General features: G+C 59.9%; 59 protein-coding genes, 2 tRNA genes and 1 pseudogene (2 of these 62 only partly in view). 30 read left to right on the top strand and 32 right to left on the bottom strand.

The window, feature by feature from the left end:
* A protein-coding gene (locus OQ248_RS08805; RefSeq protein ID WP_085712774.1) for a rhodanese-like domain-containing protein crosses the window boundary here: on the bottom strand, window positions 1-131 show its 5' portion. Its footprint begins 283 nt before the window's first position; the window shows 131 of its 414 coding nt (coding positions 1-131); it begins with the start codon at window positions 129-131; the stop codon falls past the left edge of the window.
* A 153-nt stretch (window positions 132-284) separates the two neighbouring features.
* Between OQ248_RS08805 and gpmI the strand changes: the two genes are divergently transcribed.
* The 5 genes from gpmI to OQ248_RS08830 all read left to right on the top strand — a co-directional run bounded on the left by gpmI (window position 285) and on the right by OQ248_RS08830 (window position 7003).
* Entirely contained in the window at window positions 285-1811 is a 1527-nt protein-coding gene (gpmI, locus tag OQ248_RS08810) for a 2,3-bisphosphoglycerate-independent phosphoglycerate mutase (protein WP_119428658.1), read from the top strand.
* 252 nt (window positions 1812-2063) lie between these two features.
* Window positions 2064-3368, top strand: a complete 1305-nt coding sequence (locus OQ248_RS08815; protein WP_085712772.1) for a murein hydrolase activator EnvC — start codon at window positions 2064-2066, stop codon at window positions 3366-3368.
* Between the two features lie 31 nt (window positions 3369-3399).
* Complete coding sequence (locus OQ248_RS08820) at window positions 3400-4719, top strand: S41 family peptidase (protein ID WP_085712771.1); 1320 nt, start codon at window positions 3400-3402, stop codon at window positions 4717-4719.
* A gap of 2 nt (window positions 4720-4721) precedes the next feature.
* The gene (locus OQ248_RS08825; protein WP_265812611.1) at window positions 4722-5498 is read left to right on the top strand and encodes a divergent polysaccharide deacetylase family protein; all 777 of its coding nucleotides are present in this window, start codon (window positions 4722-4724) and stop codon (window positions 5496-5498) included.
* 116 nt (window positions 5499-5614) lie between these two features.
* Window positions 5615-7003 (top strand): Vps62-related protein, encoded by a 1389-nt coding sequence (locus OQ248_RS08830; protein WP_265812612.1) that lies wholly within the window; start codon window positions 5615-5617, stop codon window positions 7001-7003.
* Here OQ248_RS08830 and OQ248_RS08835 read toward each other — a convergent pair.
* The 7 genes from OQ248_RS08835 to OQ248_RS08865 all read right to left on the bottom strand — a co-directional run bounded on the left by OQ248_RS08835 (window position 6984) and on the right by OQ248_RS08865 (window position 12790).
* Complete coding sequence (locus tag OQ248_RS08835) at window positions 6984-7739, bottom strand: ABC transporter substrate-binding protein (RefSeq protein ID WP_265812613.1); 756 nt, start codon at window positions 7737-7739, stop codon at window positions 6984-6986. The genes OQ248_RS08830 and OQ248_RS08835 overlap by 20 nt on opposite strands.
* A 73-nt stretch (window positions 7740-7812) precedes the next feature.
* Entirely contained in the window at window positions 7813-8583 is a 771-nt protein-coding gene (gene hisF, locus OQ248_RS08840) for an imidazole glycerol phosphate synthase subunit HisF (RefSeq protein WP_007909211.1), read from the bottom strand.
* Between the two features lie 9 nt (window positions 8584-8592).
* On the bottom strand, window positions 8593-9330 hold the full coding sequence (hisA, locus tag OQ248_RS08845; protein WP_265812614.1) for a 1-(5-phosphoribosyl)-5-[(5-phosphoribosylamino)methylideneamino]imidazole-4-carboxamide isomerase: 738 nt from the start codon (window positions 9328-9330) through the stop codon (window positions 8593-8595).
* Between the two features lie 42 nt (window positions 9331-9372).
* The gene (locus OQ248_RS08850; protein WP_248744177.1) at window positions 9373-9630 is read right to left on the bottom strand and encodes a DUF2164 domain-containing protein; all 258 of its coding nucleotides are present in this window, start codon (window positions 9628-9630) and stop codon (window positions 9373-9375) included.
* Window positions 9631-10269, bottom strand: coding sequence for an imidazole glycerol phosphate synthase subunit HisH (gene hisH, locus OQ248_RS08855; protein ID WP_085712765.1), 639 nt, complete (start codon window positions 10267-10269; stop codon window positions 9631-9633).
* Window positions 10269-10862 carry an imidazoleglycerol-phosphate dehydratase HisB gene (hisB, locus tag OQ248_RS08860; RefSeq protein ID WP_085712764.1) on the bottom strand — a complete coding sequence of 198 codons (594 nt, stop codon included), beginning with the start codon at window positions 10860-10862 and terminating at the stop codon, window positions 10269-10271. The genes hisH and hisB overlap by 1 nt, the downstream gene beginning before the upstream one ends.
* Window positions 10863-11125: 263 nt before the next feature.
* The gene (locus OQ248_RS08865) at window positions 11126-12790 is read right to left on the bottom strand and encodes an OFA family MFS transporter (protein ID WP_085712763.1); all 1665 of its coding nucleotides are present in this window, start codon (window positions 12788-12790) and stop codon (window positions 11126-11128) included.
* Between the two features lie 354 nt (window positions 12791-13144).
* On the opposite strand from OQ248_RS08865, the gene OQ248_RS08870 reads away from it, so the two are divergent.
* The 5 genes from OQ248_RS08870 (at window position 13145) to OQ248_RS08890 (ending at window position 17336) form a co-directional block, all read left to right on the top strand.
* Window positions 13145-15376 carry an AsmA family protein gene (locus OQ248_RS08870; protein WP_265812615.1) on the top strand — a complete coding sequence of 744 codons (2232 nt, stop codon included), beginning with the start codon at window positions 13145-13147 and terminating at the stop codon, window positions 15374-15376.
* The gene (mutY, locus tag OQ248_RS08875; RefSeq protein ID WP_265812616.1) at window positions 15373-16440 is read left to right on the top strand and encodes an A/G-specific adenine glycosylase; all 1068 of its coding nucleotides are present in this window, start codon (window positions 15373-15375) and stop codon (window positions 16438-16440) included. Before OQ248_RS08870 ends, mutY begins: the two co-directional genes overlap by 4 nt.
* On the top strand, window positions 16437-16709 hold the full coding sequence (locus tag OQ248_RS08880) for an oxidative damage protection protein (protein WP_085712761.1): 273 nt from the start codon (window positions 16437-16439) through the stop codon (window positions 16707-16709). Before mutY ends, OQ248_RS08880 begins: the two co-directional genes overlap by 4 nt.
* A gap of 103 nt (window positions 16710-16812) precedes the next feature.
* Window positions 16813-16888: transfer RNA gene (locus OQ248_RS08885), tRNA-Phe, on the top strand.
* Between the two features lie 136 nt (window positions 16889-17024).
* A complete protein-coding gene (locus OQ248_RS08890) occupies window positions 17025-17336 on the top strand; it encodes a hypothetical protein (protein WP_265812617.1) in 312 nt (103 codons plus the stop codon).
* A 43-nt stretch (window positions 17337-17379) separates the two neighbouring features.
* Here OQ248_RS08890 and OQ248_RS08895 read toward each other — a convergent pair whose 3' ends face one another.
* Window positions 17380-17829: a carboxypeptidase regulatory-like domain-containing protein gene (locus tag OQ248_RS08895; protein WP_265812618.1), complete on the bottom strand. Its 450-nt coding sequence runs from the start codon at window positions 17827-17829 to the stop codon at window positions 17380-17382.
* Between the two features lie 261 nt (window positions 17830-18090).
* Here OQ248_RS08895 and OQ248_RS08900 point away from each other — a divergent pair, with 261 nt between their 5' ends.
* The 4 genes from OQ248_RS08900 to OQ248_RS08915 all read left to right on the top strand — a co-directional run bounded on the left by OQ248_RS08900 (window position 18091) and on the right by OQ248_RS08915 (window position 21097).
* Window positions 18091-19149, top strand: coding sequence for a PDDEXK nuclease domain-containing protein (locus tag OQ248_RS08900; protein WP_265815075.1), 1059 nt, complete (start codon window positions 18091-18093; stop codon window positions 19147-19149).
* Between the two features lie 69 nt (window positions 19150-19218).
* A complete protein-coding gene (locus tag OQ248_RS08905) occupies window positions 19219-20193 on the top strand; it encodes an alpha/beta fold hydrolase (RefSeq protein ID WP_265812619.1) in 975 nt (324 codons plus the stop codon).
* A gap of 31 nt (window positions 20194-20224) precedes the next feature.
* A complete protein-coding gene (locus OQ248_RS08910) occupies window positions 20225-20638 on the top strand; it encodes a hypothetical protein (protein WP_265812620.1) in 414 nt (137 codons plus the stop codon).
* A gap of 6 nt (window positions 20639-20644) precedes the next feature.
* Window positions 20645-21097, top strand: coding sequence for a hypothetical protein (locus OQ248_RS08915; protein WP_248738638.1), 453 nt, complete (start codon window positions 20645-20647; stop codon window positions 21095-21097).
* A gap of 70 nt (window positions 21098-21167) precedes the next feature.
* On the opposite strand, the gene gabP is transcribed toward OQ248_RS08915, so the two are convergent.
* Entirely contained in the window at window positions 21168-22559 is a 1392-nt protein-coding gene (gene gabP / locus OQ248_RS08920) for a GABA permease (RefSeq protein WP_265812621.1), read from the bottom strand.
* 551 nt (window positions 22560-23110) lie between these two features.
* On the opposite strand from gabP, the gene OQ248_RS08925 reads away from it, so the two are divergent.
* The 5 genes from OQ248_RS08925 (at window position 23111) to OQ248_RS08945 (ending at window position 27323) form a co-directional block, all read left to right on the top strand.
* Window positions 23111-23884 (top strand): ABC transporter ATP-binding protein, encoded by a 774-nt coding sequence (locus tag OQ248_RS08925; RefSeq protein WP_007897462.1) that lies wholly within the window; start codon window positions 23111-23113, stop codon window positions 23882-23884.
* A 13-nt stretch (window positions 23885-23897) separates the two neighbouring features.
* Window positions 23898-24647 carry an ABC transporter substrate-binding protein gene (locus tag OQ248_RS08930; RefSeq protein ID WP_085712750.1) on the top strand — a complete coding sequence of 250 codons (750 nt, stop codon included), beginning with the start codon at window positions 23898-23900 and terminating at the stop codon, window positions 24645-24647.
* A 78-nt stretch (window positions 24648-24725) separates the two neighbouring features.
* The gene (locus OQ248_RS08935) at window positions 24726-25418 is read left to right on the top strand and encodes an ABC transporter permease (protein WP_265812622.1); all 693 of its coding nucleotides are present in this window, start codon (window positions 24726-24728) and stop codon (window positions 25416-25418) included.
* Window positions 25418-26107, top strand: a complete 690-nt coding sequence (locus tag OQ248_RS08940; protein ID WP_134825167.1) for an ABC transporter permease — start codon at window positions 25418-25420, stop codon at window positions 26105-26107. The genes OQ248_RS08935 and OQ248_RS08940 overlap by 1 nt, the downstream gene beginning before the upstream one ends.
* On the top strand, window positions 26088-27323 hold the full coding sequence (locus OQ248_RS08945; RefSeq protein ID WP_265812623.1) for a methyltransferase: 1236 nt from the start codon (window positions 26088-26090) through the stop codon (window positions 27321-27323). Before OQ248_RS08940 ends, OQ248_RS08945 begins: the two co-directional genes overlap by 20 nt.
* Here OQ248_RS08945 and OQ248_RS08950 read toward each other — a convergent pair.
* Complete coding sequence (locus tag OQ248_RS08950) at window positions 27320-27589, bottom strand: hypothetical protein (RefSeq protein ID WP_265812624.1); 270 nt, start codon at window positions 27587-27589, stop codon at window positions 27320-27322. The two genes, OQ248_RS08945 and OQ248_RS08950, sit on opposite strands and share 4 nt — an antisense overlap.
* 78 nt (window positions 27590-27667) lie before the next feature.
* On the opposite strand from OQ248_RS08950, the gene OQ248_RS08955 reads away from it, so the two are divergent.
* Both OQ248_RS08955 and OQ248_RS08960 read left to right on the top strand, forming a co-directional pair.
* Window positions 27668-28504, top strand: coding sequence for an FkbM family methyltransferase (locus OQ248_RS08955; RefSeq protein WP_265812625.1), 837 nt, complete (start codon window positions 27668-27670; stop codon window positions 28502-28504).
* Between the two features lie 75 nt (window positions 28505-28579).
* A tRNA-Thr gene (locus OQ248_RS08960) sits at window positions 28580-28655 on the top strand.
* A 130-nt stretch (window positions 28656-28785) separates the two neighbouring features.
* On the opposite strand, the pseudogene OQ248_RS08965 reads toward OQ248_RS08960, so the two are convergent.
* From OQ248_RS08965 to OQ248_RS08995, 7 genes and pseudogenes are all read right to left on the bottom strand, one after another.
* Window positions 28786-28899, bottom strand: a pseudogene (locus tag OQ248_RS08965) (transcriptional regulator); the annotation flags it as partial.
* Between the two features lie 267 nt (window positions 28900-29166).
* Window positions 29167-29682, bottom strand: a complete 516-nt coding sequence (locus tag OQ248_RS08970) for a hypothetical protein (protein WP_265812626.1) — start codon at window positions 29680-29682, stop codon at window positions 29167-29169.
* Window positions 29683-29731: 49 nt separating this feature from the next.
* Window positions 29732-30223: a helix-turn-helix domain-containing protein gene (locus OQ248_RS08975; RefSeq protein ID WP_095155734.1), complete on the bottom strand. Its 492-nt coding sequence runs from the start codon at window positions 30221-30223 to the stop codon at window positions 29732-29734.
* Between the two features lie 409 nt (window positions 30224-30632).
* On the bottom strand, window positions 30633-30821 hold the full coding sequence (locus OQ248_RS08980; protein ID WP_265812627.1) for a hypothetical protein: 189 nt from the start codon (window positions 30819-30821) through the stop codon (window positions 30633-30635).
* Window positions 30822-31301: 480 nt separating this feature from the next.
* Window positions 31302-31586 (bottom strand): helix-turn-helix domain-containing protein, encoded by a 285-nt coding sequence (locus OQ248_RS08985; RefSeq protein WP_265815076.1) that lies wholly within the window; start codon window positions 31584-31586, stop codon window positions 31302-31304.
* 48 nt (window positions 31587-31634) lie between these two features.
* A complete protein-coding gene (locus OQ248_RS08990) occupies window positions 31635-32060 on the bottom strand; it encodes a type II toxin-antitoxin system HicB family antitoxin (RefSeq protein ID WP_041475113.1) in 426 nt (141 codons plus the stop codon).
* A 31-nt stretch (window positions 32061-32091) separates the two neighbouring features.
* Window positions 32092-32274 (bottom strand): type II toxin-antitoxin system HicA family toxin, encoded by a 183-nt coding sequence (locus tag OQ248_RS08995; protein ID WP_265812628.1) that lies wholly within the window; start codon window positions 32272-32274, stop codon window positions 32092-32094.
* Between the two features lie 458 nt (window positions 32275-32732).
* Here OQ248_RS08995 and OQ248_RS09000 point away from each other — a divergent pair, with 458 nt between their 5' ends.
* Complete coding sequence (locus tag OQ248_RS09000) at window positions 32733-32999, top strand: DUF3077 domain-containing protein (RefSeq protein ID WP_163973858.1); 267 nt, start codon at window positions 32733-32735, stop codon at window positions 32997-32999.
* Window positions 33000-33057: 58 nt separating this feature from the next.
* On the opposite strand, the gene OQ248_RS09005 is transcribed toward OQ248_RS09000, so the two are convergent.
* Window positions 33058-33768, bottom strand: a complete 711-nt coding sequence (locus OQ248_RS09005; RefSeq protein ID WP_265812629.1) for an SDR family NAD(P)-dependent oxidoreductase — start codon at window positions 33766-33768, stop codon at window positions 33058-33060.
* 49 nt (window positions 33769-33817) lie between these two features.
* Complete coding sequence (locus OQ248_RS09010) at window positions 33818-34036, bottom strand: 4-oxalocrotonate tautomerase family protein (protein ID WP_265812630.1); 219 nt, start codon at window positions 34034-34036, stop codon at window positions 33818-33820.
* Between the two features lie 693 nt (window positions 34037-34729).
* On the opposite strand from OQ248_RS09010, the gene OQ248_RS09015 reads away from it, so the two are divergent.
* On the top strand, window positions 34730-35656 hold the full coding sequence (locus OQ248_RS09015) for a LysR family transcriptional regulator (RefSeq protein WP_085712740.1): 927 nt from the start codon (window positions 34730-34732) through the stop codon (window positions 35654-35656).
* Here OQ248_RS09015 and OQ248_RS09020 read toward each other — a convergent pair.
* The 6 genes from OQ248_RS09020 to OQ248_RS09045 form a co-directional block, all read right to left on the bottom strand.
* A complete protein-coding gene (locus tag OQ248_RS09020; RefSeq protein ID WP_007952614.1) occupies window positions 35573-35890 on the bottom strand; it encodes an AzlD domain-containing protein in 318 nt (105 codons plus the stop codon). The two genes, OQ248_RS09015 and OQ248_RS09020, sit on opposite strands and share 84 nt — an antisense overlap.
* Window positions 35869-36585, bottom strand: a complete 717-nt coding sequence (locus OQ248_RS09025; RefSeq protein WP_248744155.1) for an AzlC family ABC transporter permease — start codon at window positions 36583-36585, stop codon at window positions 35869-35871. The genes OQ248_RS09020 and OQ248_RS09025 overlap by 22 nt, the downstream gene beginning before the upstream one ends.
* Window positions 36582-36959 (bottom strand): GNAT family N-acetyltransferase, encoded by a 378-nt coding sequence (locus OQ248_RS09030; RefSeq protein ID WP_265815077.1) that lies wholly within the window; start codon window positions 36957-36959, stop codon window positions 36582-36584. Before OQ248_RS09030 ends, OQ248_RS09025 begins: the two co-directional genes overlap by 4 nt.
* Window positions 36960-37038: 79 nt before the next feature.
* Window positions 37039-37785 (bottom strand): 2OG-Fe dioxygenase family protein, encoded by a 747-nt coding sequence (locus OQ248_RS09035; protein WP_114881035.1) that lies wholly within the window; start codon window positions 37783-37785, stop codon window positions 37039-37041.
* Window positions 37786-38017: 232 nt separating this feature from the next.
* On the bottom strand, window positions 38018-39304 hold the full coding sequence (locus OQ248_RS09040; RefSeq protein ID WP_085733304.1) for an OprD family porin: 1287 nt from the start codon (window positions 39302-39304) through the stop codon (window positions 38018-38020).
* 298 nt (window positions 39305-39602) lie between these two features.
* On the bottom strand, window positions 39603-40271 hold the full coding sequence (locus OQ248_RS09045; protein WP_265812631.1) for a DsbA family protein: 669 nt from the start codon (window positions 40269-40271) through the stop codon (window positions 39603-39605).
* Window positions 40272-40515: 244 nt separating this feature from the next.
* Between OQ248_RS09045 and OQ248_RS09050 the strand changes: the two genes are divergently transcribed.
* Entirely contained in the window at window positions 40516-42603 is a 2088-nt protein-coding gene (locus OQ248_RS09050) for a TonB-dependent siderophore receptor (RefSeq protein ID WP_265812632.1), read from the top strand.
* Between the two features lie 64 nt (window positions 42604-42667).
* Here OQ248_RS09050 and OQ248_RS09055 read toward each other — a convergent pair whose 3' ends face one another.
* From OQ248_RS09055 to OQ248_RS09065, 3 genes are all read right to left on the bottom strand, one after another.
* A complete protein-coding gene (locus OQ248_RS09055; RefSeq protein WP_065257771.1) occupies window positions 42668-42880 on the bottom strand; it encodes a hypothetical protein in 213 nt (70 codons plus the stop codon).
* A gap of 245 nt (window positions 42881-43125) precedes the next feature.
* Entirely contained in the window at window positions 43126-44232 is a 1107-nt protein-coding gene (gene aguA, locus OQ248_RS09060) for an agmatine deiminase (RefSeq protein WP_114881031.1), read from the bottom strand.
* Window positions 44233-44411: 179 nt separating this feature from the next.
* On the bottom strand, window positions 44412-47321 hold the full coding sequence (locus OQ248_RS09065; protein ID WP_265812633.1) for an aminotransferase: 2910 nt from the start codon (window positions 47319-47321) through the stop codon (window positions 44412-44414).
* A gap of 180 nt (window positions 47322-47501) precedes the next feature.
* Here OQ248_RS09065 and rfbC point away from each other — a divergent pair, with 180 nt between their 5' ends.
* From rfbC to OQ248_RS09085, 4 genes are all read left to right on the top strand, one after another.
* Complete coding sequence (gene rfbC / locus OQ248_RS09070) at window positions 47502-48047, top strand: dTDP-4-dehydrorhamnose 3,5-epimerase (RefSeq protein WP_265812634.1); 546 nt, start codon at window positions 47502-47504, stop codon at window positions 48045-48047.
* A gap of 106 nt (window positions 48048-48153) precedes the next feature.
* The gene (locus OQ248_RS09075) at window positions 48154-49962 is read left to right on the top strand and encodes an ATP-binding protein (RefSeq protein WP_265812635.1); all 1809 of its coding nucleotides are present in this window, start codon (window positions 48154-48156) and stop codon (window positions 49960-49962) included.
* A complete protein-coding gene (locus tag OQ248_RS09080; protein ID WP_265812636.1) occupies window positions 49959-51344 on the top strand; it encodes a sigma-54 dependent transcriptional regulator in 1386 nt (461 codons plus the stop codon). The genes OQ248_RS09075 and OQ248_RS09080 overlap by 4 nt, the downstream gene beginning before the upstream one ends.
* The gene (locus OQ248_RS09085) at window positions 51341-51796 is read left to right on the top strand and encodes a YiiD C-terminal domain-containing protein (protein WP_265812637.1); all 456 of its coding nucleotides are present in this window, start codon (window positions 51341-51343) and stop codon (window positions 51794-51796) included. Before OQ248_RS09080 ends, OQ248_RS09085 begins: the two co-directional genes overlap by 4 nt.
* A 31-nt stretch (window positions 51797-51827) precedes the next feature.
* Here the strand turns inward: OQ248_RS09085 and cysQ are convergent, their stop codons facing one another.
* Window positions 51828-52661: a 3'(2'),5'-bisphosphate nucleotidase CysQ gene (gene cysQ, locus OQ248_RS09090; protein ID WP_119428629.1), complete on the bottom strand. Its 834-nt coding sequence runs from the start codon at window positions 52659-52661 to the stop codon at window positions 51828-51830.
* Between the two features lie 5 nt (window positions 52662-52666).
* Window positions 52667-53233 (bottom strand): ADP compounds hydrolase NudE, encoded by a 567-nt coding sequence (gene nudE / locus OQ248_RS09095; protein ID WP_119428628.1) that lies wholly within the window; start codon window positions 53231-53233, stop codon window positions 52667-52669.
* Window positions 53234-53321: 88 nt separating this feature from the next.
* Here nudE and yrfG point away from each other — a divergent pair, with 88 nt between their 5' ends.
* Window positions 53322-53984: a GMP/IMP nucleotidase gene (gene yrfG / locus OQ248_RS09100; RefSeq protein ID WP_265812638.1), complete on the top strand. Its 663-nt coding sequence runs from the start codon at window positions 53322-53324 to the stop codon at window positions 53982-53984.
* A 93-nt stretch (window positions 53985-54077) separates the two neighbouring features.
* On the opposite strand, the gene lysM is transcribed toward yrfG, so the two are convergent.
* Entirely contained in the window at window positions 54078-54518 is a 441-nt protein-coding gene (lysM, locus tag OQ248_RS09105; protein WP_065257779.1) for a peptidoglycan-binding protein LysM, read from the bottom strand.
* Between the two features lie 137 nt (window positions 54519-54655).
* Here lysM and OQ248_RS09110 point away from each other — a divergent pair, with 137 nt between their 5' ends.
* On the top strand, window positions 54656-54989 hold the 5' end (the start) of the coding sequence (locus OQ248_RS09110; RefSeq protein WP_085712727.1) for a LysR family transcriptional regulator. The gene runs 554 nt beyond the window's last position; only the first 334 of its 888 coding nucleotides appear in the window; the start codon lies at window positions 54656-54658; the stop codon falls past the right edge of the window.

The raw sequence follows: 54989 nt of genomic DNA on the forward strand, positions 1-54989 counted from the left end.
GTCAGCTCGCCAGTGCTCAGGCTTTTACCGCCGCCCTGCACCGTATGCGCCAGCAGCAAAGCCAGCAGTACGACGAAGATACCGACAAGAATGTAGTGGTTAGTGGCAAATTCAATCAGGTGAGCAACCATCGAAGGAGGTTCCAGGGCGTTAAAATGTCGGCCAGTATACACAGCCACTATGGTCGGCCAAACCCCGTCCGGCGGTGACGCCGCAGGAACTTCGCTTTAAACTCCAACTCCCTTTTCCATCGCCCTCTTCTTTATTAGCCACGAGTGGATTCCATGACTACCACGCCTAAACCTTTGGTCCTGATGATTCTCGACGGCTTCGGTCACAGTGACAGCCCCGAATCCAACGCCGTCTTCGCGGCCAAAAAGCCTGTGCTGGATCGCCTGTGGGCCACCGTGCCGAACGGCCTGATCTCGGGCAGCGGCATGGACGTCGGTCTGCCGGACGGCCAGATGGGCAACTCCGAAGTCGGCCACATGAACCTCGGCGCCGGCCGCGTGGTGTATCAGGACTTCACCCGCGTGACCAAGGCAATCCGCGACGGCGAGTTCTTCGAGAACCCGACCATCTGCGCCGCCGTGGACAAAGCCGTGGCCGCCGGCAAGGCCGTGCATTTCATGGGCCTGCTGTCGGACGGCGGCGTCCACAGCCACCAGGATCACCTGATCGCCATGGCCGAACTGGCCTTCAAGCGTGGCGCCGAAAAAATCTACCTGCATGCCTTCCTCGACGGCCGCGACACGCCGCCGAAAAGCGCCGCTTCGTCGATCGAACTGCTCGACGCGACCTTTCAGGCCCTCGGCAAGGGTCGCATCGCCAGCCTCATCGGCCGCTACTACGCCATGGACCGCGACAACCGCTGGGACCGCGTATCCCAGGCCTACAACCTGATCGTTGATGGCAAAGGCGAATTCAACGCCGCCACCGCCCAGGAAGGTCTGGAAGCCGCTTACGCCCGTGGCGAGAGCGACGAATTCGTCAAGGCCACCAGCATCGGCGAACCGGTGAAGGTCGAAGACGGCGACGCCGTGGTGTTCATGAACTTCCGCGCCGACCGTGCCCGCGAACTGAGCCGTGTGTTTGTCGAAGACGGTTTCAAGGAATTCGAGCGCGCACGCCAGCCAAAAGTGCAGTATGTGGGCCTGACCCAGTACGCCGCCAGCATCCCGGCCCCCGCAGCCTTCGCACCGGGCAGCCTGGAAAACGTGCTCGGCGACTACCTGGCGAAAAACGGCAAGACTCAGTTGCGTATCGCCGAAACCGAGAAATATGCCCACGTGACCTTCTTCTTCTCCGGCGGCCGCGAAGAACCGTTCCCGGGCGAAGAGCGCATCCTGATCCCGTCGCCAAAAGTCGCCACCTATGACCTGCAGCCGGAAATGAGCGCGCCGGAAGTCACCGACCGCATCGTCGATGCCATCGAGAATCAGCGCTACGACGTGATTGTGGTCAACTACGCCAACGGCGACATGGTCGGCCACAGCGGCGTGTTCGAAGCAGCGGTTAAAGCCGTGGAATGCCTGGACACCTGCGTCGGCCGCATCGTCGAGGCCCTGGAAAAGGTCGGCGGCGAAGCCCTGATCACCGCCGACCACGGCAACGTCGAGCAAATGGCCGACGAAGCCACCGGCCAGGCGCATACCGCGCACACTACCGAGCCGGTGCCGTTCATCTATGTCGGCAAACGCGACCTCAAGGTCCGCGAAGGCGGCGTACTGGCAGACGTGGCGCCGACCATGCTCAAACTGCTGGGCCTGGAAAAACCGGCAGAAATGACTGGCACTTCGATTCTGGTGTAATCGCCCGCCTAAAACACTGCAAAACCCTGTGGGAGCGAGCTTGCTCGCGATAGCAATCTGACAGCCAACAACTATGTTGAATGCTCAGACGCCATCGCGAGCAAGCTCGCTCCCACAGTGGTTTATAGGGTTTTCGAAATGGAATTCGCTCTGTCGCTTGCCCCAGTTATCACACAGTCCCAATTGGGCGTTTTTTTTGCCGCGTGGGGCGGGCATACTAGGCCGTCCCTTACCCTGGTGCCGCCCGCCCCTATGCTTCGCGTCCTGATCGCCCTCGCTCTGACATGCCTGCTCCAACCGGCCTTCGCTGACGAGCGTGCGCAAACCCAACAGCAGTTGGACGCCACGCGTCAGGACATCGCCGAGCTGAAAAAGCTGCTGGGCAAGCTCCAGGAAGAAAAATCCGGGGTGCAAAAGGAGCTCAAGGGCACCGAAACCGAGATGGGCAAGCTCGAAAAGCAGGTCGATGCCCTGCAAAAAGAGCTGAAGAAGAGCGAATCCGAGCTGCAGCGGCTCGATGCGGAGAAAAAAAAACTCCAGAGCGCGCGCACTGAACAGCAGCGACTGATCGCCATCCAGGCCCGCGCGGCCTACCAGAACGGCCGGCAGGAATACCTCAAGCTGCTGCTCAACCAGCAGAATCCCGAGAAATTCGCCCGCACCCTCACCTATTACGACTATCTGAGCCAGGCCCGCCTGGAGCAGCTGAAGAATTTCAACGAAACCCTGCGCCAGCTGGCCAATGTCGAAAAGGACATTTCCTCGCAGCAAGCCCAGTTGCTGGTGCAGAAAAGCGACCTCGACACCCAGCGTGACGCCCTCGACAAGGTTCGCAAGGAGCGCCAGCAAGTTCTGGCCAAGCTCAATGACGACGTGAAAGCCCGCGACCAGAAACTGGCCGCCCGCGAGCAGGATCAGGCAGACCTGTCTAAAGTCCTTAAAACCATTGAAGAAACCCTGGCCCGCCAGGCCCGTGAGGCAGAAGAAGCGCGGCAGAAAGCGCTGATCGCCCAGCAGGAAGCCGAAAAAAAGCGTTTACGTGAGGCCCAGGCCCGCGCCGATGCGGACTCGGATACCAGCGACGCCCCACGCCCAAAAGCCAGACCGACACCTGGCGCGCTGGTTTCCAGCAGCGGCGAGACGTTCGGCGGCCCTTTTGCCGCCACCCGGGGAAAACTTCCATGGCCGGTTGATGGTCGACTGCTGGCACGCTTCGGTGAAACCCGTGGCGACGATGCCCGCACCAAGTGGGACGGCGTGATGATCAGCGCCGCCGCCGGCAGCCAGGTGCATGCCGTACACGGCGGGCGCGTGGTGTTTGCCGACTGGTTGCGCGGTGCCGGGCTGCTGGTGATCCTCGACCACGGCAACGGTTTTCTGAGTCTCTACGGTCATAACCAGACGCTGCTGAAGTCGGCTGGTGACGTGGTAAAAGCCGGTGAGTCCATCTCCACTGTCGGTAACAGTGGCGGGCAGGACACACCAGCGCTGTATTTCGCAATTCGTCAGCAGGGTCACCCGAGTGATCCGGCGCAATGGTGTCACGCGCAAGGATAAGCGCGTCGCCTAATTCAGGAGTTCGTTCGACATGCTGCATTTGTCCCGCCTTACCTCGCTGGCCCTGACGATCGCCCTGGTGATCGGCGCGCCTCTGGCGTTCGCCGCTCAACCGGCCCCGGCCGTCGCTCCGGCAGGCACTGCCGCGACTTCCAAGGCCCCGTTGCCGCTGGAAGAGCTGCGCACCTTTGCCGAGGTCATGGACCGGATCAAAGCCGCCTATGTCGAACCGGTGGACGACAAGACCCTGCTGGAAAACGCCATCAAGGGCATGCTCAGCAACCTCGACCCGCACTCGGCGTACCTCGGCCCGGAAGATTTCACCGAATTGCAGGAAAGCACCAGCGGTGAGTTCGGCGGCCTGGGTATTGAAGTCGGCTCGGAAGACGGTTTCATCAAGGTCGTGTCGCCAATCGACGATACGCCAGCCTCGAAGGCCGGCATCCAGGCCGGTGACTTCATCGTCAAGATCAACGGTGCACCGACCCGCGGCCAGACCATGACCGAAGCCGTGGACAAGATGCGCGGCAAGATCGGCCAGAAAATCACCCTGACCCTGGTCCGCGACGGTGGCACGCCGTTCGACGTGACCCTGGCCCGCGCAGTGATCCAGGTGAAGAGCGTCAAGGCGCAACTGCTGGAGTCGGGTTACGGCCTGATCCGCATCACCCAGTTCCAGGTCAAGACCGGCGAGGAAGTCTCCAAGGCCCTGGCCAAGCTGCGCAAGGACAACGGCAAGAAGCTCAACGGCATCATCCTCGATTTGCGCAACAACCCGGGCGGGGTGCTGCAGGCAGCGGTGGAAGTGGTGGACCACTTCATCACCAAAGGCCTGATCGTCTACACCAAGGGCCGGATCGCCAACTCCGAGTTGCGCTTCTCCGCCACCGGCAAGGACGAAAGCGAAGCCGTGCCGATGGTCGTGCTGATCAACGGTGGCAGTGCCTCGGCTTCGGAAATCGTCGCCGGCGCTCTGCAAGACCAGAAGCGCGCCGTCGTCATGGGCACCACCAGTTTCGGCAAGGGCTCGGTGCAGACCGTGCTGCCGCTGAACAACGACCGTGCGCTGAAGATCACCACCGCGCTGTACTTCACGCCGAACGGCCGCTCGATCCAGGCCCAGGGCATCGTCCCGGACATCGAAGTGCGCAAGGCCAAGATCACCAACGAGGCGGACGGCGATTACTTCAAGGAAGCCGACCTGCAGGGTCACCTGGGCAACGGCAACGGCGGCGCGGACAAACCGACCGGCTCCGGCGGCAAGCCGAAAGCCATGCCGCAGGATGACGATTACCAGTTGGCCCAGGCCCTGAGCCTGCTCAAAGGCCTGAGCATCACTTCCGGCCGTTGAGGATGTCTTTGCGTTTCATCTTTGTCCTGTTGTGCTGTCTGGCGGGTGCTGCTCATGCGGAGCCTGCCAGACCGACACCGCAAAAAGCCTACCTGACACTGATCATCGACGACCTGGGGCAGAACCTGCCCCGGGATCGCCGCGTGCTGGCCCTGCCCGGGCCCGTGACCACGGCAATCATGCCCGACACCCCGCACGCCACCGAATTCGCCCGCGAAGCCCATCGCGCCGGCAAGATCGTGATCCTGCACATGCCGATGGACCCGGCCACCGGCCCGTTTGCCTGGCACCCTGAACTGCCTATCGAAGAGCTTGAGAAGCGTCTCGACGCCGCGTTCAAAATGGTCCCCTACACCGCCGGCATCAACAACCACATGGGCAGCCGCATGACGGCGCAACCGGTGGCGATGGCGTGGTTGATGGGGGAGCTGCAACGCCGTCACAAGTTCTTCGTCGACAGCCGCACCAGCGCCCAGACCGTCGCCGCGCAACAGGCGCAGAAGATCGATCTGGCGAGTGTTTCGCGGGACGTGTTTCTCGATGACGAGCGCACCGAAGCGGCAATCTACACCCAGTTGCAGACAGCAATCAGTCTGGCGCGCAAACAGGGTTCGGCGGTGATGATTGGCCATCCTTATCCACAGACGCTGGCGGTGCTGGAGCGGGAGTTGCCGAAGCTGAAAGCTCAAGGCATCGAGTGGATCGACATCAAGCAGATGATCAGCGTGCGCAGCAATCGCGCCACGGCCGCTCATGGCAAAGACGGTGTCTACCGATAAATGCCCTGAAACAACCGCCACACATAGTTACCGCCAGAAGACCTGGCCCAATCGGGATAGTCAGTCTTGCAAATGTCAGCGACTCCACGAGTCGCCTTTCAACTTCAGGACTGACTATGACTACCGATAACAGCCGCACCTTGCCTGCCGGGCAAGTGGAATCGATAAAGTTCGGCAATCTGCTGATCAATTTCACCAGCGAGTTTCACCGGATCTGGGACAGCCGGGGTTCCGGCTCCTCGGTTGGAAGTTTTTGGCGGCCAACCCCCGCTCCCGATCTGCTGCCGGGGTATTTCCCGCTGGGAGATCTGGCCGTGACCGGATACGACAACGTCAACGGAAACAGGGTCGTAGCCGTCGTATGCGAAGGTGAGCCGCCTGTTGATGATGCATCTCAAGGCAAGGCGCTCAGTCCGCCCACGGACTATGAAAGAGTCTGGAGAGACTCCAACTCCGGAGCCGCTGCCGACTGCACGGTATGGCGTCCGATCCCTCCCCGCGGCTACGTTGCCATGGGGTTTGTCTGCTCCAACGGTCTCGACAAGCCATTACTCAATGCGGTTCGCTGTGTCCGGGAAGATCTGGTCATCGCTACAAAAATCGGCGATTTGATCTGGAACGACAAAGGCAGTGGCGCCAGGCAGAACTTCAGCGCCTGGAACATTGATCCTCCGCAGGCTGCCGCAGGTGAAATCTACTTTGCTGCGGGGACATTTTTCGGTGCCCAGAGCCACTCCAGACCCGCGACATCCACCGCCTACGCATTACGGATGCAGATCCCTCGCCATTCAGCATCAGCCCCTGAGGCTCCGAAGCTATCGGGGTATGAAGTTCCTCCAGAACTGGAACCCTCCAAGCTCACTCAAACTGTTCGAATCCCCTGGTTCGCCGTGACCGATCACTTGCCTCTAGGCGAGCAGTTGCGTACATCCCCTTTCTACCGTCTGGAGCGGACGGATCAATATGTGCTGGTGGGATATGGACACAACACCAGTGACCAACCGCGACCTTTCAAGTGGCGAGCACTCCGGGCTCAAAATGCACAGATGCTGCACATTTTCAGCCGCCTCAGCTCTATCGAAATTGCGACGGCGTGGTCGGAGAAGGGGTCGAGCGGCGTCCGGCCCATTAGGTTCTCGGCCCATTTGTACAAGGACTTCACTTACTCCGAGAAATCCTCCAGCGGCTGGAACGATTCTCGCCCATTGGACATCGTCGCCATGGCAGCCAAAAACAAGGCCGTGGCGATCTATCAAATACAGAGCTTTTACACGCTGAAACGTGCGGATGGTACGCCAGTGGCGGTCAGCATCGGTTACACCGATGACGAAAGTCTTTACCTGACCGAATATCCGCCGGAAACCGACAGCGCGCTGATTTTCACTCCACAACTGGCGCAAGAACCGCAAGCAAGCGAAAGCCGTTCAGACAGCGAAAGCAACAATGTCGATACCGTCTCGCAGCCGATGGGTGAGGAGGCCATTGTTACAAATATCGTCCCATGATCTCGTCGACCACACCGTCCTTGCGCATCTGATCGAGCGCTGCCTGAAGTTTGGCGACGGCTTCGTCCGGCACTTCCTTGTTCAGTGCCAGATATAGCTCGGCGCTGTTGAAGCGCAGCACGGTTTTCAGTCCGGTCACGCCATCCTGCCGCGCCAGATAACGCCCGGCAGGATCGCCGGTGGCCCACAGGTCGATCTGGCCGCTGACAAGCTTTTTGGCGTTGTCCTGATCGCGCAATACCACCATCGGTTTCAGGCCCTGCTTGGCCAAGGTCTCGGCAATGGCATCGCCCTTGTAGGCGCCGATCTTGTATTTGCGCGCATCGTTCAGGGTTTCGAGGGTGATCTTGCTGTCGGCCTTGGCCAGCATGACCCAGTCATCCGGGCCGATCGGGCCGACCCACTTGAACAGCGTCTCACGATCCGGCAGGCGCGCCATGACGAACGCGCCGTAACCGGGGTTCTCCAGGGCCAGCTTGTAGACCCGCTCCCAAGGGAAGCGCAGGGTCAGGCTGTAGGTGATGCCGGCACGTTTGAACATCTCGCGCACGATGTCCGTGGCGATGCCGTTGATGTTTTCGTCCTGGGCGAAATTCTTGCCGTTCTTCGCCATGTTGTACGGCGGGAAGTTTTCGGTGAGGAGCACCAGATCGGTGTCGGGATTTTCTGCGGCGTGGCCAGTGTTGATCAACAACACGGAGGCACTGGCGAGGGCGAGAAGCAGGCGTTTGATCATGTCGGGCTACCGAAATCCATGGCGTACCCAAGAGTGCCTCGGGTACGCCATGCTGTCCACTGGCCTGTATGGTTTAACGCATTACGATCCCGCGTTTAGCCATGTAGGCCTTGGCTTCCTGAACGGTGTATTCGCCGAAGTGGAAAATACTTGCCGCCAGTACTGCACTGGCGTGACCTTCGAGGATGCCATCGGCCAGATGCTGCAGGTTGCCGACGCCACCGGAAGCGATCACCGGAATGCCCAGCGCATCGCTGATGGCGCGGGTCACGCCGAGATCGAAGCCGTTTTTCATGCCGTCCTGATCCATGCTGGTCAGGAGGATTTCACCGGCACCCAGGCCTTCCATTTTCTTTGCCCACTCGACCGCGTCGAGGCCAGTCGGCTTGCGACCGCCGTGGGTGAAGATTTCCCAGCGCGGGGTTTCGCCCGGGCCGGACACCTTCTTCGCGTCGATGGCGACGACGATGCATTGCGAGCCGAAATGCTGCGCCGCTTCGCCGACGAACTCCGGGTTGAACACGGCAGCGGTGTTGATCGACACCTTGTCCGCACCGGCATTGAGCAGGTTGCGGATGTCCTGCACGGTCCGCACGCCACCGCCGACGGTCAGCGGGATGAACACCTGGCTGGCCATGCGCTCGACAGTATGGAGCGTGGTGTCACGGCCATCGACGCTGGCGGTGATGTCGAGAAAGGTAATCTCGTCGGCACCCTGCTCGTCGTAGCGACGGGCGATTTCAACCGGGTCGCCGGCGTCACGGATGTTCTCGAACTTCACACCTTTGACGACCCGGCCGTTGTCCACGTCCAGGCAAGGGATGATGCGTTTGGCCAGCGCCATGGTCAGTCCTCAGCCTTGGTACGAATCGCAGAAAGCTTGCGCTTCGGCGACGTCGAGGGTGCCTTCGTAGATCGCCCGGCCAGTGATTGCGCCGATGATGCCCGGTGCCTTGGCGTCGAGCAGCGCCTTGATGTCACCCAGGTTGTGAATGCCGCCGGAAGCGATTACCGGGATTTTGGTGGCAGCAGCGAGCGCAGCGGTGAACGGTACGTTGCAGCCCTGCATCATGCCGTCTTTGGCGATGTCGGTATAAACGATCGAGGACACGCCGTCGGCTTCGAACTGCTTGGCCAGGTCGATGACCTGCACTTTGCTGATTTCAGCCCAGCCGTCGGTGGCGACAAAACCGTCCTTGGCGTCGAGGCCGACGATGATCTTGCCCGGGAATGCGCGACAGGCTTCGGCGACGAATGCCGGCTCTTTAACAGCCTTGGTGCCGATGATCACGTAGCTCACGCCAGCCTTGACGTAGTGCTCGATGGTTTCCAGCGAACGGATGCCGCCGCCGATCTGAATCGGCAGGGTCGGGTAGCGCTTGGCAATCGCAGTCACCACTTCGCCGTTGACCGGCTGGCCTTCGAAAGCACCGTTCAGATCGACCAGATGCAGACGACGGCAACCGCCCTCCACCCACTTGGCAGCCATGCTCACCGGGTCATCGGAGAACACTGTGGAATCTTCCATGCGGCCCTGGCGCAGACGTACACAGGCACCGTCTTTGAGATCGATAGCGGGAATAATCAGCATCTGGCAAACCTTCAAATTTGAATGTTCAGCTTGGCTCGGAAATCAGTTTTTCTCGAGCGCCCACAGGTCGCTTTCGATGCTTTCAAACCGCTCCTTGAGCTGGGTCTGCACATCGAAAATCGCCCTGTTGTAATAGTGCGGAGCAATTTCGCGGGTAAACAGCTCAAGAATTTCCGCCGCCTCGAACGAACCCAGGTCCAGTTCGAAACGATCCTCCATGAACCGCTGGATCTTGCGGTTGGCGTCGCTTTCCTGCTCGGGTGTGAGGGTCAGGATCGGCGGTTTCTTCTTGGCGGCCATTTACCAGCGACCGTCCCACGCTGCGAAGTTCTGCAGCAATTGCAGGCCATGGGTATGGCTCTTCTCCGGGTGGAACTGCACGGCGAAACGCGAACCTTCGGCCAGCGCTGCGGCGAAATCGACACCGTAATGACCGCTGCCGACCACCTGCCGCGGATTACCGGCGGCGATGTAGTAGCTGTGCACGAAGTAGAAACGCGCCAGGTCCGGAATGTTGTGCCACAGCGGGTGATCCACCGACTGCTTCACTTCGTTCCAGCCCATGTGCGGGACTTTCAGGTGCTCGCCGTCTTCATGCAGGTCTTTGCCGAAGAACTTCACCGCGCCCGGGAACAGGCCGATGCAATCGACGCCGTCGTTCTCTTCGCTGGTGTCGAGCAAGGCTTGCATGCCGACGCAGATGCCGAGGAACGGGCGATCCTGGCTGACTTCACGTACCAGCGAGTCGAAACCGAGGCGACGGATCTCCGCCATGCAATCGCGAATCGCGCCGACGCCGGGGAAAACCACGCGGTCGGCTTCGCGGATCACGTCCGCATCGCTGGTGATCAGCACCTTGCCGGCGCCGACGTGCTCGAGGGCCTTGGCCACCGAGTGCAGGTTGCCCATGCCGTAATCGATGACTGCAACCGTCTGCATTACAGCACGCCCTTGGTCGAAGGCATCTGGCCGGCCATGCGGTCATCCAGCTCGACGGCCATGCGCAGCGCGCGGCCGAAAGCCTTGAATACGGTTTCGATCTGGTGGTGGGTGTTGGTGCCACGCAGGTTGTCGATGTGCAGGCTGACCAGCGCGTGGTTGACGAAGCCCTGGAAGAATTCCTGGAACAGGTCGACATCGAAACCACCAACGGTGGCGCGGGTGTACGGCACGTGCATCTGCAGGCCCGGACGGCCGGAGAAGTCGATCACTACGCGCGACAGCGCTTCATCGAGCGGCACGTAGGCGTGGCCGTAGCGACGGATGCCTTTCTTGTCGCCGATGGCTTGTGCGAAGGCCTGGCCGAGGGTGATACCGACGTCTTCCACGGTATGGTGGTCGTCGATATGCAGATCGCCCTTGCATTGGATATCCAGGTCGATCAACCCGTGACGGGCGATCTGATCCAGCATGTGCTCAAGAAAAGGAACACCGATATCGAATCGGGCCTTTCCGGTGCCATCAAGGTTGATCGAGGCTTTGATCTGGGTTTCCAGAGTGTCGCGCTCGACAGACGCCTTACGTTCGGCCATCACCAGCTCCGCAAAATCATTGGGCGAAAAAGGCAGCCATTATAGGGGCGCGGGGCCGAAACAGAAACACGAGTCGTGATATGGCAGACGGATAGAAGCCCGTGCTGTCGGGGATAGACATGTCCATACAAGCCATTTCGGACAGCCCGAAACAAATGTGGGAGCGGGCTTGCTCGCGAAAGCGGTGGGTCAGCCAACAGTGATGTCGACTGACCAGACGCTTTCGCGGGCAAGCCCGCTCCCACAGGGTTACTGCGTTTTACTTAGTGAAACAGAACCGCCGTCTTCTGCAGGGTCACCCACACACCCCACGCCAACGGAATCCCGACCACCAGCCACGCAGCGATTGCCAGCGGCTTGCTGCCCGGCGCGGCTTTCCACTCCAGCACAGTGCTGCTGTCAGCACCCTTGTCGTGGCCCAGCGCCTGTTCGGCGGCCAGTTCGGCGTCGGTCATGAAGTACTTGTCCGCCACCGGGCGCACCAGCAGATTACACAGGAAACCCAGCACCAGCAGGCCGGCGAGGATGTACAGCGTGATGTCGTAAGCAGCGGCGCGTTCAACACCGATACTCAACTGATATTCACGCAGGTAGTTCACCAGCACCGGACCCAGCACGCCAGCAGCGGCCCAGGCGGTCAGCAGACGACCGTGGATCGCGCCAACCATTTGCGTGCCGAACAGGTCGGCCAGATACGCCGGAACGGTCGCAAAACCACCGCCGTACATCGACAGGATGATGCAGAACGCCGCCACGAACAGCGCCACGTTGCCCAGATGACCGAGGTTCGGGATCAGCGCATACAGCGCAAAACCCAGCGCGAAGAACACGAAGTAAGTGTTCTTGCGGCCCAGGTAGTCCGAGAACGATGCCCAGAAGAACCGACCGCCGATGTTGAACAGGCTCAGCAGACCGGTGAAACCGGCCGCAATCGCCGCGATCGAGGCCAGTTGACCAGCGTCGAGCTGACCGAACGGCAGATCATTGCCCAGTAGCTTGCCGCCGAACACTTCCTGCAACAGTGGCGAAGCCATGCCGAGGATGCCGATACCGGCGGACACGTTCAGGCACAGCACCAGCCACACCAGACGGAATTGCGGGGTTTTCCACGCCACATTCACGTGAACGTGACGGTGGGTGATCATCGCATTCGAGGCTTTCTTCGCCGGCGCGGTCCAGCCTTCAGGCTTCCAGCCGGTTGGCGGCACGCGGTAAGCCAGTGCACCACCGATCATGAACACGAAGTAGATCGCGGCCATGGCCACGAAGCTCTGCCATACGCCGACGCCGGTTGGCGAAGCGAAATGGCTCATCAGTGCGGTTGCCAGTGGAGCGCCAACCATCGCGCCGCCACCAAAACCCATGATCGCCATGCCGGTGGCCATGCCGCGCTTGTCCGGGAACCACTTGATCAGGGTCGAGACCGGCGAGATATAGCCCAGGCCCAGACCGATACCGCCGATCACGCCGGAGCCGATCCACATCAGCCAGATCTGGTGGGTATAGATACCCAGCGCGGAAATCAGCAGACCGCCGCACCAGCACAGTGCCGATACAACGCCGGCCTTGCGTGGCCCGGCGTGTTCGAGCCAGCCGCCCCAGATCGCTGCCGAGCAGCCGAGGAAGATGAAGAACAGGGTGTAGATCCAGCCGAGCATGGAGATCGGCCAGTCGCATTGCGACGAGAAAACCTGTGCGATGAAGCCCATGTCCGGCGCGCAAGCCACCGGCGCGGTGATGCCCAGTGCCTTGGACAGCGGCAGCCAGAACACCGAGAAACCGTAGGCCATGCCGATGCACAAGTGGATGGCCAGAGCGGCCGGTGGGACCAGCCAGCGGTTGAAACCGGGCTTGGCGATGATGCGTTCCTTGGACAGGAACGCAGGCTGGGCGGCGCTGAGGCCGTCCGCCGTGATGCTCGTGCTCATTGTGTATCCCCCAATTATTAGTATGTGTTCGTCAGCCACTGCTCACCCCCGGCCTTTATGCACGCAGGCATGACCGTGTTAGTGGGTGGAGCTCCTTGAAGCGCGACCAAAAGTCGCAGAGGGACGGACGAACGGGCGAAGGTTACCATCTGCACGTGACAGAAATACCAAACTGATATCACCTTTTTCGAGTCATCTGATCTCATATCACCGGGGAACCCTCCCGCCGACCGTTGTCGAAGCGCTGCACGCCGCGGTTCAAGAGGCTCCTCAGGACACCGCACCAGCACGGGGTCAGGCAGCGCTATACTCCCCGGCTAAATTACGAATTCGACTAACTACAAGGACTCGCCCATGAAAGCGTTCGGCAAAATCCTGGGTCTGGTACTTCTCGGGCTGTTGCTGATCATTGTGGCGGCGGGCTTCGCCCTGACCCACTTCTTCGATCCCAACGACTACAAAAACGAGATCCGCCAGATAGCCCGCGACAAGGCCCACATCGAGCTGACGCTCAATGGCGATATCGGCTGGAGCCTGTTTCCGTGGCTTGGCCTGGAACTGCACGAGGCCAGCGTCGCCACCCTGATCAAGCCTGACGAGCCGTATGCCGATCTGCAGATGCTCGGTCTGTCGGTACGCGTGCTGCCGCTGCTGCGCCGCGAAGTGCAGATGAGCGACGTGCGTGTCGAAGGCCTGAACCTGCGCCTGAACCGCGACAAGAACGGCCACGGCAACTGGGAAGACATTGGCAAGCTGCCGGCTGCCGCCCCTGCGCCGGGCAGCACCCCGCCAGCGGCCGCCGGCGAACCGGTCGCCGAAATGCCTGCCCAGCCGGAAAAGCCGCCGCAGCCGATTCGCCTCGACATCGACAGCCTGACCGTCAACAACGCCCGGGTTGAATACAACGACGAGCAGACCGGCAAGCAGTTCAGCGCCGAAAGCATCCAGTTGAGCACCGGTGCGGTACACGATTCGACCAACATTCCGCTGAAAGCCACCGCGTTCCTCAGCACCAATCAGCCCGTGCTGCGGGTGCGCACCGAGCTGAATGGCGAGCTGCGCATCGAGCGCGCCCTGCAACGCTACAAGTTCGAAGACCTGAAGCTGTCCGGCGAACTGACCGGCGATCCGCTGCAAGGCAAGGCCATGACGTTCTCTGCCCAGGGCCAGATGTTGCTGGACAAGGCTGCAAACGTCGCCGAATGGACCGGGATCAAGATCTCCGCCAACCAGTTGCGCGCACTGGGTGAACTGAAGGCCAACGATCTGGACAAGACCCCGCAAATCACCGGCGCGATTTCCATCGCCCAGTTCGATCTGGCGAAGTTCGTCGACAGCATCGGCCAGACCCTGCCGGCCATGGCCGAAGGCAGCCTGAGCAAGGTCGAGCTGGTCAGCCGTGTCGCCGCCACACCGACCAGTCTGGCGCTGGACAACATCAACCTGAAACTCGACGACAGCAGCTTCAGCGGCCGCATCGCCGTCGAAGATTTCGCCAAGCAATCGCTGCGGGCGATCCTCAAGGCCGACACCTTCAACGTCGACCGCTACCTGCCGCCGAAATCGGAAAAAGCCGCCAGCGCCACCCAGGCGCGTCAGACCGAAGTCGCCAGCACCGAAGCCGATGCCATGGCCGGCGCCGGCAGCACCCCTCTGCCGGACAAGCCGAGCAAAAGCGCCTGGAGCACCGAGCGCCTGTTCCCTGTGGAGCGCTTGAGCAAGCTGGACGTGAACGCCGACCTGACCTTCGGCCAGTTGACCCTCGACAAATTGCCGATCCAGAACGCTGCACTGAAAGCCACCGGCCAGGGCGGCCTGCTGACCCTGGAGAATCTGCGCGGCGAGTTGTACAACGGCGACTTCGAAGCCAAGGGCACCCTCGACGTACGCCCGAATGCACCGCTTCTGAATCTGCAAACCCGGATCAACCGCGTGCCGGTGGAAAAAATCCTCGAAAGCCAGGGCAAGAACCCGCCGGTCAAAGGCCTGGTGAACCTCACCAGCACCGTCACCGGTAGCGGCAACAGCCAACAGGCGCTGATCGACACCCTCAACGGCAACGCCAGTTTCGTGATCAACAACGGCGTGTTGCTCAACGCCAACCTTGAACAGCAACTGTGCAAAGGCATCGCCACCCTCAACCGCAAATCCCTGAGCGGCGAGCCGCGGGGCAAGGACACGCCGTTCCAGGAGCTCAAGGGCAACCTGACCTTCCGCAACGGCGTGGCCAGCAACCCGGACCTGAAAGTGCGGATCCCGGGCATGACCGTCAACGGTGACGGCGACATCGACCTGAAAGTGCTGGGCATGGACTATCGCGTCGGCATCATCGTCGAAGGCGACACCAGCGCCATGCCGGATCCGGCCTGCCAGGTCGGCGAGAAGTTCGTCGGCATTGAATGGCCGCTGCGCTGCCGTGGCCCGCTGGAACTGGGCGCCAAGGCCTGCCGCGTGGATAACGAGCGCCTGGGCCAGGTCGCGACCAAAATGGCCGGCGACAAACTCAGCGAAAAAATCGACGAAAAACTGGGCGACAAAGTCAGCCCGGAACTGAAAAACGCATTGAAGGGGCTGTTCAAGCGATGAGAGCGGAGCAGTTTTCCACGGCGGTGCTGGAATGGTTCGACCGCCACGGCCGCCATGATTTGCCCTGGCAACAGAACATCAACCCGTATCGGGTGTGGGTGTCCGAGATCATGTTGCAGCAGACTCAGGTCAGCACCGTGCTCAATTACTTCGACCGGTTCATGGCCGCGTTGCCGACGGTCGAGGCTTTGGCCGAAGCACCGGAGGACGAAGTGCTGCACCTGTGGACGGGCCTGGGTTACTACACCCGCGCACGCAATCTGCAGAAAACCGCAAAGATCGTCGTCAGCCAGTACGGCGGCGAGTTTCCCCGCGATGTCGAGAAGCTCACGGACTTGCCGGGCATCGGCCTGTCCACCGCCGGCGCGATTGCCAGCATCAGCATGGGCCTGCGCGCGCCGATCCTCGACGGCAACGTCAAACGGGTGCTGGCGCGCTTTACCGCACAAGAAGGCTATCCGGGCGAGCCCAAGGTCGCCAAACAGCTGTGGGCCAACGCAGAGCGCTTCACGCCGCAGGATCGGGTCAACGCCTACACCCAGGCGATGATGGATCTGGGCGCCACGCTCTGCACCCGCAGCAAACCGAGCTGCCTGTTATGCCCGCTGGAAAAGGGCTGCGAAGCGCACATGCTTGGCCTGGAGACGCGTTACCCGATCCCCAAGCCGCGCAAGGCCAACCCGCAGAAACGCACGCTGATGCCATTGCTGGCCAACGAGGACGGCGCAATTCTGCTTTACCGCCGCCCGTCCAGCGGATTGTGGGGCGGTCTGTGGAGCCTGCCGGAACTCGACGACCTCGACGACCTGCAACACCTCGCCGCGCAGCACTCGCTGGAACTGGGCGAGCAGCAGGCGCTACCGAGCCTCGTCCACACGTTCAGCCATTTCCAGTTGTCCATCGAACCCTGGCTGGTCCAGGTACAGGAAGCCGGCGGTCACGTGGCCGAGGCCGACTGGCTCTGGTATAACCTCGCCACCCCGCCGCGCCTGGGCCTCGCCGCCCCGGTCAAGACCTTGCTCGAACGCGCGGCCGCCGTCTTGAATGCAGGAGAGTCGACATGACCCGCACCGTAATGTGCCGCAAGTACAAAGAACAACTCGAAGGTCTGGAGCGCCCACCGTACCCGGGCGCCAAGGGCCAGGACATCTTCGAACACGTCTCGGCCAAGGCCTGGGCCGACTGGCAGAAACACCAGACCCTGCTGATCAACGAAAAACGCCTGAACATGATGAACGCCGAAGACCGCAAATATCTGCAGGGCGAAATGGACAAGTACTTCTCCGGCGAGGAATACGCCCAGGCCGAAGGCTACGTTCCGCCAGCGGAATAATCAGCGGAAATCGGGGGTCGGATCGTAAGCGACGGAATTAATTTAAGAAATTTTAAAAAAGTCGTTGACGTAAATCCGAAAAACCCTTTTAATGCGCCCCGTTGCCCAGATAGCTCAGTCGGTAGAGCAGGGGATTGAAAATCCCCGTGTCGGCGGTTCGATTCCGTCTCTGGGCACCAAATACCGAAAACCCTGAATCGCAAGATTCAGGGTTTTTTTATGCCTGCGATTTGATGACGGCTGGATTACGCGCTTCTTGCAGGCCGCCATTCGCGATACTTTGCTCCCCCCTTACGGAAGAGGGTCATCACGTCGATGAACCAGAAACGAACCCGTGTCCCCCTGCCCCATCCACCCCCTTATCGGCCGAGCCGGACTTCATTCTGGCTGACCCTGCTTGTCGGACTGCTGATCGCGTTCGCCATTGGCGCGTCGATCTACATGATCATCGACAGCCTGATCACAGGTTCGATCACGACGAACAATAGAGGCCCACGAAACACCTGGCTGCGCGACCTGCAACCGCACAAATACTGGTTCGAAGTGATATGGCAAAGCCTTGGCACGCTGTTGCTGCTGGCGGTTTCGCTGTTCGGATTACGGATCTACCTGAAACTGCGCAAGTGATCGTGAAGGACGGGATTCGGGGCAAATCCCGTCCTTACCGACGCTATTGATGCCAGTCCCAATGAAACACCAGATTACTGGCTGCGCCGCTGCCGACATTGGCAACGTCCCGGCGCACCTCGCCATTGCGGGTAGCGACCACGGTGTATTTGCCCGGAGGCAACTGTGCATAAACCAGAGGCCCGATCTGGTTCAGGTTCAGAACAGGCTGTCCTGTCGCTTTCTGCACAACCAGGTCGACGTCCGAGGTGTACAGATTTTGCGCACCGACCGCAAAGGTCATGTGCAAGTTGTAACCAGCGGACTGTTGAATGGCCCGCGACTCGTCCAGGCCGATCCCGCCGGACAGATAATTGATCCCGTTCTGCTGTTGCTGCTGGACTTGCACGCCGGCGCTTTCGACAGGCTCGGCACTCGTGGCTTGCGCCAGGAGCGGGAACATCAGAATCGCCACCGCGGCGACGGGCAACATGAGTGAAGTGACGCGTTTCATGATGAGTACTCCCGGGTTCTCGCAGAACCCAATCGTTACTCCTGTTTAGATTTTGCGATGCGGGGCTGGTTTTAGATTGATTGGGAGTTGTCCTGGGTGCGAAAAGGACTACGCGTTGTATTCCCCAATCATCGCCGTCTTCGGTCAGATCCCGCAGAACCCGCTCACCCTTCCTTCAGTTGAACCGGACATGGCCGGCATCGCCAAGCCGTGGGTCATTGGCATGCTCTCGCTTCTGTTTCTCCTGAGCCGGAAGACCTGATGAGCCAACTTGAACCTGCTGATACGCAAGATCCGAAACTCGATTCGTTGCTGGGCGACCTTGGTGACCTGATACGTCAGGCACGCCAAAAAGTACTGCGAACGGTCGATACGATTCAGGTCCAGACCTGCTGGCAGATCGGGCGGCATATTGTCGAGTTTGAACAACAGGGGGCCCGGCGCGCGGGTTATGGAAAGCATTTGCTGGCTACGCTGGCCAAGCGACTGACCGAGGATTTCGGGAAGGGCTTCGATGCATCAAACCTCCGTTATATGCGCTTGTTTTATCAAGCATTTCCAATTCGTGACGCACTGCGTCACGAATTGAGCTGGACCCACTACCGCCGCTTGATACAGGTCGAAAGCGAAACGGCCCGCGAGTGGTACATGAACGAATCCGCCTCGCAAAACTGGTCCAGCCGCGCTCTGGATCGGCAGATCAACACGCTCTACTACGAACGTCTGTTGATGAGCCGAGACAGGACCGACCTCTATGCAGAGGCAGCGACCAACATCGCCGCGATGAAAAGCAATCCCCGGGAGTTCATCCGCGATCCCGTCCTTCTGGAGTTTCTCGGCCTGCCATCACCGGGCAAGCTTCAGGAGTCCGAACTGGAACAGGCCTTGATCGATCAGCTCCAGGGGTTTCTCCTCGAGCTGGGCAAGGGCTTCGCCTTTGTCGGTCGCCAGCAACGGATCAGCGCGGGCGACGATGATTTTTACATCGACCTGGTGTTCTACAACTATCTGCTCAAATGTTTCGTCATCATTGACCTCAAGCGCGGCAAACTCAGTGCTCGGGACGTCGGGCAGATGGACATGTACATCCGCATGTACGACGACCTCAAACGCAGCGAGGCCGATGGGCCCACAGTCGGGATCATTCTCTGTGCGCAACAGAACGAGTCGGTTGCGCACTACTCGATGCTCAAGGGCAATGAACAACTGTTCGCCAGCAGCTATAAGCTGGTGCTGCCGAGCGAAGATGAATTGCGAGCGGAATTGAACCGTGAACAGCTTCAACTCGAAGAGCGCCTGCGCAATCAGTCGAGTGAATAAACACTGACGGATTGTTCACGAGAGCTGCCGAGACTATCGTTGGCAGCTACTTCGCGAAGGTCGAGAGCCATGGGTTTTCAAGAGACGCACGCACTGGAAAATGCTCAGGACAGAGTCGCCCTCACAAGCGACGTTCAGGACGAACCCTTCCGCGAGCCCGCCGCCGATGGTTATCCCCTTGGCGGCTTCACCTGGCGCCGCGCTTCACCTGACCCACAGCGCCCGGTGGTCATCATTAACGCCGCCACCTCGGTGCGTTGCCGCCACTATTCGCGTTTTGCCGCTTACCTGTTCGCGCACAATTTCGATGTGATCATCTTCGACTACCGGGGCATTGGTGAGTCGCGACCAGCGTCGATGAAGCGCTTACAAGCTTCGTGGACGGATTGGGGAGCACTGGATTTCGAGGCGATGCTCAATCGCGCTCAGCGGGAGTTTACCGGCCAGCCGATCGATGTGGTCGGGCACAGTTTTGGCGGTTGTGCGGCGGGGCTCGGCGCTTCCGGATCAGCGATCCGACGACTGGTAACCGTCGGCGCTCAGTTCGCCTACTGGCGCGATTACGCCCCGGAACATCGCTGGCGCATGTTCGGCAAATGGCATCTGCTGATGCCGCTGCTGACGCTGTTCTGCGGTTACTTCCCCGGCAAGCGTCTTGGTTGGCTGGAAGACACACCCGCTGGTGTGGTGCGCGACTGGAGCACGCCTGCCGCGCGGTATGAACGGCGTCCGAGCGGTCGGGCGATGTTGGCAAAAACTGGTCACCTGCCCTTCAGCAACGTCCACGCAGACACTCTGGCGATCAGCATCAGCGACGATCCTTACGGAACCATCCCGGCAACCGAACGCTTGCTCGATTACTTCCGCAATGCGCAAAAGACCCACCTGCGAATCGAACCGCAGGACATCGGCGAAAAAGAAGTCGGACATTTCGCCTTTTTTCGCAGCGCATACCAAGCCACACTATGGCCCATCGCGCTGACCTGGCTGCAAACCGGCGCACTGGCCCCCGATACACCGGGGCGGAAAGTGCCGCGCAGTTGAGTCCCCTCCAACGCATCACGGAACACACACCATGGCTTCCGCCAACAAGCAGCAAAAACGCGCCGCACGGGCCAAGACCAAGGCCAAGCAGAACCGCACCAAACGCGCCGAGGCACCGGTCGAACTGGACCCGAACGACGACCGCATCGATTTCGAGTCGGTAGACCTGACCGAACTGTTCAAGAAAATGATCGACGCCGAGAAGATCAGCCAGCAGGCCATGTGCACCGCGTTCCTCGAGGACCCGCTGCTGGAGCTGGTGTACGAGCAGGAAGGCGAAGAAGGCGCGATGGATTTCATCCTCGCCGCCCTGATCGAGTACCGCCAGTGGTCCACCGAGACCGACGAAGCCGGTGCCCTGGCCTGGATCGAGTCGCCTGAATTCCAGAAAGACTATGTGGCCGCGTCCGACGCGATCGCCGCACAAACCCAACAGAAAGACTGAGTTCCCATGGCATCCCTGAACAAACAGCAGAAACGCGCCAAACGCGCCAAGGCCAAAGCCAAGCAGATCCGCATGGTCGGCCGCAAACCTCTGGCCCTGGACGATGACCACGGTCACCTGGCCGAACCGATCCCGGAATACACCCTGGCGATGTTCAGCAAGATGCGCGACGCCGAAGCCGTCAGCCGCGACGACATGCTGCTGACCCTGCTGCGGGAACTGGCGTTCATCATCGTCGACCATCCTGAACTGCTGGACATGGAAAACGCCGACGACGAAGGCATGGCTGCCACTCACCTGGCCGCCGACATGCTGATCGACTATCGCATGTGGGCCGATGGCATGGATCGCGAGACGGCCCAGGCCTGGCTGAGCGAGCCGCAGTTCATCACCGACTTCGGGAAGGCACTGGACACCTACGGCCAGTCGCTCGAAGCGCAGGAAGAAAAGAGCGAATAAACCTAGCCCGCAAACAAAAACGGCCGCTTGTCATCACTGACAGCGGCCGTTTTGCATTACGCGATACGGATCAGTTCAACACCACCGCACCACGGTTTTCTGCCTTGCGACGACGCGCCACGAGCATGCCGGTCGCGACAACCACCAGACTCAGCAGGCCGGTCGCGAGGATTTCCACGCGGTGGGCTTCCTGGAACAGCATGATGGTCAGGGCGGCCACGATGAACACGATCACCGCGTAGGTCAGGCCCGGGAACAGCCACATGCTGAAGACGATTTTCTCGCCGCGAGCCATGCGTTGTTTACGCATGCGCAGCTGCGAAACCGCGATCACCAGGTACACCAGCAGCGCGATGGCGCCGGAGCTGGCCAGCAGGAACTCGAACACCGCAGCCGGAGCCACGTAGTTGGCGAAGGTGCACAGGAACGCCGCGCCAGTGGACAGCATCACCGCCCAGTAAGGGGTGCCGCTCTTGTTGGTGCGGGTTGCCATGGCAGGCGCATCGCCACGCTTGCCGAGGGAGAACAGCATGCGCGAAGAGGTGTACAGCGCCGAGTTCAGGCAGCTGGTCACAGCGACCAGAACCACGATGTCGACGATCATCTTGGCGTTAGGGATGCCCATGCGTTCCAGCACGGTCTGGTAGGAACCGAGGCTGGCCAGCGCTGGATCGTTCCATGGCACCAGGGCCACTACGATGAAGATCGATACGAGGTAGAACAGACCGATCCGCCAGATCACCGAGTTGGTGGCCTTGGAAATCTGCTTGCCCGGGTTCTTCGATTCCGCGGCCGCGATGGTTACGATTTCGGTACCCATGAAGGAGAACATGGTGGTCAGGATCGCGCCCAATACAGCGCCCAGGCCGTTTGGCAGGAAGCCCTGGGTGTCGAAGATGTGCGAAACGCCGCTCACCTGGCTGTTCGGCAGGAAACCGAAAATAGCCGCCACACCCAGGATGATGAAACCGATGATCGCCACGACTTTGAGCAGGGCGAACCAGAATTCGAACTCACCGTAGTTTTTCACGCTGAACAGGTTGGTCACGGTCAGCAGCATGGTGATGATCAGCGCGAAGGCCCAGATCTCCACACCCGGGAACCAGGCGTGCAGGATGGTCGCGGCGGCGTTGGCCTCCAGCGGGATCACCAATACCCAGAACCACCAGTAGAGCCAGCCGATGGTGAAACCGGCCCAATGGCCGATGGCGCGGTCGGCATAAGTCGAGAAGGAGCCGGTATCCGGCGAGGCAACGGCCATTTCGCCGAGCATGCGCATGACCAGCACAACCAGCATGCCGGCAGCGGCGTAGGCCAGCAGCACGGCCGGGCCGGCGGCAGCGATGGCGTGGCCGGAGCCGACGAACAGACCTGCACCGATCACACCGGCGATCGACAGCATGGTCACATGACGCGGTTTGAGCCCCTGTTCGAGGCCATTGGAGCTTGGGGTACTGCTCATTGAAACTACCTTTGCGAGGAAAGCGATTGCGTCCGGCCCGTCTGGCGTTCCTTCTCGTAAAAAGAATCCAACGGGGCGTTCCAGATTCTGCACGCAATAATTGCGCCAAAATGTTTCAAACTCTTCTGGCCCGCGGTTTTTAGCGCGACCGGACAGTCATCGCAAGCCCTTGAGAATACTGGCCTTTCGCCAAAGCGTTACCCTGCGACTCACTTTTCAAACGAACGAGCGCACCAGAAACACACTGAAAAAGTGCGGGATGCACAATAAAAGGGCGAATGAGGAACGTTCGGCCGGATAGCGCTTCCAACACCCCGCCAAAGGTGGCAACATCGCGCCTTTTTTTACGCGACACCCACGGGAATCAACGTTCAAACGCCCGTTCGGTTGTTGACGGGGCGACAGTCTGCTGCGCTGATGCGACAACCTGCCACACGCCATCCGTTTACCGCTCGTAGCGCTGTTGGCTGCCATTGAAACGCTATGCTAGCTTGGCCGCCTCGCCAGGAAGGCCACCAACAGCTGGAGCGCAACATATATGAGGAACGCACATGGCTGAGGCCACGCCCGCGCTTGAAATCCGCAACCTGCACAAACGCTACGGACAGCTTGAGGTGCTCAAAGGCATCTCGCTGACCGCCCGCGACGGCGATGTGATCTCGATCCTCGGTTCCTCCGGTTCCGGCAAGTCCACGTTCCTGCGTTGCATCAACCTGTTGGAAAACCCGCACCAGGGCCAGATCCTGGTCGCCGGGGAAGAACTCAAGCTCAAGGCCGCCAAGAATGGCGAACTGGTTGCCGCCGATGGCAAGCAGATCAATCGCCTGCGCTCCGAGATTGGTTTTGTGTTTCAAAACTTTAATCTGTGGCCGCACATGAGCGTGCTCGACAACATCATCGAAGCCCCGCGCCGCGTGCTCGGCCAGAGCAAGGCCGAAGCCATCGAAGTCGCCGAAGCCCTGCTGGCCAAGGTCGGCATCGCCGACAAGCGCCACGCCTACCCGGCGCAACTGTCCGGCGGCCAGCAACAGCGCGCGGCGATTGCCCGCACGCTGGCGATGCAACCCAAGGTGATCCTGTTCGACGAGCCCACCTCCGCCCTTGACCCGGAAATGGTCCAGGAAGTACTTAATGTCATCCGCGCATTGGCCGAAGAAGGCCGCACCATGCTGCTCGTGACCCACGAAATGGGGTTCGCCCGTCAGGTGTCCAGTGAAGTGGTATTCCTCCACCAGGGCCTGGTCGAAGAGCAAGGATCGCCACAGCAGGTGTTCGAAAACCCGCTTTCGGCGCGCTGCAAACAATTCATGTCCAGCAACCGCTAACGGAGCTACCCGCATGCAGAACTACAAAAAGGTCTTCCTGGCCGCCGCCGTCTCCCTGGCGTTCAGCGCCGGCGCCATGGCCGAGACCCTGAAGATGGGCATCGAAGCCGCTTACCCGCCGTTCAACAATAAAGACGCCAGCGGCCAGGTTGTTGGCTTCGACAAAGACATCGGCGATGCCCTGTGCGCCAAGATGAAAGTCGAATGCAGCGTCGTGACTTCCGACTGGGACGGCATCATCCCGGCTCTGAACGCCAAGAAGTTCGACTTCCTGATTTCCTCGCTGTCGATCACCGACGAGCGCAAGGGCGCGGTGGACTTCACCGACCCGTACTACTCGAACAAGCTGCAGTTCATCGCGCCGAAAAACGTCGACTTCAAAACCGACAAGGACGCGCTCAAAGGCAAGATCATCGGTACGCAACGCGCGACCCTGGCCGGCACCTGGCTTGAAGACACCTACGGTAGCGATATCCAGGTCAAACTCTATGACACTCAGGAAAACGCCTACCTCGACCTGACTTCCGGTCGTGTCGACGCGATTCTCGCCGACAAGTACGCCAACTATGACTGGCTGAAAACCGACGCCGGCAAGAACTACGAGTTCAAGGGCGACCCGGTCGTGGAAAGCGACAAGATCGGCATCGCCGTGCGCAAAGGTGACCCGCTGCGTGAGAAGCTGAACGCCGCACTGAAGGAAATCGTCGCTGACGGTACCTACAAGAAGATCAACGACAAGTACTTCCCGTTCAGCATCTACTGATCCTGACGTGCGGGACCTGCGCCGTGATCCGACGGTGCAGGCTCCCGGCCTTGCCTGCCGCGATTTGAAAAGAAATCCATGATTATCGACCTCTACGGATTCGGCCCGGTGCTACTCGCCGGCGCGCTGATGACCGTCAAACTGGCACTCTCGGCCCTGTGCGTCGGGCTGGTGCTCGGTCTGCTCGGCGCCCTGGCCAAGACCTCCCCGTTCAAGCCGCTGCAGTGGCTTGGCGAAACCTACTCGACCCTCGTACGTGGTGTGCCGGAACTGCTATGGGTTCTGCTGATCTACCTCGGCACCATCAAGACGATGAATGCCATTGGCGAATACTTTGGTAATCCCGACCTGGCACTGAGCCCTTTCGTGGCAGGCGTAACCGCCCTCGGACTGTGCTTCGGCGCCTATGCCACGGAAGTCTTTCGTGGTGCGATCCTGGCCATTCCCAAAGGCCATCGTGAGGCCGGCCAAGCCTTGGGCCTGTCGAAATGGCGGATTTTCACCCGGCTGATCATGCCGCAGATGTGGCGTATCGCCCTGCCAGGCCTTGGCAACCTGTTCATGATTCTGATGAAAGACACCGCGCTGGTGTCGGTCATCGGTCTGGAAGAAATCATGCGCAATGCGCAGAACGCCGTGACCTTCGCCAAGCATCCATTCACCTTCTATCTGGTTGCTGCCTTCATGTATCTGGTCCTGACCATACTGGCGATGATCTCTATGCACTTCTTGGAAAAACGCGCCGCTCGTGGCTTCGTGAGGACGACGTAATGGAATGGGAAGTCATCTACAAGTGGCTGCCGAAGTTCTTTCAGGGCGCCCTGCTGACACTTGAACTGGTGGGCATTGCCGTTATTCTCGGGTTGCTGCTGGCGATTCCTCTGGGCATCGCTCGCTCCTCCAAACTCTGGTTTGTCCGCGCTTTTCCTTACGCTTACATCTTTTTCTTCCGGGGCACTCCGTTGCTCGTGCAACTGTTCCTGGTCTACTACGGCCTGGCTCAGTTCGACGCCGTACGCGGCAGCTTCATGTGGCAGTACCTGCGAGATCCATTCTGGTGTGCCACTGCCACGATGACTTTGCATACAGCCGCTTACATCGCCGAGATCCTGCGTGGCGCCATTCAAGCCATCCCGCCGGGGGAAATCGAAGCCGCACGCGCACTGGGCATGTCCAAGGCCAAGGCATTGTTCTATATCGTCCTGCCCCGCGCCGCGCGCATCGCTCTGCCGGCCTACAGCAACGAAGTCATTCTGATGCTGAAGGCCAGTTCTCTGGCGAGCACGGTGACCTTGCTCGAACTTACTGGCATCACCCGCACCATCATTGCCCGCAACTACCTGACAGTGGATATGTTCTTCACCGCAGGCGTCATTTACCTGCTGATGTCGTTTGTACTCGTTCAGGCGTTCAAGCAGCTGGAGCGATGGTTGCGCGTCGATGCCTGCCAAGGACGCTGATGTTTCCAGCGTGCTGACGGGCGAGGACTTACTCGCCCGTTTCACGGCACTGGATACATTTCTCACAGCACATCAGCCGCTGTGGAAACCCCGCCCGTTTACTCATCTGCAACTTCCTTGGGAAGCGCCCTGCCCGGAGCTGGCCTCGTGGCTACGTGGACGCTCACTGGAAGATGCGGAAAACGCTCACAACAACCCTGCCGAACTCTTGAGTGCGCCGGAGCCGTTTGCTTCATTGGCGGCACTGTCGCTTGAACTGAGTGCGGTGGGTGAGTTGCCCGCACATTCACTGGAAGCTGCTGGCCATCGCCTGAATGTCGATGTGCCGGGGCGCAAATGGAAGCAGATCGAGGCGTTCGCCAGCCGCTTGTCGTTCACCTCGCAACCGAAGCACTGGCTGGACTGGTGTTCGGGCAAAGGCCATTTGGGGCGGCGCCTGCTCGGTGTCGACCAGCAACTCACCTGCCTGGAATATGACCCGGCGCTGGTTGCCAGCGGTCAGGTGCTGAGCGAGCGTCACCACCTGCATGCGCTGCATGTCGAGCAGGATGTGCTCGCGGCGGACACGGCTTTATTGCTGAACAGCGAACACACACCTGTCGCCCTGCACGCTTGCGGTGACTTGCATGTGCGACTGATGCAACTGGCTTCGGTGACTGGATGTCGACAATTGGCGATCGCACCGTGTTGCTATAACCGGATCAGTCGCACGGAATATCAGACGTTGTCCTGCGCCGGCTCGCGCTCTGCCCTACAGCTCTCACTGGAAGATCTGTCGCTGCCCATGAGCGAAACCGTCACCGCCGGTGCCCGCGTCCGACGTCAACGCGATACTTCCATGGCCCGCCGACTGGCTTTCGATCTGCTGCAACGGCAAGTGCGCGGCGTCGAGGAATACCTGCCGACACCTTCCCTGCCAAGCGCATGGCTGGAAAAACCGTTCGCCGATTTCTGCCGCGACCTGGCAGCGCTGAAAGAGTTATCCACAGTCGGCGAGCAGAATTGGCCGGCACTGGAAGCCGCCGGTTGGCAGCGGTTGGCCGAAGTTCGCAACCTGGAATTGCTGCGAGGACTGTTCCGACGCCCGCTGGAGCTTTGGCTGAACCTTGATCGGGCACTTTTCCTCACCGAGCAGGGATACGTCGTACGCCTCGGCACCTTCTGCGAAGCGCCGCTCACACCGCGCAATTTCCTGTTACTGGCGGAACGCGCTTAAATCTTTACAGCCTGTGGATAACTCTGTTGATGGAATTCTCGTGGATCCAATATCCACGCCTGTTTCAAGCCATTAACAGCCTTGGTCATTTTTTGTTCAAACAAATAAAAAACCGGTAAAACAGGGATTTGCGCATCAAATGAGAACCCGTCCACAAAATCCCCTCTAAGCGCGCTCTCTTCAAAGCCCGTTGTGCATAAGCCCCCAAGCAAAAGGACATAACCGCCGAATCGCGGACGGGAGGAGCGGAAAATTGCACCGGCCAACCACCCTTGCTATACAGGCTCACACCGTGCCGGCAGCACACGCACGAACAAGAAGAACCTGACCGACAGGGAGCGACCGTGACGTTCATCTCTTACGCACAGAATTTCGAAGACATCCGCCTGTGGCGCGCCCTTAAATTCTTCGAGAACGGCTTCTATATAGATGTCGGCGCCAACGACCCGACCCACGACTCGGTGACCAAGGCGTTCTATGATCGCGGCTGGAGCGGCATCAACGTCGAGCCGATGCAGAACTTCCACGACGCCCTGCGCCAGCAACGCCCCCGCGACACCACGCTGCAATGCATCGCCAGCGATGAACCCGGCGAAGTGACCTTCTACGGCATTCCCGGCACCGGCCTGTCCACCGCCGACCCGGTCACCGCCCAGGAGCGTCGCGACCTCGGCCTCGATGTGCGCAGCCTCACCGTCAAGGCCCGCACCCTGACCTCGATCTGCGAAGAACACGTCGCCGGCCGCGAAATCCACTTCCTGAAAATCGACGTCGAAGGCCACGAGGAAACCGTGCTACGCGGCATGGACTTCGCCCGCTTCCGCCCGTGGATCATCCTCATCGAAACACCGTTCGAACGCGACCACACCTGGGAACACCTGATCACCGACGCCGGCTACACCAACGTCTGCTTCGACGGCCTCAACAGCTACTTCCTGGCCGACGAACACCTGAACCTCAAACCCGCCTTCGACATGCCGCCCTGCCAGCTCGACAACTTCCAGCTGTGCCTCGGCCACCCCTTCGCCCACCCCGTCAGCCCCGGCGAAGCCGAAGCCCTGGCGCAAATCAGCGCCGCCACGCAACGCGCCGAACACGCCGAAGCCCAACTGCGCGCCCTCCAGAACAACCGCGCCTGGCGAGCCATCCAGAAACTGCGCAACGTCCTGCGCCGAGCCTGATCAAAGCCCGCGCAAAAATAGTCAGAATTCAGGGGTTTACAGAACCAACCCAGTCGCTATAATCGTCGCCCACACGCCGGTATAGCTCAGATGGTAGAGCAACTGACTTGTAATCAGTAGGTCCCGGGTTCGATTCCTGGTGCCGGCACCATACAAAACAAAGCCCCTGCAGAAATGCAGGGGCTTTGTTGTTTCTGGAGTGTCCACATTTCGTCCACATCTCCGATCGCCGGCAACCGCATTGCCAGTTCTAATCGGAACAATCCGTAGACGATTTCAACTCAGGCTGGCTGCAAATCCCGCAATGCTTCCGGATGCTGGCTAGCAACACGTAACAATGTCTGTGCCGCGCCTGTCGGCTGCCTGCGACCTTGCTCCCAATCCTGCCGCGTCTGAAAAATAAATCTGTCACCTTTTCTCCGTCACCGTTTCTCCTCTGGGAATCTAGGGGGGGAGGCGTAGGGGACTGGAGGGGGGGAGAAATGTTTGCAATTTGCTTAGCGCTTGCTTAACATTGACCTCGACTACGCAGACAGCAGAAAATTTGTCGGCGGAGCTGCGAAGGCCTGGCTAGCCAGGGTCATATGAAGGGAAATCGCAGGCATATGGGTTGTTCTGCTTCAGTGCAGGAGACTTGCCTTCGAGGCCGTCCTTCCTCGTAGTCACTTAATGTTTCGGATCTTGGCCTCGGTTGCGTGATACGCAGTAACCGGGGCCAAGTACCTTATAGCCCCGTCCTCGCATACTTTTACGACCGCCAAGGCGTAATAGCTTCCATTGCCTACGCTGACCTTTCTGCCGGTGTTAAAGAGAATACCCTGAGCATGCTTGGGCTTGTTCAAGCCTATCTGGCTGTAAGCGCAGTACGCGTTCACCAGGATCTGCAAAGCTTCTTCTGGGGTGCAGTGGTCTTTGCTCTCGCGAGAATCCAATGGATGAGCGATGGCTTGAAGATCAATCAAAATGCCCCTCCGGTTTGGCTCCGGCCAGCCCTTTTCACGGCATATACGCTTTATCCGGTCAAACTGCTTGGGAGTCAGCAAGTAGGTGAATTCAGGCGCATGCTGCACCTGGCTTAATTCGACACCTGCCTCGTGCATGCTGATGACGACACTCATCAACTCACGGAAGGCATCTGCCAGGCTTTCATCACCCAGTTGTGTAGCGGTTTTGTTCATCGTCGTACTTCCTTGGGGTTCGACGACTGAATCGTCCACCGCTGTCCTCTTATTTGACCAATTCCAAAGTGGCTGGCTTTTTACGTGTAGCACGGCCGTCACCAGTAGCTTTTTGCTTCTCGCGCGCGTCCACGATGGCTTTAGCGTAGGGGGTAGCGGCCTCGATGATCCCATCGAAGGAATAGCGATTCGCGAGGTTGCCGCCCAACTTCGACTTTCGGGCGTGTCGAGTGATGAATTTCATTTCCTCAAGCTCGGCGATTGACCGCTGGATTGTCCGGGCCGTTACCCCAATTTTCTTAGCAAGGGTCTCTTTGGTCGGATAAGGATCATTGCCCGCCTGCCACCAGTAGCCGGCCAGATGCAGAATAATCACGATATGCAGGTGTTTCAGCCCCAGTTGTTGTGAACAGTCGAAAAGCACATTGGGAATGGCTGTCCATCCCGCCGCTACCAAATCCTTTCCCCATCGTTTCTCGATTTCCTTGCTTTCTACCGGCGCCGGCTTTTTCGCCTTCACCGTTGTCGTTAACTTAGTCATCCCCTGATCCCCCTTAATTTGCCGTTGGCTGGAGTATGGTGGCTCTAAACAGGGCTGGCAACGGTGGGGGGGGAGGCGCCTGTGTCAGCCCCATAAGTTAAGTTTACTGTGTCTCGATTTGCTAAATGTGTTTCAAAGTTGGATGTGTTTAGCGATGAGTATGTTTTGGGAGTCGATAATGTCTCCTGGAGGGAGAAAGCTACGCCTCTAAGGAGGAAGACATCCACGCCTTCAGTGGGGGTCATAAAAGCCTCCCCTATCGTGAAAAAAAAACTGATTTTTCTGAGTTTTTTTTCAAAAGACGTCATAGGCGCGCTTTACGACTGACTCAAGCCCTCATATTTCGCAATCATCGGCTTGTTTTTTCTGGTCGTAGGGGTCATGGGGTGCTCGCCTGGAATTGAATGTCCTATTCGTTAGCTGCGTAGTTGGCTTCCTCGCGCCATTTGCTAATGGCATTTGGTTCGGAACTTCCACGGACAACGATCTGTTTTCCGCGAAAATCCGCATAAGCTAGGTATGAGCGCCCGTCTTTCACCACCCAGCCCTGAATCTGTTTGCCATCGATTTGGGCGTGAAACTTTTTTGCTGCGCTCATGACCAAGGCCTCCATCGGTTTGGACCAATATGCCGTCACGACAGGCTTCGGATCAAATCTGATCAGCAGGATTTATGGCGCGGCGATAGTTCAACTCCTCGTTAGCTGGGCCTGTGCATAAATGGTAAGAAGTGGACCAGAGACAAGCCTCCGGCAGTGGAACGGATCGCCAGCGGCGGCCCAGAACACCGGCGCGAAATTTATTCAGCATCCCGCATTCCGGGTTCGATTCCACAGAAAGCCATAACTAGCTGATTTATTTATAGCTACTAATTGAGGTAGCCGAATCTTCCAGCGAATTCCAGACCCGCAGAAAACCTAGCCTCGCCGCAAGCTACCGTTCGTCTGGTGCCGCACCATAGCCTCTGCAGAAATGCAAGGGCTTCGTTGTTTATGGAACGTCTACATTTCGTCCACATCTCCGATCGCCGACAATTGCATAGCCGGTTCTAGTCGGAACAATCCGTAGACGATTTCAACTCAGGCTGGCTGCAAATCCTGCAATGCTTCCGGATGCTGGCTAGCAACACGTAACAATGTCTGTGCCGCGCCTGTCGGCTGCCTGCGACCCTGCCCCCAATCCTGCAACGTCCGCAGACTCACACCGATCAACTTGGCAAATGCGCTCTGCGAAACGCCCACCTTGGCCCGCGCTTCAGCCGCCGCCGAGAGTGGCACCTCTGTCACACGAGCAGCTTTTCCCGCCTTCATTTGGCGGCCAGAGTCCAGCAAGTCCTGCTGGAATTGCTCCAGTTCATTGACCACCGCTATTTCATCATCCAATTACTTTTCTCCAACGCTCAGTTGGTGAACCTACGCAGCCTCAACCGAAAGCAAAATCCGGCGCCCAAGTTGCTGCAACGCACGCTCAACATTCTCAATCTTGGAGTGATGCAGGAAATCGACTAACCGATCTACCTGGGGTCGTTGCACACCTAAGCGTCGTGCCAGTTCAGCCTTGCTCACCCCAGACTCCAGAAGCGTATTCCAGAGCCCAACCTTTGCCGCAGTCAGTGCAGGCAGACGCAATACCGCGTCACTTTCCTGTTCTCCCGCATCACCTGTCGGAATCAACCGGCGATCATCAACGTAGATCGACAATGCCGTTTCCATTGCATCAATGGCGCCGTCGAGTGCTTCCTCGAGGGTGTCGCCAGCGGCGTGCATCTCTGGAATTTCTGCGCAGGACAACCAGACACTGCCCGGCTCTTCGTGGACTTCCAACGCATATTCGAACATTACGCTTCCTCTCATAGGGTACAACTGGGCCTCAATCCTTGAGGCCCAGCTGTTTGATTATCGATTTTCTCAACCCTTCGCCGATTTCCTTGGCTCCGTGGTCGGGAAAGACAGTTGATTTGCCATTCAAGGAAACCTTGAAATGACTACCCCTGCCGGTTTGGAACTCGACGCCTTGGGCTTTCAACCATCGCCGAAACTCGCTGTACTTCATGTGCATCACTCGCTGTTTCGGTCGAGCGAATGTGCAACATATTTGCTGCGCATGCAACATAACTGTTGCATGCGCACATCTGGAACATCGCTAGCCTCCGCCACCACCTGGCCACGATTGCGCTCAACTCTCCCCCCACGCTACCGTCAAACCCGTCGCTGCCAATTCAGCGACCGGGCCTGATAACCCGCGTAAGATACAGGCGCACCAGCGCCCCAACCCACGATTGCCGGCGCTTTTTTATGCCTGCAATTCCGTGTAATGGCGGCTGTGCGTGGGAGACCTTCGGGTCTGCCGGGTTCCTGTATCTCCGGTTTATCAGCCTGCGCATAGCTGCCACCCATTCGCCTGATAACGAATTGGCAGCGCTCATTTGATACAGGGAGTTTCACAAATGATTAGCATTGATCCGTCCAAAGTCTGCCCTTTCCACCTTCCAACAAACGGTAGGTGAAGCCATGACCCATCCCCACGATCTGAAAACCCTCGGCCTCACCCACTTTTCCTTCCAGTCCAACCACGCCCTCTTCCGCACCAACCCCGGCGTCCCGGTCGTCACCGCCCTCTCCCACGCCTCGCATCTGCTACACATTTCCAAATTGCTCACCTCAGATACTTCTGCCGCCAACGATCCAGAACTCCACGCCTGCGCCTCGCAATACTTGCAGGAGTTGAGCAAGGCGCTGGTCGATGACGCAGTCAAAGTCCTGAGTCCGGATCCATAAACCGTCGCCCACAAAAAAGCCCTCGCATCTCTGCAAGGGCTTTGTGTTCCCGCATCAATCAGTGCCCAGCGCTCTGCCCACCGTCCACATGCAGAATCTCGCCTGTCACAAAGTTCGCGTTATCGAGATACACCACTGCCTGCGCAATATCGTCGATCTCGCCCATATGCCCAACCGGATGCAGCGCACCCAGTGCCGCGTGGGTTTCTTCGCCATGCATCGGCGTTTTGATGATGCCCGGCGATACCGCGTTCACCCGGATTCCGCGTTTGGCGTATTCGATGGCCAGGGATTTGGTGGCGGCGTTGAGGCCACCCTTGGTCAGTGACGCGAGGACCGAGGGCACGCCGTCGATGGCGTGGTCGACCAGGCTGGTGGTGATGTTGACCACGTGGCCCTTGCCCTGTTTTTCCATTTCGGCGATGGCCAGTTGGGTGATGTAGAAGAAGCCGTTGAGGTTGACCGACAGCACCGCCGCGTAGTCTTCCGGGGTGTAGGCGGTGAACGGCTTGGCGACGAAGATGCCGGCGTTGTTGACCAGGGTGTCGATACGACCGAAGCGAGCCACGCCTTCGCTGATCACGCGTTGAGCAGTAGCCGGATCGCAGATGTCGCCGGCGATGGTCAGGATCTGCGGGTCGTTCGACGGTTTGATCGAGCGCGAGGTGGCGACGATGTTGTAGCCCAGTTCACGGAAGGCCTTGACCATGCCTTCGCCCAGACCTTGGGAAGCACCGGTAATAACGACGGTTTTTTTCGACTTGCTCATGATGAAATCCTCAACAGATTGATGGTGATCGACAAGACAACGGGCGCGGTCAGGACTGATTCCGCTCCGCCAGTTGCCGGCGGTATTCGGTGGTGGTGATGCCGGCGTAGCCCCAGTTATCGGTGCCGACTTCTTCGATCACGATGTGGGTCAGGTCCGGGCGTTTGTTGAGGACGCGTTCCAGGGTTTCAGTGATTTCGGCGATCACCTGAGCTTTCTGCTCACGGGTAACACCGTCGCGGGTGATGCGTACGCTGACAAATGGCATGACGACGACTCCAGTGACCTGCCCTCGGGATGATGGTCAGGTGTTGGAGCTCAATTTAGACATGTGCCGGGAGGGGAAAAAGTAGGGGTGGAGTACTTCATTTGTGAGGTGGTGTAATAAATAGCCTGTAACAACAACATCAGAGCTCAAGCAAACGAACGCGCCAGTTCAGCGTGATTTAACGCCTTTTTCTGCATCTTCTTGAGCCTTCAGCAGCTCATCAATCGAACCAAAATACTGGCGAAGCAAGAGTGCTTCCCTCATGGCACGGACGGTCTTCTGCGAGGGTATCCGCACATGTTCGGGTTTTCGTTGAACCACCATCGAAATTACCTATTTCCAGACAATGCGACCTATTAGATGCGCTTACTCTGGCAGCCGATATCAGCTCATTCGCAGAGATCTCTGAGACCTGTCCGTAAAAATTGCGGGCAAAAGGCATCCTTCACGTCAGTCGTTTCCCTCGGAAAATCCCCCCAAACGCACCCAAACCGTGCACTTTTTTTGACCCCAATCACCCCCGCGTCACCAAAAACCCCGATCCTGTGTCAGCCTCCAGCCATCGGCAGGGACATCAATTCGCTACTAATTGCGCGACAACTATGCTCAGGTACAGGAATATAGCCGGCAAATGGAGCCGTTCAGGCCGTCACGTACACAACAATACCCAGCCCACTTCAGAGGGCATTACCCATGGATAGCAGAACCTTACGCAACCTCATGCGCATCGTGCAGACCGGCTCGTTGTCGGCCGCAGCTGAGCATTCGTGCCTGACCGTGCAGGCCCTGGCCGCGCAGTTGAACAAGGTCGAAGAACAGTTCGGTTTCCGCTTGTTTCGCCGTTCCAACAAAGGTTTGACGCTGACGCCGCAAGGCACCGAGCTGACGCCCTATATGGACAGAGTGCTGATAGCCACGCGGCAGATGGAAGAGAAAGTCGAAGCATTGAAGGTGCCGGGACAGCGCACGTTGAAAGTGGCGTTGAACACCACGCTGGACCCGGATTTCAACCGGCGACTGATCGGACGCCTGATCGACGTGTTTCCCGATTACCAAATGGAATTCAGCTACGCCGAGTCGATGGAAAATCTCAGCAAGCTGAAAAACGAAGACTTCGACCTCGCAGTGCTGATCGGTCCTCAGCGTCCGGGATTGCCGAGCATTGTCCTGCCGGAAGTGCAGGTGCAGGTGGTCGGCGCGCACTGCGGTCAGGAGAACGATCCGCTGACATTGCTTGGCAACAAGTTCCAGGTACGTCCTGCAGAAGATTGCCCGTATTCCCACAGTTTTTTGCGTTTTCTCGACGCCGGGCTGGGCAATCACGAGAACAGTCAGCGGACGATTTATTCCTGCAGCGAAACGCTGACCCTGTCGCTCATCACGCAGATGGACGCCGTCGGCATGGTCTCTCGCGAGGCCGCGCAGAAGAACGGCCTGACGATTTTCCCCGGGTTCGAGGATTTCCTCGAAGTGCGCCTGGCGGTGAACAATCCGGATCTGTCCGGCCAGGCGTTGAACGACGTGGTCGATCTGCCGCTACATGAACGAGCCGAGCGCAATGTACGCAGCCGTCCCAACCGCCACACTGAGAAAGAGGTTTTTGCTGAAATACGCACATAACAGCGTCGGAATCGCTGCATAGAATTCCGGGCGATCGAGCTGTATGTGCTGATCCTTGATCAACAAGGGTGTCAGGCTGATCGCAGCGACGATCGCCACCGGCAGGTATTCCAGCGCCCGGGCGACGAAGGGCGGCCAGTGCTCGGTGTTGACCTGCAACGGTAGCGCCCGAGGCAGAAAGGTCACGGCCATCATCAGCGCGACCACCAGAATCAGGAACGTTTGGTCAGGCATACACCGACTCCGCAGCCCACAAACGTGGCGATGAAAACGTTGAACGGCGAGCTGCCAACCAGACTCAGAGCGCCCATGCAGATCACCGCGGCCAGGGCGGCGATGAGTTTGTTGCGGGTGTTGCACAGCGAGACCAGCACATAAAGCATCATCGCGGTCAGCGCGTAGTCGAGCTGGTATTTGATCAGGTGCGACGCGTACTGCGCGCACAGGGCCCCGAGCAATCCGCCGATCACCCAGGAGGTGTGGCAGAACAGGTTGAAGCCGATCAGATAACGGATGTTCACCGGCGCACCGGTGCCGAGCTTGACGCTGTGGAAGGCGAACGATTCGTCGGTCAGGCCGCCAGCGTAGCACCAGCGCTCCATGCGGCTCAGGCCCAGCGCCCGCAGGGCCTTCGCCATGTAGACCGACATCAGCATGTGCCGCGCATTGATCAGGAACGTGGTCAGCACGATGGTGGTCAGCGACGCACCGCTGCTGATCAGCGCCAGCGCCGCGAACTGCGAAGCCCCGGCATACACGAACAGACACATTGCCACCGGCAGCCACAGCGGCAGCCCGGCGTTGACCGCCATCAGCCCGAACACGAACGACACGGTGAAATAACCGGCCACCACCGGGCTGGCTTCGGCAAACGTGCGCGACGGCTGACGGTCGACCATCAGCGGCGCACTGCCGGATGTTTCATTCATAGATCCCTCTCAAATGTCCGTTCGCCGTGAGGTTCGCAGAAACCCTGGGCAGTCCAGAAACGCTTGCCCGCGAGGTTAGCATCATCGACGAACAGGAACATCCGCAGCACACCGACCCGTTTCATGTCGGCCGACGCCGCTTCCACCAGTCGCTGGCCGACGCCCTGGCTGCGATAGCGCAGGCTGACCGCCAGATGGTTGATGGTGCCGCGACTGCCGAGCATGCCGCCCAGCACCGCACCGACGATCTCGCCATCGACGTCGAAGGCCAGATACGCCGTGGTGGTTTTCTGGATCAGCACGCCGCGCAGGCACTTGGCGTCCTGCCATTCACAGAACGACACTTCGTCGAACTGGCGGAAGAAGCGCTCCATGCGCTGCGCGTCCTTGGCCGTCGCGCGCCGCAGCACCACCGGCGTCGAGCATTCGACGCCGTCTATTTGGGTGATCTGATTAGCGAACAATGTCGAAAGCGGTCCCGGGCCGCGAGAAGGAAATCGCCAGAATCTGCCGGTACGCCATGGCATGGGAGTGGGTGTTGCGCGCCGGTGTCACGTAGTGGCGCATGTCGCGGTCGAGGAAGTAAGTGGTGTCGAGGATTTCCTGGTAGGTGGTCGACGCCAGTTGCTGCTCGTGAATGTCGTACAGGCGGCTTTCGGCACCCTCGACATTGTTACGGCCCCAGAAGTGCACACCGCTGAACGGATAACCGTCGCAGTGAATGCCTTCCGGCGTGATTTCCAGTTGTTTGCCGGGTTTGATCTCGATGCGGATCTGATGGATCTGGCATTGCCAGATTTCATCATGCAGCTCTTCCGGCAGCACGCTTTTGTACACTTCGAAATCGGTGTCGATCAGGCTGCGCATCACCGGCGATTCGATGACTTCGTCCGAGAAGTCCTGGAAGTGCCGCACCACACCGCCCACATAGGCGTTGTTCTCCTTGGACTGCACGTACGCGCGATGTTCCAGCTGCTTCAGCTCGCGAGTCTTGGGGTTGTATTCAAAGTCGCTGTAACGACGGTAACGCATGCCGGCTTCGGCCTGACCGTAGTAACTGTCAGGCTCCATGTTTTCCCAACTTTTGGTCAGTCTGACGAAGTCGGCGAAATGACCGTAGAGATTGAAGTCAGCACCCTGCACATTGGCGTACTTGTCGCGCCGTAGCGATTCGCCCACTTCTCTGGTTAAAACGATCATTACCAAATTCTCCGCTGCATTGAGCGGCCTAATCTATTAGGTGGAGAATTTGCGTCCATGAGAAAGAATTTCAGGCATTTAAAGCCCTGCTTGAAACGCGATTTGAAACGGCCTGAAAGTGCATTTCAAATGACAAAAACACGGGTTTTCATGTTTTTTTCAGAAAAACCGTCAAAAAAAAACCCCGAACCAGTCGGGGTTTTTTATCGCTTTTTGCGGGTTCAACCGATCATCAGAAGATGTTGATCGGGTAATCCACGAACACACGCAGCTCGTTGCCGCTGACGTTGTATTCGCTGGATTTCTGCGAAACACGCAGGATCGAGCTACGTACTTTCACGCTCAGGTCTTTGGCCGGGCCACTTTGCACGACGTACTTGAACTGGTTGAAGATTTCGCGCTCGGTGCCGCCTTCGCTGGTGGACGTGGTGATGTTGTCGCCACGCACGTACGCGAAGTTGTAGCTCAGACCCGGTACGCCGAATGCGCCGAAGTCCAGGCCGTAGCCCAGCTGCCAGCTGCGCTCGTCTTCAGCGTTGAAGTCCGACCAGTAGGAGTTGGCCAGGTAGATGGTGTTGCCACCGTCACCCACGCGACCCTGACCTTTCTGGTAGCCGCCGTAGGCGTAACCCAGGTTGCTGTCGCCGGTGGAACGCTGGTGCGCCACGGTGAACGAGTGCGGGCCGGTGGCGAAGGTCGCTGCCAGGCTCCAGATCTTGTTGTCGTCGCCGGTCACACCGTTTTCGCGGACATAGGAGTTGTCCAGCTTGGTGCGGTAACCGTTGAAGTCCAGGGTCAGGGACTGATCCTTGTCGATCGGGAACACGTAGTTGGCGTTCACGTATTGCTTCTTCAGCACGTCTTCGACGTCGGAAGCGTACAGCGCAGCCTTGAACTGTTCGGTGAACTGGTAACTACCGCCCAATACGTTGATCGACTTCAGACCACCGCTGTCACGGCCTTCAGCGCTCTTGCGCGATTCGGCAGTGAAACGACCGGCATCCAGTTGCAGACCTTTGATCTCTTTGGAAGTGATCAAGGTACCGGTGTAGCTTTCCGGCAGCAGACGCGAGTTGTCGTAGTTCAGCACCGGCAGGGCCGGCATCTGGTCGCCGTAAGTCAGGGTGGTGTTGGACAGGCGGAATTTCACCGCTGCGCCGCCCTTGGACAGGTCGTTGGCCGGTTTGCCGCTGTCGCCCTTCTTGAAGAAGTCGATGCCGCCGGCACCGCTGCGATCTTCGCTGCGCTCCAGGTTCAGGGCGTACAGGCCGAATGCGTCAACGCCGACACCGACAGTACCCTGGGTGAAACCGGACGAGAACGTACCGATGGCCGCCTGGCCCCACTCGGATTTGTCCTTGTTGCCGTCTTTGTAGTCACGATTGATGTAGGCATTGCGCAGCAGCACTTTCAGGCTGCTGTCTTCAACAAAACCCTTGGACTCGGCCTGGTCGTTAGCCATGGCCTGAGTGGCGCTCAACATCCCCAATGCGATCAGACTGATCCGCTTGTTCAACATTTTGTTTTCCTTATTACGGGTTGAAACGCGCTGTGTCGAACGGCTGAAACGGCGCTTGATGCACTCTTTTATTCACCCCGAAACAAAAAGGCCCGCTCAAGACAATGTCATGGCGGGCCTGCTCCTGATTTTGAGTCATGGCGGTTAGCCACAGGCGTTGGGCCGAATCGTAGCCGCGCCCTGAACAATGTGTCAATTTCAAGAATCGTCTTTAAATAGGCAAAAATCGTCTAATAAAAGTAAATTTTTCGAAAGCTTCGTGCGGGGAAATGCCTGTAGTCAGGGATTTGATGCCCGGTCACGCACAACCGTCAAGGCCACAGACCGGCAAGGATTGCGCGTCGGATGCCGACGGAATCGACTCGCTCAACCATTGTGCAAACGCCTGCGGTTTGCCGAGCCACGGGCCGATATCGATCAGGGTGAAGTGGCCGTCCTGTTCCAGCGCGAAGGTCGGGAAGCCCTGGCCGCCGAGTTTCGCCAACAATGCGCGGCTGCTCTTTATGTGTTGATCGGTATCGGTTGCCTGCAGAGTGTTGAGGAAAGTGTCCGCCTCGTAGCCCAGCGCTACGGCGCACTCCACGAGGACAGACTCATCGGCAATTCGCCGGCCTTCTACATAGTGTGCGGTTTGCAAACGACCCAGTAGTTCCAGGCCACGCCCATCGATGCTTTGCGCTGCCATGACTGCGGCAATCGGCGGAGCGGAATCAAATACCGCCGTGTGATCACGCAACAGGCCTTCGAAATAGGCTTCGCCGAACGGCTGTCCGGTGTATTCGGCAATGCGCCGGTCGTGGGGCATCACGTAATTGCGCAGTTGCGGTGAAACGCTCTGACGGTTGGCACCCGTCATCATGCCGCCCGCGTGGGCGATCACCGGCAACACTTGTTGTGCGGCCTGGACCAAAGGTTTGGCGCCGTAGCACCAGCCGCACAGAGGGTCGTAAATGTAGTGAAGGATCATCTGAAAACTCCGGGAAATCGATGGCAGCCACGTTAGTCCCTCGGCGGTTGCGGAAAAACGCCGGAATGGCTTTCAGTCTGTTTCGGCAATCGGTCGAATGCAGTCGTTATCCGCGCAGATACAAACCAGAAACAAATTGACACAATCAAACAACGGAACTTTCCCGGAATAATTAACGGAAGCAAATGCAAAGCATTACCATTCGCGCGCTCGAATTCTTCCACCCTTTCGGATGCGCTTTTCAATGCCTGCCCCGTTCCGTCTCACGCCCGTCACGCTTGGGCTTTCTGCCTTTTTGTCCTCCGGTTTCGCTTACTCCGCGACCGAGCTTCCCGCCACGTCGATCAGCGCCGAAGCGCAGGCTGACGACCCACGCGTAAAAGTCAGCAACACCGCGACCCGCACGTCCACCCCGGTGCGCTACGTGCCGCAGGCGATCGACTCGATCAAGACCGCCAACGTCGCGGACTACGGCATCAATGACATCGAAGACGCCCTGAGCGGGATTCCCAACGTCAGTGGCGGAGGCGACACGCGCTTCGACAGCCTGCGCATCCGGGGTTTCGATGCCAGCAACGACTTCTATCTGGACGGCATCCGCGACGACAGCCAATACAAGCGCGATCTGCACAACATCGAGCGCGTCGAAGTGCTCAAGGGCCCGGCCGCCGTGCTGTACGGCCGTGGCAGCCAGGGCGGGATCGTCAATCGCGTCAGCAAAGCACCCGAGGCCGGCCGCCGCTCGACCATCGAGGCCCAAGGCGGCAGCGAAGATCTGCGCAGCCTGTACGCCGACCTCAGCGCCGACCCGAGCGAGAACATCAGCCTGCGCCTGAACATGGGCAACATGGACGAGAACAGCTTCCGCGACGGCGTCAGTGGCAACCGTAAATTGTTCGCGCCGTCGATGAGCTGGCAGCTCACGCCTGACCTGAACTGGCTGGTGCAATACGAATACAGCCGCTACAACCGCACGCCGGATCGCGGTATTCCCGGCGTCGGTGGACGTCCGGCGGATGTCGGCCGGGACACGACCTACGGCAACGATCACGACTTCATCGACGACAAGACGCAATCCTTGCGCTCGCGACTCAGCTATGAACTCAACGACAACTGGCAACTGCGCCACACCCTCGGTGTGTTCAAGCTCGACAGCGATTTCGACAACACCTACCTCACCGGCCTCGACGCGAAAACCAGCAAGGTCACCCGCCAGCACTGGCAACAGGACCTGACCACCCGCAACGTCTACAACAACGTCGAGCTGGAAGGCGGATTCGATACCTTCGGCCTCGAACATCGTCTGCTGACCGGGATCGAAACCGGCAGCCAGCGCCGCGACCCGACGTTGTACAACGCGGCCACTGGCCGGGGCACTCAGCCGGTGCCGTCGCTGGATCTATACAACCCGGATCGCAGCCAGCGCCACACCGGGCGCATGCAGGTGTCGAGCAGCAGCCACACTGAAGTCGAAAGCCGCGCGATCTACGTTCAGGATCAACTGCGCCTGAACGATCAATGGCAACTGCTGGCCGGCCTGCGCTACGACACTTTCGACATCGAGTCGACCAACAAGCTGCGCAACATTTCCGAAGACCGTGACAGCCACAGCACCAGTCCGCGTTTCGGCGTGGTCTGGACGCCGTTGCAGAATCACTCGTTCTACGCTTCGTGGACCAAAACGTTCTCGCCGGTCGGCGGCGGTCTGATCGGTATCACCCCGGGTGCGGCCGGCAACACCAACGACCTGAGCCCGGAGCTGACCAAGCAGAAGGAAATCGGGGTCAAGAGTGACTGGCTCGACGATCGCCTGAGCACCACCCTGGCGATCTACGAGCTGGAGCTCTACAACCGCCGCACCACTGATCCAAACGACCCGACTCTGACCGTACTCAGCGGCCTGCAACGTTCACGCGGGATCGAACTGACCGGCACCGGCAAGATCGTCGGCAACTGGTACGTGCGCGGTGGCGTTGGTGTGCAGGACGCGACCATCGAGAAGGACAACAACGGCCTGGAAGGCAAACGCGTCAACAACGTCGCCAAGCACAACGGCAGCCTGTTCCTGACCTGGAAACCGGAGATGGGCTGGTACGGCGAAACCGGCCTGACCATGGTCGGTCAGCGTTACGCCGACAACGCCAACACCACCGTGTTGCCGGGCTACGGTCGCTGGGACGCCCTGGTCGGCTACCGCCACAAGGACTGGGACTTGCGCGCAGCGCTGAACAACATCACCGACCGCGAGTATTACTCGTCGGCCACCAGCGCCTTCCAGATCCAGCCGGGCGCACCGCGCAGCCTGGTCATGACCGGCACCTACAGCTTCTGATTCGCGCCCATAAAAAAAGCGCTGCCATCCCGGCAGCGCTTTTTACAATCCTTGTTTGTTCTTCTTATCCTTCCATCACATCCCAAAGTGCATCCAGTTCGGCCTCGCTGAACAGGCCAGCGGGGTAACGCTCGATCATCATCCGGCGCGGATCAGGTTCCCTGATCTGACGCGTTCCATTGGACTTCAACCAGTGCGCGACAATCTGGAGCGACTCACTATTTACAGCCATGGGATGCAACGTCCGCTCGCTGATTACGTTCACTTCGGCGTTCATTTCAGCGCTCTCTCCCCGTTCGTGAGCGGCTACGTTATCCAAGGTTTATGACAGAACTGTTGAAGTTCTCCCCCCTCCCTAGTGCGTCCTGAGCGATACAAGAGCTATGCCAACGTAATGAAATTGTCGACCGGCGGACATAAAGAAACCCGCAGTCCTGACGGGCTGCGGGTTTCTCTTCAAGCGAGGGCAACAAATGACTGCCCGGTCGATTTTCCAATCAACTCAAGCTGTTACATCCGCACTCACTCTTTGTGCGGCGCGGGTTGCTGTTGGGTAAGGCAGTGAATGTTGCCCCCACCCAGTAACAGTTCGCGGCCCGGCACCATCACCACTTCGTGCTGCGGGAACAGTTTCTGCAGGATCTCCCGGGCTGGCGCGTCCATCGGATCGTCGAAGCTTGGCGCGATGATGCCGCCGTTGACGATCAGGAAGTTCACGTATGAACCGGCCAGACGCACGCTCGGGTTGCGCTCCTGAGTGCCGTCCACCGGATCCACGCCCGCGCATTCCTCTTCGGTGGCAAACAGCGGCCCCGGGATCGGCATCTTGTGCACCGTGAACGGGCGGCCCTTGGCGTCGGTGCTGCTTTCCAGCACTTTCATCGCAGCCTGGCAGCGCGGGTAGTTCGGGTCCTGCGGATCGTCGGTCCACGCCAGCAGCACTTCACCCGGACGCACGTAGCAGCAGAAGTTATCCACATGGCCGTCGGTTTCGTCGTTGAACAGGCCGTCCGGCAGCCAGATGATCTTGTCCACCGACAGGTTGTCGCGCAGCACCGCTTCGATTTCTTCGCGGTTCAGGTGCGGGTTGCGATTGCGGTTGAGCAAGCATTCTTCGGTGGTGATCAGGGTGCCTTCGCCGTCGACGTGAATCGAACCGCCCTCAAGCACGAAGCCTTCGGTGCGGTAGCGCGGGCTGCGCTCGATTTCGAGGATCTTGCCGCCAACCTGGGAATCGCGGTTCCACGGCGAATACAGACCGCCATCAAAACCGCCCCAGGCGTTGAAATCCCAGTTCACACCGCGCACTTCGCCGCTGTTGTTGATCACGAACGTCGGACCGCTGTCGCGGACCCAGGCGTCATCGCTGGACATCTCGACCACGCGGATATTCGGTACATCGAGGCGCGCGCGAGCGTTTTCGTACTGGCCAGCGGAGACCGCCACGGTCACTGGTTCGAAACGCGCAATGGCCTTGGCCACGGCGGCATGAGCGGCCTGCGCCGGCTTGCCGCCCAGACGCCAGTTGTCCGGACGCTCGGGCCAGATCATCCAGGTCTGGGTTTGCGGCGCCCATTCGGCCGGCATGTAGAAGCCATCGGCGCGTGGGGTACTTTTCAAGGTGGTCATGTCGATCAGGACTCCAGGGAACGGTCGAGGTTGTTCAACGCGCCGAACAGGTTTGGACGACGGACGATGGCGACTTTATAAACGATAAATATCGACTTTAAAAGCGAAAAACAAATTACGATTTTTGATTTTGCCGATTAATACCGATAGAAATCGGCATTAATCGGACTACCACAGGCTCAGAGGCCTTCTTCCAGCACCTTCGACAGCATGTCGACAAAGAAATCCACACTCTGACGCGAAGTGACCATCGGCGGTTTGATTTTGAGGATGTTCAGGTCATCGCCGGTCGGCTGCATGAAGATCCCCAGCTCTCGCAGACGATCGCACAGCAACGTGGTTTCTTCGGTCGCCGGCTCGAGGGTCTGTCGATTGCGGATCAGTTCGACCCCCAGATAGAACCCCGAGCCATGCACCGCGCCGACCAGCGGATGTTTATCGATCAACGCCTCCAGCCGCTGCTTGAAGTGCCCGCCGACCACCTGGGCATTTTCCCAGAGCTTTTCTTCTTCCATGACATCGAGCACCGCCATGCCGATCTGGCAGCTCACCGGACTGCCGCCGGCGGACGAGAAGAAGTAGCCCTCGGCCTCCAGCGCTTCGGCGATTTCCCGGCGGGTGATCACCGCGCCCAACGGCTGGCCGTTGCCCATACCTTTGGCCATGGTGATGATGTCCGGCACCACGCCTTGCTCTTCGAAGCCCCAGAAGAAGTGGCCCATGCGCCCGTATCCGACTTGCACCTCGTCGGCGATGCACACCCCGCCCCGGGCGCGCACCAGTTCATAAACCTTTTTCAGGTAGCCCGGCGGCAGCGAAATCCCGCCCGCATTGCCGTAGACCGGCTCGCAGATGAATCCGGCCAGTTGCCGTTTCTGCTCGTCGATTTTCGCAAGGTTGTGTTCGACACTGCGCACGTAATCCGGCGCCGAATCGAGCCCCCTGAATTCACCGCGATAGATGTTCGGCGCAGTCACCGGGTGCACCCAGTCCGGACGGCTGCTCAGGGCTTGCGGGTTATCGGCAATCGACGTCGATACCGCATCCGCGCCGACCGTCCAGCCGTGATAAGCCTCCAGCACACTGAGCATGTCGCGCCCGCCGCTGTAGGCCCAGGCCAGACGGATTGCCAGATCGTTGGCCTCGCTGCCGCTGTTGACCAGGAACACCCGGTCCATGCCTTCCGGCGCCAGTTTCAGCAAGCGTTCGGAAAACTCCGCGACGGCCGCATAGTTGAACCGCGAGTTGGTGTTGAGCAGCGACCACTGTCGGCTCGCGACCGCCGCCATGCGCGGATGACCATGCCCGAGTACCGCGACGTTATTGAGCATGTCGAGGTAGGAGCGGCCCTGCATGTCGATCAGGTGATTGCGCCAGCCGCGCTCGATACGTGGCGGGTCGACGTAATAGTGTTTTTGAGTGCGGGCGAAACTGGCGTCGCGGCGCGCCAGCAGGGTTTTCGCGTCCAGCTCCGGCTCGGCGTCGCAGGCCAGGCCCAGCAGTGCTGCCGGCGATGGCGACAGCGCCTGCCACGCCGGCGCGCGGGTCGGCGTACAGAACAGCGGCACCTCCAGATGCTCATCGCGGATCAGTTGCACAATCAGCGGCCCGTCCACCGAACCGAGCACCTGTCCTTTGACCAACGCCGCACCACCCTGCAACGACGGCGTCACGCCCCACAGGCGCAGGCTCAGTTGCGGGCCGTCAAGTCGCAGCGCGCCGTCGGCCGACTGGCGCAGCACACCCGCAAACGGCGCTTCCACCGCCGTACCCTGAGGTACGCGCAACTCGACGTGCAGCGGAAATGTTTCTGGCTCCTCGGCGCTGTCAGGCTGGGTGCGGGACAAACGGTACTGCCCGTATCGACTGGCGGCGAGACCGTGGACAGCAGCGGCTTCATTCAACAGGCGTTGATCGATGCCTGGCTGTTCCCAGTTACCGGCCTCGAAATGCGCGCTCAATACACCCAGATCAATCAACGCGAATTCGCGCCCGACCAGACCCGGCAACAATGGTGCGAAGCCTTCACTGTCGATGGCCGGCAATGCCTGCCCGACCGCCGAGAGAATCGCCGCCTCCATCAGCGCCAGCGGCACCGACGTCGCGACCCGGAAGATTTCCCACTCATGGGTGAGATTGTCGCGGCTGTAGGTATTGCCCGGGTCGATGCTGACCTGTTGCTCGCCACTGAGCACCAGCACCGCCGCCCGCGCCACGATCAGCGGCCACAGCGCCTGCAATTCTTCGTGTTGCAGCGGATTGACCGCGTGATAGGCCTGCACCGCCGGCAGGATCACGAACGGATCGCCCCCGGCGTGATGCAGCAACGCGGCACAGGTGACCGACAGATCAGTGATGCGCCAGGTACGAACCAGATCGCCGAAATCGATGACGCCCTGCAACTGCCAGTGCCGCCGGGCATCACGTTGCCAGACCACATTGTCGTCGGTGATGTCCATGTGGATCGCCTGCACCGGGAGCTTTTCCAGCAACGGTTGCAGTCGGCGACGGGCCTGTTCGGCGGCCTCGGCGATCAGTGCGCGCTGCTGATCCTCGATCACCGGCAGCAGATGCTCGATCAGTGCGCTGGCGTGGCGCGCGTCCCACTGCAAGGTGCGTTCTAGCCCCGGGTGGTCGAACCCGGCCAGTGCCAGGTCCATTTCGCCGCAGAGCCGACCGAATCCGGCGACGACTTCGTGGCCAAGATGATCGAGCGCAGTCAGCGGTTGACCTTCGATGTAATCGAGCAGCCGCACGTGCACCGCTTCACCGCCGATCTCCAGAGACAACAGGTCCTGGCCGTCATTGGCCGGGATGACCCGGGGAACGTGGACATCGCAATGTTCGGCCAGATACTTCAGGCCGGCGTGCTGGGCCTGCAACTCCACCAGTGAATAGTCGCCCCGGCAGATCTTCAGCACGAACCGCCCACGCTCACTGTCCACGCGATAGTTGAGGTCCTGCTGACTGCCCAGCGCCTGCAACGTGCCGCCCAGCCCGTAATGCTGCGACAGTACCTGCAAGGCCTGCTCTGCAGTGACCTGTGGGCCTGGAAGACTGGCGCGGTGAATCAACGTGGCGAACGACATGGAACGACCCCTGAAATTTTATTAGGCGCCTATATCGCCACTGCTTCGGGCGATAAGCAACCCCCCGACCATCCGTCCCCCGTGCGTTGTGTGGCGGGCATATTTGCAAGTCTGCACTCGCGCCCACCGGCACTTTGCGCAAGAATGTCGGCCATCCACACCCGCCACTGGAAAATTTTCATGAATGTAATCACCACCGACCTGCCCGGTGTTCTGATCATCGAACCCAAGGTATTTGGTGACGAGCGCGGCTTCTTCTACGAAAGCTTCAACGCCAAGGCTTTTCAGGACGCGACCGGCCTGGATACACAATTTGTCCAGGACAACCATTCCCGCTCGCAAAAAGGCGTCCTGCGCGGTTTGCATTACCAACTGGAAAACACCCAGGGCAAACTGGTCCGCGTCACGGCCGGTGAAGTGCTCGACGTGGCCGTCGATATCCGTCGCAGCTCGCCGCACTTCGGCAAATGGGTTGCCGTACGTCTGTCCGCCGACAATCACCGTCAGCTGTGGGTGCCGGAAGGCTTCGCCCATGGTTTCGTGGTGTTGAGCGAGTTCGCCGAATTCCTCTACAAGACCACCAACTATTACACCCCGTCCGCGGAGCGCAGCATTCGCTGGAACGACCCGGATCTGGGTATCGACTGGCAGTTGGACGAAGAGCCGAAACTGTCGGCCAAGGATCAGGCGGGTGCACTGCTCAAGGACGCCGACGTCTTTTCCTGAATGCCTGTGTGAAACTTCAGCGGGACTGCGCACCCGACAACGGGTGCGCAGACTGCGACTGCAAGCCTAGGCATAATGCGCCTGTATCCACAGGCGCCCGATGCTCATGACTCCGACTCTTCCCCGCCGCCCCCGCTGGCGCAGCCTCGCCCTGCTGGCCCTGTGCCTGGCCCCGCTGCTGTGGCCACTGGAGCATCTGGCCGAGCGCTACTACCGCAGCGAACTGATCGGGCAGAACCGCCAGACGCTCGACCTCTACGTTGCCAACCTGCTGGGCACCCTGCATCGTTACGAAGTGCTGCCACAGATCCTCGGCGACCTGCCGGCCCTGCGGGCGATCATCGGTGCGCCGGACGACGGCGTCACCCAGGGCAATGCCAACCGCCTGCTGAAGAACATTGCTTCCCAGACCGGCGCCGAAGTCATGTACCTGATGGACACCACCGGCCGGACGCTGGCCGCATCGAACTGGGACAAGCACGACAGTTTCGTCGGGCGCAATTTCTCGTTCCGGCCTTATTTCAGCGAAGCCATGGCCGGGCGCCTGGGACGCTTCTTCGGCCTGGGCACCACCTCTGCCAAGCGCGGCTACTTCTTCGCCGCTGCGGTGCGTAACGGCGAAAAAATCATTGGTGTGCTGGTGATCAAGGTCGACCTCGATCACACCGAAAGTCTGTGGGGCAAAACCCCGGAGCAACTGTTGGTGACCGATCACAACGGCGTGGTCATCCTTACGTCGCGTCCGGAATGGCGCTTCCGCTCGACCCGCCCATTGAGTGGCGACGAACGCTCGGCAATTACCGCGATCCAGCCATACCCGACCCGCGAGCCGCGCCCCTTGAATCTCAGCCCGAGCGCCTGGCTGACCCAGACCCGGGACATCGAAGAAACCGGCTGGAGCGTCAGCATTCTTGCGCCGCGCACGCTGATCGACCGTCCGGTGCGCACCGTGGTGGCCGTCGGCGGCGCCACGTTGCTGGTGGTCATGCTGTTGCTCGGTCTGATGATGCAGCGCCGCCGCCATTACCTGGAACGGATCGCTTTCGAAGCCAAGGCGCGACGGGAACTCGAAGGCCGGGTCGCCGAACGCACCAGCGATCTGGAAGGACTCAACCGACGCCTGAAACAGGAAGTGCTGGAACGCGAACAGGCCCAGCAGGAACTGGTGCGCGCCCAGGACGATCTGGTGCAGGCCGGCAAGCTGTCGGCACTGGGCACCATGTCGGCGAGCATCAGCCACGAACTCAACCAGCCACTGGCGGCGATCCGCAGTTATGCGGAAAACGCCGAAGTGCTGCTGGACCATCAGCGCACCGACGACGCTCGCGGCAACCTCAAATTGATCAGCGAACTGACCGGACGCATGGCGTCGATCATCGCCCACCTGCGCGCTTTCGCCCGCCGCGATCGACACGCCCCGGAGAGCGTTGCCCTGCAACCGGCGCTAGACGACGCATTGGCGTTGCTGGCCAAACGTCGTCGGAGCATGGATGTCGAGCTGATCCGCGACCTGCCCGCCGCAACTTTGTGGGTCGAGGCCGGGGAAACCCGTCTGCGCCAGGTCCTCGGCAACCTGCTGGCCAACGCCCTCGATGCCCTGACCGAAAAAGGCCCGCCGCGCAAATTGTGGCTGAGTGCCGAATCCACCGGCGAGGGCGTCAACCTGTACATTCGCGACAACGGACCGGGCTTCTGCATGGAAGCCCTGGGCCGCGCCAGCGAACCGTTTTACACCACCAAGACTCGCACCCAGGGGCTTGGTCTGGGGTTGGCCATCTGCGAAACCCTGATGCGCGCCTTCGGCGGTGAACTGTCGTTCGCCAACCACAAGCAAGGCGGCGCCTTGATCACCCTGCGGCTGCGCGCCGGCGCGCCCGGGGTCAGCCTGCAACCGTCCGAGGATCGAAGTGCATGACCATCGACAACCGCATTCAGGTGGTGCTGATCGACGACGATCCGCACCTGCGTCAGGCCCTCGGCCAGACGCTGGATCTGGCCGGCCTGAAAATCCTTCCCCTGTCCGAAGCCAAGGGGCTGGCCGCCCAACTGGAGCGTGACTGGCCGGGGGTGGTGGTCAGCGACATTCGTATGCCTGGCATGGATGGTCTTGAGTTGCTCCATGAACTTCACGCTCAGGATCCCGAGCTGCCCGTGCTGCTGATCACCGGCCACGGCGACGTGCCGTTGGCCGTGCAGGCCATGCGCGCCGGCGCCTACGATTTTCTGGAAAAACCTTTCGCCAGCGACGCCCTGCTCGACAGCGTGCGCCGCGCACTGGCCCTGCGGCGTCTGGTGCTGGACAACCGCAGCCTGCGCATGGCCCTGAGTGACCGCAACGAACTGAGCGCCCGACTGGTCGGCCACTCGGCCCCGATGGCACGCCTGCGCGAGCAGATCGGCGCACTGGCCGCGACCAAGGCTGACGTCCTGATCCTCGGCGAAACCGGTGCCGGCAAGGAAGTCGTCGCCCGCGCCCTGCACGATCTGTCGAGCCGGCGTAACGGCCCGTTCGTGGCGATCAACGCCGGGGCACTGGCCGAGTCGGTAGTGGAGAGCGAGTTGTTCGGTCATGAGCCCGGCGCCTTCACTGGCGCGCAGAAGCGCCGGATCGGCAAGTTCGAATTCGCCAATGGCGGCACGTTGTTCCTCGATGAAATCGAAAGCATGAGCATGGACGTGCAGGTAAAACTGCTGCGCATGCTGCAGGAACGAGTCGTCGAACGCCTCGGTGGCAATCAGTTGATCCCGCTGGACATCCGCGTCATCGCCGCGACCAAGGAAGACCTGCGCCAGGCTGCCGATCAAGGACGGTTCCGGGCGGACTTGTATTACCGCCTCAACGTCGCGCCGCTGCGCATCCCGCCATTGCGTGAACGGGGCGAAGACGCGCTGGTGCTGTTCCAGCACTATGCCGATGAAGCCAGCGCTCGCCACGGCCTGCCACCCCACGAGCTGCAACCGGCGCAGCGGGCGCTGCTGCTGCGTCACTCCTGGCCGGGCAATGTGCGGGAATTACAGAACGCGGCGGAGCGTTTCGCCCTCGGCCTGGAACTGGCGCTGGACAACTCTCAGCCCGACGGCAGCAGCGCGACCATCGAGGTCACCAGCGGTGGCCTCAGTGAACAAGTGGAACATTTCGAGAAGTCCTTGATCGCCGCCGAGCTGGCCCGCTCGCACAGCTCGGTGCGCAGTCTCGCCGAAGCCCTGGGCATTCCGCGCAAGACCCTGCACGACAAACTGCGCAAGCACGGTCTGAACTTCGCCGACAGCAGCAACCATGGAGACGAATCCGAATGAAGCACGACAGCCAATATCTGGAATCCGTCCTCCATCACGACATTCCGTTGACCCGGGACATGGGTCTCAAGGTGCTCGACTGGCACGAACAGCAACTGCGCCTGCACTTGCCGCTGGAGGCCAACGTCAATCACAAGAGCACCATGTTCGGCGGCAGTCTGTATTGCGGCGCGGTGCTGGCCGGCTGGGGCTGGCTGCATTTGCGTTTGAAGGAAGAAGGCATCGACGACGGACACATCGTCATTCAGGAAGGACAGATCAGTTATCCGCTGCCGGTGACCGGCGATGCCATCGCGATCTGCCCGGCGCCGAGTGCGGCCGTGTGGAAGAAATTCCTGGCGATGTATCAGCGTTACGGGCGGGCTCGACTGACCCTGCAGACACGGATCGTCAATTCGGGCAGTGATGAGGAGGCGGTGACCTTCAGCGGGCAGTACGTGCTGCACCGCTGAAGGTTGAGCGTTCCCGAGTACGGGAACGCGCTTACGAACGGGCCAGTTCCAGCAACTTCGAGCGCCACGCCGCTTTCGCCGGCAGTGCCAGAAAGAACGCGTTGCGCAACGATTCCCGCGGCGGATAACAGAACGCATCGCCGTTCAAATCCAGGACCTCGCCGCCGGCACCTTCCAGCACACCCTGCGCCGCCGCCGTGTCCCACTGGGATGTCGGCGCCAGTCGCGGATAACAATCCGCCGCACCTTCGGCCAACAGACAGAACTTCAGCGAACTGCCGATGTTGGCCAGTTGCAACTCACCAAGGCTTGCACTCAAGCCGGCCAGCAAACGTTCCTGTTCCGGGCTCGAATGACGGCGGCTGGCGACCACTGTGAATGCTTCGCCAGGGCCAGGCACGTCACGCACCCGAATCGCCACCGGCGTGCCGCCCGTTTCGCCACGCCAGGCACCAAGCCCGGCACCGCCGACGTAGAAACGTCCGTTGGTGGGCATCGAAACCACCCCGAACACCACGCGGCCATTTTCGATCAGGGCGATGTTGACCGTGAACTCTTCGCTGCCGCTGATGAACTCTTTGGTGCCATCCAGCGGATCCACCAGCCACCAGCGCTGCCAGCCAGCGCGCACGCTTTGCGGGATGTTGGCGTCCTCTTCGGACAACACCGGGATGCTCGGATCCAGGGCGGTCAGACCGGCAACGATCACATGGTGCGCGGCGAGGTCCGCCGCGGTTACCGGCGAATCATCAGACTTGGCGGTGACCGCCACATTGGCGCGCCAGAACGGCAGGATCGCCTCGCCGGCTCGCAGTGCCAGCTCAACCACTGGCGCCATCATCGGATGGGGAAAACTCATCGACATCTCACTCATGACTGGAAAACGCCGCGCTGGGTCAGCAGATCGCGGGCCAGGTACAACGCCGCCAGGGCACGACCTTCGGAAAATTGCGGATTTTGCGCCAGCGCCGAAAGGTCCCGCAGATTGACCTTGTCCACCCGCATCGGCTCCGGCTCATCGCCTTCCAGTCGCTCTTCATAGAGATCGCTGGCAAGCACCACCTGGATTTTCTGGCTCATGTAGCCAGGGGACAACGACAACTCGGTCAGGTGCTCCAGTTGCCGGGCACCGAAGCCCGCCTCTTCCTTGAGCTCACGCTCGGCCGCCGCCAGCACATCTTCGCCCGGTTCGATCAACCCTTTGGGCAGGGACAGTTCATATTCGTCGGTACCGCCGCAGTATTCCTCGACCAGTACTGCGTGCTCGGCATCGAGCATGGCCACGATCATCACCGCGCCGTAACCGGCGCCCTTGCCCACCAGCCGCTCGTAGGTGCGCTCCACGCCGTTGGAAAAGCGCAGCTTCAGCTCTTCGACACAGAACAGACGGCTGGTGGCGACGATTTCCCGGGCGAGTACGGTTGGTTTCTGGCGCATGCAAAGCTCCTTGGCGTGAACGCGCTACTATAACGCGGCTTTTCCGATTGTTTGTGTCGGATATCTTTCTACCGTTCGAGACGTTGCCATGCCTTCATTACCGTGGTCCGACATCGATACCGTTCTGCTGGACATGGACGGCACGTTGCTGGATCTGCACTTCGACAACCACTTCTGGCTGGAACACTTGCCGCAGCGCTATTCCGAACTGCATGGCGTGAGCCGGGCCATGGCGGAAATGGAATTGCAGCCGTTGTTCGAGCGCCATGCCGGTCAATTGCAGTGGTATTGCCTGGATTTCTGGAGCGCGGAATTGAAGCTTTCGGTGCGTGAACTGAAACTGGAAACCGCCCACCTGATCGCGTTGCGCCCCGACGCCGACACCTTTCTGGCCGCGATCAAACGGGCCGGAAAACGTGTGGTGATGATCACCAATGCGCACCGCGATTCACTGTCGCTGAAACTGGAACGGATTGAACTGGCACCGTACTTCGAGCGACTGATCAGCTCTCACGATTACGGATTCCCAAAAGAGAACCCGCAGTTCTGGGATGCCCTGCAGGCCGATATCGGTTTTGACCCTGCGCGCAGCCTGTTCATCGACGACACCTTGCCGATCCTGCGCAGTGCGCGGGATTTCGGGGTGGCGCATCTGTTGGCGGTGAAGGAACCGGACAGTCGCAAGGGGCCGAAGGACACGGCGGAATTTGCGGCGGTCGAGGATTATCGGGATTTGATTGCGGGCCTATAGACCGCATCGTCCCCATCGCGAGCAGGCTCGCTCCCACAATGGAAATGCATTCCTGTGTGGGAGCGAGCCTGCTCGCGATTGCGGTTTCGAAGTTTAGTCAGGAATACGCAGCGTCTGCCCCGGATAGATCTTGTTCACATCCTTGAGCATTGGTTTGTTGGCTTCGAAAATCTTGTTGTACTGGTTGGCATTGCCATACACCGCCAGGGAAATCGCGCTGAGGGTGTCGCCCTTTTTCACCACCACAAAACGTGCGGCGGCCACCACTGGCCCGGTCACGGTGATCTGGTCATCGACACTGCCCACGCCTTCAATGTTGCCGACGGCCAGCAGAATCTTCTCTTTCTCTTCCTGGCTCGCCACCTCGCCGGTGACCGTCACCTTGTCGCCGTCCACAGTGGCCTGGACATTCGGGTTACCCAGCCCGACCTTGCTGATGTGTTCCTTCAACTGCTCGCTGGCATTGGCGTTGCCGGGGGTCAGCAGGTCGATCAGCTTCTCCCCCGCCTCTTTTACAAAGCTCAAAAGACTCATAGCGCACACTCCTTGATTTAAGTTCCAGACGCCCAAGCCTAGACCACCCCGAACCCCGCCGGTTCCGGCCCGACCAATGACCCTGCCCCCGTGCAAGCGGTAGAATCGCCCACCCTTGCCAGCGCCCCGGAGCGAAGATGGACATCAAGCAGCTGAAATTCCTCATCGCCCTCGACGAAACCCGCCACTTCGGCCAGGCCGCCGCCCGCTGCCACATTACCCAGCCGACCTTGTCGATGCGCCTGCGCAGCCTCGAAGAAGAACTCGATCTGCCGCTGGTCAATCGCGGTCAGCGCTTCGAAGGTTTTACCGCGCCAGGCGAGCGCGTGCTGGCCTGGGCCCGTACCGTACTGGCGGCTTATGACGGCTTGCAGGCGGAAGCGGCAGCCTGTCGCGGCAACCTGATCGGCACCTTGCGCCTGGGGGTGGTGCCGCTCTCGAGTTTCGATCCGCTGCCGCTGATGCAACGCC

The sequence above is a fragment of the Pseudomonas sp. COW5 genome, from assembly GCF_026240005.1.
In the GTDB taxonomy this organism is placed as follows: domain Bacteria; phylum Pseudomonadota; class Gammaproteobacteria; order Pseudomonadales; family Pseudomonadaceae; genus Aquipseudomonas; species Aquipseudomonas kribbensis.

What these genes read in the sequence shown, in the direction of transcription:
- gpmI (WP_119428658.1), top strand. Translation starts at nt 285, where the DNA reads ATGACTACCACGCCTAAACCTTTGGTCCTGATGATTCTCGACGGCTTC.
- OQ248_RS08815 (WP_085712772.1), top strand. Translation starts at nt 2,064, where the DNA reads ATGCTTCGCGTCCTGATCGCCCTCGCTCTGACATGCCTGCTCCAACCG.
- OQ248_RS08820 (WP_085712771.1), top strand. Translation starts at nt 3,400, where the DNA reads ATGCTGCATTTGTCCCGCCTTACCTCGCTGGCCCTGACGATCGCCCTG.
- OQ248_RS08825 (WP_265812611.1), top strand. Translation starts at nt 4,722, where the DNA reads ATGTCTTTGCGTTTCATCTTTGTCCTGTTGTGCTGTCTGGCGGGTGCT.
- OQ248_RS08830 (WP_265812612.1), top strand. Translation starts at nt 5,615, where the DNA reads ATGACTACCGATAACAGCCGCACCTTGCCTGCCGGGCAAGTGGAATCG.
- OQ248_RS08835 (WP_265812613.1), bottom strand. Translation starts at nt 7,739, where the DNA reads ATGATCAAACGCCTGCTTCTCGCCCTCGCCAGTGCCTCCGTGTTGTTG.
- hisF (WP_007909211.1), bottom strand. Translation starts at nt 8,583, where the DNA reads ATGGCGCTGGCCAAACGCATCATCCCTTGCCTGGACGTGGACAACGGC.
- hisA (WP_265812614.1), bottom strand. Translation starts at nt 9,330, where the DNA reads ATGCTGATTATTCCCGCTATCGATCTCAAAGACGGTGCCTGTGTACGT.
- OQ248_RS08850 (WP_248744177.1), bottom strand. Translation starts at nt 9,630, where the DNA reads ATGGCCGCCAAGAAGAAACCGCCGATCCTGACCCTCACACCCGAGCAG.
- hisH (WP_085712765.1), bottom strand. Translation starts at nt 10,269, where the DNA reads ATGCAGACGGTTGCAGTCATCGATTACGGCATGGGCAACCTGCACTCG.
- hisB (WP_085712764.1), bottom strand. Translation starts at nt 10,862, where the DNA reads ATGGCCGAACGTAAGGCGTCTGTCGAGCGCGACACTCTGGAAACCCAG.
- OQ248_RS08865 (WP_085712763.1), bottom strand. Translation starts at nt 12,790, where the DNA reads ATGAGCACGAGCATCACGGCGGACGGCCTCAGCGCCGCCCAGCCTGCG.
- OQ248_RS08870 (WP_265812615.1), top strand. Translation starts at nt 13,145, where the DNA reads ATGAAAGCGTTCGGCAAAATCCTGGGTCTGGTACTTCTCGGGCTGTTG.
- mutY (WP_265812616.1), top strand. Translation starts at nt 15,373, where the DNA reads ATGAGAGCGGAGCAGTTTTCCACGGCGGTGCTGGAATGGTTCGACCGC.
- OQ248_RS08880 (WP_085712761.1), top strand. Translation starts at nt 16,437, where the DNA reads ATGACCCGCACCGTAATGTGCCGCAAGTACAAAGAACAACTCGAAGGT.
- OQ248_RS08890 (WP_265812617.1), top strand. Translation starts at nt 17,025, where the DNA reads ATGAACCAGAAACGAACCCGTGTCCCCCTGCCCCATCCACCCCCTTAT.
- OQ248_RS08895 (WP_265812618.1), bottom strand. Translation starts at nt 17,829, where the DNA reads ATGAAACGCGTCACTTCACTCATGTTGCCCGTCGCCGCGGTGGCGATT.
- OQ248_RS08900 (WP_265815075.1), top strand. Translation starts at nt 18,091, where the DNA reads ATGAGCCAACTTGAACCTGCTGATACGCAAGATCCGAAACTCGATTCG.
- OQ248_RS08905 (WP_265812619.1), top strand. Translation starts at nt 19,219, where the DNA reads ATGGGTTTTCAAGAGACGCACGCACTGGAAAATGCTCAGGACAGAGTC.
- OQ248_RS08910 (WP_265812620.1), top strand. Translation starts at nt 20,225, where the DNA reads ATGGCTTCCGCCAACAAGCAGCAAAAACGCGCCGCACGGGCCAAGACC.
- OQ248_RS08915 (WP_248738638.1), top strand. Translation starts at nt 20,645, where the DNA reads ATGGCATCCCTGAACAAACAGCAGAAACGCGCCAAACGCGCCAAGGCC.
- gabP (WP_265812621.1), bottom strand. Translation starts at nt 22,559, where the DNA reads ATGAGCAGTACCCCAAGCTCCAATGGCCTCGAACAGGGGCTCAAACCG.
- OQ248_RS08925 (WP_007897462.1), top strand. Translation starts at nt 23,111, where the DNA reads ATGGCTGAGGCCACGCCCGCGCTTGAAATCCGCAACCTGCACAAACGC.
- OQ248_RS08930 (WP_085712750.1), top strand. Translation starts at nt 23,898, where the DNA reads ATGCAGAACTACAAAAAGGTCTTCCTGGCCGCCGCCGTCTCCCTGGCG.
- OQ248_RS08935 (WP_265812622.1), top strand. Translation starts at nt 24,726, where the DNA reads ATGATTATCGACCTCTACGGATTCGGCCCGGTGCTACTCGCCGGCGCG.
- OQ248_RS08940 (WP_134825167.1), top strand. Translation starts at nt 25,418, where the DNA reads ATGGAATGGGAAGTCATCTACAAGTGGCTGCCGAAGTTCTTTCAGGGC.
- OQ248_RS08945 (WP_265812623.1), top strand. Translation starts at nt 26,088, where the DNA reads ATGCCTGCCAAGGACGCTGATGTTTCCAGCGTGCTGACGGGCGAGGAC.
- OQ248_RS08970 (WP_265812626.1), bottom strand. Translation starts at nt 29,682, where the DNA reads ATGAACAAAACCGCTACACAACTGGGTGATGAAAGCCTGGCAGATGCC.
- OQ248_RS08975 (WP_095155734.1), bottom strand. Translation starts at nt 30,223, where the DNA reads ATGACTAAGTTAACGACAACGGTGAAGGCGAAAAAGCCGGCGCCGGTA.
- OQ248_RS08980 (WP_265812627.1), bottom strand. Translation starts at nt 30,821, where the DNA reads ATGAGCGCAGCAAAAAAGTTTCACGCCCAAATCGATGGCAAACAGATT.
- OQ248_RS08990 (WP_041475113.1), bottom strand. Translation starts at nt 32,060, where the DNA reads ATGTTCGAATATGCGTTGGAAGTCCACGAAGAGCCGGGCAGTGTCTGG.
- OQ248_RS08995 (WP_265812628.1), bottom strand. Translation starts at nt 32,274, where the DNA reads ATGAAGTACAGCGAGTTTCGGCGATGGTTGAAAGCCCAAGGCGTCGAG.
- OQ248_RS09000 (WP_163973858.1), top strand. Translation starts at nt 32,733, where the DNA reads ATGACCCATCCCCACGATCTGAAAACCCTCGGCCTCACCCACTTTTCC.
- OQ248_RS09005 (WP_265812629.1), bottom strand. Translation starts at nt 33,768, where the DNA reads ATGAGCAAGTCGAAAAAAACCGTCGTTATTACCGGTGCTTCCCAAGGT.
- OQ248_RS09010 (WP_265812630.1), bottom strand. Translation starts at nt 34,036, where the DNA reads ATGCCATTTGTCAGCGTACGCATCACCCGCGACGGTGTTACCCGTGAG.
- OQ248_RS09015 (WP_085712740.1), top strand. Translation starts at nt 34,730, where the DNA reads ATGGATAGCAGAACCTTACGCAACCTCATGCGCATCGTGCAGACCGGC.
- OQ248_RS09020 (WP_007952614.1), bottom strand. Translation starts at nt 35,890, where the DNA reads ATGCCTGACCAAACGTTCCTGATTCTGGTGGTCGCGCTGATGATGGCC.
- OQ248_RS09025 (WP_248744155.1), bottom strand. Translation starts at nt 36,585, where the DNA reads ATGAATGAAACATCCGGCAGTGCGCCGCTGATGGTCGACCGTCAGCCG.
- OQ248_RS09030 (WP_265815077.1), bottom strand. Translation starts at nt 36,959, where the DNA reads ATGGAGCGCTTCTTCCGCCAGTTCGACGAAGTGTCGTTCTGTGAATGG.
- OQ248_RS09035 (WP_114881035.1), bottom strand. Translation starts at nt 37,785, where the DNA reads ATGATCGTTTTAACCAGAGAAGTGGGCGAATCGCTACGGCGCGACAAG.
- OQ248_RS09040 (WP_085733304.1), bottom strand. Translation starts at nt 39,304, where the DNA reads ATGTTGAACAAGCGGATCAGTCTGATCGCATTGGGGATGTTGAGCGCC.
- OQ248_RS09045 (WP_265812631.1), bottom strand. Translation starts at nt 40,271, where the DNA reads ATGATCCTTCACTACATTTACGACCCTCTGTGCGGCTGGTGCTACGGC.
- OQ248_RS09050 (WP_265812632.1), top strand. Translation starts at nt 40,516, where the DNA reads ATGCCTGCCCCGTTCCGTCTCACGCCCGTCACGCTTGGGCTTTCTGCC.
- OQ248_RS09055 (WP_065257771.1), bottom strand. Translation starts at nt 42,880, where the DNA reads ATGAACGCCGAAGTGAACGTAATCAGCGAGCGGACGTTGCATCCCATG.
- aguA (WP_114881031.1), bottom strand. Translation starts at nt 44,232, where the DNA reads ATGACCACCTTGAAAAGTACCCCACGCGCCGATGGCTTCTACATGCCG.
- OQ248_RS09065 (WP_265812633.1), bottom strand. Translation starts at nt 47,321, where the DNA reads ATGTCGTTCGCCACGTTGATTCACCGCGCCAGTCTTCCAGGCCCACAG.
- rfbC (WP_265812634.1), top strand. Translation starts at nt 47,502, where the DNA reads ATGAATGTAATCACCACCGACCTGCCCGGTGTTCTGATCATCGAACCC.
- OQ248_RS09075 (WP_265812635.1), top strand. Translation starts at nt 48,154, where the DNA reads ATGACTCCGACTCTTCCCCGCCGCCCCCGCTGGCGCAGCCTCGCCCTG.
- OQ248_RS09080 (WP_265812636.1), top strand. Translation starts at nt 49,959, where the DNA reads ATGACCATCGACAACCGCATTCAGGTGGTGCTGATCGACGACGATCCG.
- OQ248_RS09085 (WP_265812637.1), top strand. Translation starts at nt 51,341, where the DNA reads ATGAAGCACGACAGCCAATATCTGGAATCCGTCCTCCATCACGACATT.
- cysQ (WP_119428629.1), bottom strand. Translation starts at nt 52,661, where the DNA reads ATGTCGATGAGTTTTCCCCATCCGATGATGGCGCCAGTGGTTGAGCTG.
- nudE (WP_119428628.1), bottom strand. Translation starts at nt 53,233, where the DNA reads ATGCGCCAGAAACCAACCGTACTCGCCCGGGAAATCGTCGCCACCAGC.
- yrfG (WP_265812638.1), top strand. Translation starts at nt 53,322, where the DNA reads ATGCCTTCATTACCGTGGTCCGACATCGATACCGTTCTGCTGGACATG.
- lysM (WP_065257779.1), bottom strand. Translation starts at nt 54,518, where the DNA reads ATGAGTCTTTTGAGCTTTGTAAAAGAGGCGGGGGAGAAGCTGATCGAC.